The organism is Halorubrum sp. AJ67, from assembly GCF_000513435.1.
Window position 1 is genome coordinate 14606 of sequence record NZ_CBVY010000007.1, and the last position, 57402, is coordinate 72007.

Sequence of the window (57402 nt, forward strand, 5' to 3'; positions counted from 1 at the left end):
GACGCGGGCGGTTCGTCGGGTTTTTGCCGACGCTCGCCGGAACTGGACGCATGTCAAACCGGCACGCCGCGCTCGACGCGGACGAGCGACCGCCCGAGGTCGGGGAGCTGACCCCGCCGGACCGCACGCTGATGGGTCCCGGTCCGAGCGACGTCCACCCGCGCGTCCTCAAGGCGATGAGCACCCCGCTCGTCGGCCACCTCGACCCCGCGTTCGTCGAGATCATGGACGAGGTCCAAGAGCTGTTGCGGTACACGTTCCGAACGGACAACAAGTGGACCATCCCCGTCTCCGGCACCGGGTCGGCGTCGATGGAGGCCGCGATCGGCAACCTCGTCGAACCGGGCGACACGATGTTAGTCCCGACGAACGGCTACTTCGGCGGGCGAATGAAGTCGATGGCCGAGCGCGCGGGCGGCGAGGTCGTCGAGGTCGAGGCCCCGTGGGGCGAGCCCCTCGACCCCGTCGACGTCGAGCGCGCGTTCGACGAACACCAGCCGGACGTGTTCGGGTTCGTCCACGCGGAGACCTCCACGGGCGTCCGCCAGCCGAACGTCCCCCAGCTGACCGACATCGCGCACGACCACGACGCGTTCGTGATCGCCGACTGCGTCACGTCGCTGGGCGGCGTCGAGCTGCGCGTCGACGACTGGGACGTCGACGTCGCCTACTCCGGCCCGCAGAAGTGCCTCTCGTGTCCGCCCGGCGCGAGTCCGCTGACGCTCAACGACCGCGCGATGGACAAGATCCTCGACCGCGAGGAGCGGTCTCGGTCGTGGTACCTCGACCTCTCGCTGCTTGAGGGGTACTGGGGGGACGACCGCTCGTACCACCACACCGCGCCGATCACGAACGTCTACGCGCTGCGCGAGGCGCTCCGCCTCGTCGCCGAGGAGGGGATCGAAGACCGATGGGACCGCCACCGCGAGGTCGCCGGCGACCTGAAGGCCGGACTTCAGGACCTCGGCCTCGAAATGAACGCCGACGACGAGTACTGGCTCCCGAGCCTGAACGCCGTCCGCGTCCCTGACGGCGTCGACGACGGGGCCGTCATCGAGTACCTGCTCGACGAGTACGACTTGGAGATCGCGTCCGGCCTCGGCGATCTGGAGGGCGAGATCTGGCGGATCGGCTGTATGGGTCACTCCGCCCGCCCGAAGAACGTCGAGTACGTCCTCGCCGCCTTGGAGGACGCGCTGGCGCGACAGGGGTACGAGGCGTAGTCGCGGCCGGTCCTCGCACCGGATTCAGTCTCTCACCGCGGGACCTTTTCGGTTCCGTCCGACGAGGTACGAGCCGTACAGCAGGACCGCGATCCCGACGAGGAACCCGCCGCTCACCTCGCCGAAGAGTTCGAGTATCGCGAGTCCGATAATCGACGTTTGTACTCCGAGGAGTCCGTCTCTGGAGGGCATGTGGCGGCCGTGTGCGCCGCGAGGCGTAAATCGGTCGGTCACCACGCCGAAAGCGCCGCGCGACCGTGGTCGTGGACGAGGATCGCGAGGAACGCGAGGACGCCGGTGATCGCGAACGCGCCGCCGACGTAGAAGACGGAGCCCATGCTCACCTCGACCATCAGCCAGCCGGCGATCAGCGGTCCCGCGACGGATCCGGGCCGCCAGACCAGTTCGCGGATGCCGAAGCTGGAGGCGACGCCGCCGTCGTCGGTCCCCTCGTCCGCGAACAGCGCCATGCTGGCCGGTTCGCGGAAGGAGTCGGCGACGCCGAGCAGTCCAGAGAACGCGACGAGCGGCAGGTACGCCGGCGGCAGATCACCGAGGATCGGAAGCGTCACCCCGGCTCCGAGCGCGGTCCCGATCGCCTCCGAGAAGGGGATCCCCATCGCGATCAGTCCGTAGCCCCCCCGCCGGCGAAGACGAACAGCGATCGGCCGTAGGCGTCGGAGAGCCGACCGGTGAACAGCTGGCCGACCATGTTGGTCGCCTTCTCGGCGGTGACGGTGACGCCGATGGCGATCCCGGTGATACCGAGTCCGCCCGTGGCCATCTCCGTGCTGGCGTAGATCGGGACCCACGTCCGCACCATCGTCACGGCGAAGGCGTACTGGGCGCGGAAGCTGGTCATCGTGAGGATCCGCCGGTTTACCGCGAGATCGGAGAACGGGAATCCCTCGATACGGGTGTCGTCGTCGTCGAGGAACAGCCACGTGACGACCCACGCCGCGACCATCAGCAGCGCGATGATCGTGAAGATGGGGCCGAAGCCGACCGCGTCGTATATCCCCCCGGCCGACAGCGACCCGAGGATCGAGGCCGCGAAGGAGGCGGCGTTCGCCTTACCGATCTTGTCGGCACGCGTCCCGACGTCGGCGATCTGTCCGACCAACGAGAGCGTCATCAGCCCCGCGCCGGTGACCACGAGCCCCTGTAGCGCGCGGACGAGGATGAACGAGCCGGACGAGTCGACGAGCGGGAACAGCGCGTACACCCCGGCTCCGACCGCGAGCACGCCCAACAGGACGGTCCGCTTGTCGAACCGATCGCCGGCCCAGGCGAGGGGGACCACGGCGACGGTCTGCGCGAGCGTGAACCCCGTGGTGTACATCCCGATGATGAACCCGGCCGAGACGGTGACGCCGAGCACCGTCGTCGCCTGCGGGTCGAGCGTGTTGATGTACGTCCCGAGCAGGGTGATGAGCGTGATGAAGCCGAATCCCTCGGCGAAGCGCGTGAGATAGAGGGCCCAGAACTGCGTGCGGCGGTCGGCGTTGCTCACACCCGGATGCGGTCGGACGATTCAAAAGGAGTTACGATTCGAAGGACGGCCCTCGGGGCGGTAGTGTTCAGATAAGCTGATTCCATGCGAAGGCGAACGATCTGAGCCACTCGTTTGCTGTTTCTGCTTTAGCGTTGCTGAAACAGTTTGAGAAACTAGTAGTTCTGCGTTTTACCTCACGAAAGACACGTTCGACGCTGTTCCGATCTCCATGTCGTTCGTATCTAAAGTCGAGATTGTGTTTGTCACAAGCTCGCTGAAGTGGAACCGCGCCATCAACGAGAAAGATCGCGTCTTCTACGTCGTGTTTGTCGCAGAGTTCCGCAAAAAATTGATCCGCTATCACGTTTGTTCTTGTCGGTTCAAGCCGTGTATGTAGCAAATCGTTTGAGTCAGTATCGACAGCAGCGTACAGCCAATACTGCTCATTGTCAAGCTGAATCACAGTCTCGTCAACCGCAACGTGATTCGGACTGCGACCCGTTTCTGGCTGTAGATCGGCTTTGTGAACCCAGTTATGAACGGTCGATCGAACCCGATCAACACCGAATACCTCAAGAAATGAAACAGTATTCGAAAGCGATAGTCCTGATAAATGAAGCTGAATACTGAGCTTCATCAACAGCTCCGGTGTTGCTTCTCTCTCCACAAACTCTAAGTTAATCTCGTCTAAACAGCCGCTGAGGCGGGCGTTTTCGGGCATGAATCACTTTGAAAACGCATCGCCTCACCTTTCAAACCTTATCTGAACACCGCCCTCGGGGCCGCCAGAAGCTATTTCCGTCCACCCGGTCCCGTCCGAACCATGGGAGACGACGCCTGCGACCGGGAGTTCTGCCCGGCGTGTGACCTCGCGGTCGCGTGTACCGACGAGGAGTGTCCCGAGTGCGGAGCGCCGATAGGGCCGCGGGCGAGGTAGCGGGACCGCTGACGGTCCGACCCCAGCGCACTCGTCGAGGAGGGAATCACCGGATCACTCCGTGAGCGGGAGGACGATTCCGAACACGAACGGGGCGAGGAGCATCACGAGGACGCCGAGCAGCTCGGCGTCGACGAGCAGCGTCTGTTCCCACTCCGGGACCGGTGCGCCCGTCGAGCGGAGGTAGAGGTCGCCGACCAGTCCGAACGCGAAAAGCACCGCGCCGACCCCGAACGTCCGTTTCGTCGCGCGCGAGTAGTCGATGTCACCGTAGCGTCCCACCATACCGGACGGCTTGGTCGTCGCGGACACAAATACCTCTCGGAGTCGCGAGTCACGCGGCCGAGCCGGCGGTCTCGGTCAGGGGGTTGTCGTCGAGACGCCAGTCCGCCCGCTTGCCCGTCCCGCCGGTGAGTCGCACCCGTCCTGCCGGAACCCCTGCGTTTTCAGGCGCGAGCCGCCAGCGTCCGAACGTGACCGCGAACGCGACGTTCGATTTCGACCTGCTGGCGCGCCTGACTGACGCCCCCGGTCCCGTCGGCTACGAGGATCGGGTGCGCGACGTCGTGCGCGACGAACTCCCGGCCGTCGACGCCGTGCGATCGGACGCGATGGGGAACGTCGTCGCGACCGTCGAAGGGAGCGCGGACCCCGACTACGAGGTGCTCGTCGCCGCGCACATGGACGAGATCGGGCTCATCGTGAGCCACGTCGACGACGACGGGTTCCTCTCCGTGGAGCCGCTCGGGGGCTGGAACCCGGACGCGCTCCGCGGGCACCCGGTCACCGTCCACACCCGGGACGGCGACTACGACGGGGTGGTGGGAATTAACGCCGCGCACACGGCCGCGGAGGAGGCCCCGGAGGAGTGGACGCTCGACGACGCCTACGTGTTCACCGGTCTCGACCCCGACGAGGCGACCGAGGCGTTCGGCGTCGGCGACGTCGTGACGTTCGACAGCGACCTCCGCGAGATGGGCGAGTGCGTCTCCGGCTCCGCGCTGGACGACCGGGCGGGCGTGTATGCGATGTTGGAGGCCGCGCGGCTCGCCGACCCGGACGTGACCGTCCACTACGCCGCGACGGTCCAGGAAGAGGTCGGACTGCGGGGCGCGGCCGCCTTACGCGTCGACGTCGACCCCGACCTCGTCGTCGCGCTCGACGGGACGCTCGAACAGTCGTACCCCGGCGTCGACCCGTCGAACGCGATCACGACGCTCGGTGACGGCGTCGGAATCAAGCGGAAAGACGCGAGCGTCATCCCGACGGCCGAGGTCGTGGAACGGTTCGAATCGGTCGCCGAAACCCGCGACATCGCCTTCCAGCGCGAGGTGTCTTGGAACATCGGGACCGACACCGCCGCCCTCCAGAACGCTGGAGGCGCGCGCCCCGTCGGCGCGCTCTCGATCCCCGTCCGGTACCACCACTCCGCCGTCGAGACGGCCGACGCGCGCGACGTCGAGGCCGCCGTCGACCTGCTCACGGCGTTCCTCGACAGCGAGGACGGTACGGACTACGCGCCGGACTGACGAGGCGGGATGCGGTCGACATGAGTAGAGCCAGTTTCACTGAAATTCTCAGCAGTTGACGGTGTTAGGATTATGTCACTCGCGGACGAACAAATATCGGCGTACCACATCGACATGGGGTACCCTGTACTGATCGATTAAGGCCGTGAAAATATCAACTCCCAAGTATTTTATCAGATCCAACAGATACTATTTTAATTACTTTCTGTGGGATTGTAGCGATAACGCTGATCCGGCACACCGGACCGAAACAGCCGCACGCTAGCGTTTGTGTTCGCTGTCGTCTAGTCAGAGTTTTTAACTAGTCTGTCGTGTTCGCGTCAGTATGCAAAAATCTCGACGGGACGTGTTGAAGGGTAGTGCAGGGACGACACTTCTCACTGGATTGGCGGGATGTTCAGCGAGCGATCGGATTCCGCCCAGTTTGAATCCGCTCGGGGATGCACCGGCGATCAAATTCAGGTTCGACGGCTTTGCTGGGCAACGCTACGAGATCACCCATACTGGTGGTGATACTGTAGATGCTACCCGTGTCCGTGTACAATATACGGAGGTTGACAGCGGGGAGCAAAAATACATCAAGTGGAATCTGTTTGGTAAAGTGAACTCAGAGCTGGACATCTCTCCAGACAAGACACTCACAACGCCAACAGGGGTTGAAGGCGGAACCAAGATTCGTGTGATCTGGGTACCGCAAAACGGCGACGATAACAGAACGATTGGTGTGTACGAAGTTCAGAAGCTGGATTGAACCGATTCACAGATCGAAATCAATGATCCGGTCTTGGGCGAATCTGTTGAAATCCTTCGGGAGCGATAGCGTTGTTCCCCCAATCGCTTAGTATCGGTGACGTAGTGATTGATCTGCTGAATTTGAGTGCGGTGGCGCGTGCCTGCTCGGCCGCGATGCGGCCGAGCAGCATGCGCGAGGGAGTCGACCGGTCGGAGCAACGCGGAGACCGGTCGACGAGGCTGGGGAGGTGTGAGGTGCGGTGCTGTTGTAAGGTGGGATTCGAAGGGGCAGTTGCGAGGCGGGCGCGGGCGTTCACGAGGGCAAAGCTCTCGTGAGCCAATCAGAACGCTCCGCGTTCTGATGACGACGCAAGCACCGCAAGGAGAGAGCAGAGCTCTCTCTCGTCATCACGAGATGCCGGAGTCGTCTCAAACGACCCGAGCGTGCGCCCACCTCGCGGCTGGGGCCTCGGTGGTCGTGTCGATCAGTGATTTACAAGCACGCTTAAACGATCAAATAACTCTGTCAAAATGAATGGGGTCGGTCCTCAATAGAGCCACGGGTCCGCACTTCCTGATCGGCAGACTCGCTGGTAGACGCTGAGAACGCGTTTGTGAGAAGCGGGCCGGGCGCGATTTGAGACACCACGGGGCGCGTAGCGCCCCTACCCCAGCGCCCTGCTGCGCAGAACGCTGGGGGCAGCCGACGGCGAGTCCGTCGCGAGATCGTCCTCCCCGACGAGAAACTGAGTGGGCCCAGGACACCGGGCATCGTCCTCGGATAATGTCCGAATTAGAACCTCTCGAACCTGAAAAAGCTGTAGAACTGTACCTAAAACACCGATCAGACGAGCTCGCAGAGTCGTCCTTGAACGCACACAGGCTCCGCCTCAAGCACTTCGTCCGGTGGTGTAGAGAAGAGAACATCCACAACGTCAACGAACTTACTGGGCGTCGGCTCCACGAGTACCGGCTCTGGAGAAAGGACGACGGTGGCCTCAACCGGGTATCTGTGAGGACGCAGATGAGTACTTTGCGGGCGCTGATGATCTTCCTAGAGCAGATTGATGCCGTCCAGGTGGGGCTCAACGACTCTGTGGATATCCCCACTCTGGACGCAGACGAGGGTGTGCGCTCCGTCCACATCGATAACGAGCAGGCTCAGCGAATTCTATCTCACCTCGAAAAGTACGAGTACGCGTCTCTCAGACACGTTCTAGTACTCCTGCTGTGGCGCACTGCGATCCGGACGGGTACAGCCCGTGGCATTGACGTATCTGACGTCGATCTTGACGACGGATTCATTGAGATCCGACACCAGCCTTCAAGCTCAACCCCATTGAAAAATAAGCGAGACGGGGAGAGGTATCTTAATATCTCTGAGAAGACATCTAGTATCCTCGCCGACTGGATCAACAAGCGCCACCCCGAAACAGAAGACGATCACGGACGTACTCCACTTCTGGCGACGAACTACGGCCGTATAAGCAAAGGCAACCTTAGAAAACAGGTGTACTGGGCTACTGCGCCCCAATTCGTCGGTGACGACTGCTCCTGTGATGCTGACGAGCACGGGTACGATCTGATCCACGAGTGCGACGACGCCGTCAGTCCGCATGCACTTAGACGAGGCTCAATAACAATGCATCTGCGCGAGGAGGTGCCAAAGCCAGTAGTGTCGGAACGCGCCAACGTCTCATCTGAGGTTCTCGACGCACATTACAACGAAACCTCACTGAAAGAGCAGATGGAACTGAGGAAGAAACACCTCGATAACATATAAATTAGGCATCAACACCAGCGCCAACACGATCTGTTGGCCTCTGACACTCGTTTGTTGGAGCTAAATTGACGATAAAGTTGCTCTACACCAAGAAATCGCCCGATCAACGTCAGAGACAACAACGTCTGTTGTTGGTGGAGAAAACGGTGTAGGCGTGGGGAGCACGGCAGCTGACGGGTAGTCTACATTAATGTGTGATGTCATACCATACTACGTAACGTTTGTCGCCTATTCTGTCGCTCTATAAATAACATATTTTTAACCCAATACAACATAGAGTGCCGTAGGGTAGTTGTGTAGAGACGGACGAGGCGGAGTCGGCCGTCGAGGATGGCGACGAATCAGTGAGAGACACGTCTGTCATCCCACCGAGATACTGCGACTGTCTCGCCCGCCCACGCCTTATTCGTCACCAACAACGAGCGTTGTTTGCGCTGACGTTGTTCTTTGATTTTCGAGCAGTCGAAACGCTCTATCAACGAAATAGTGCCAACACATGGCCGTTGGCGAACAACAGATCGTGTTGGTGCTGACGTTCGCGACGATGAAAATGGAATATCTCTCGGAGTAGACTGTAACAGAACTGATTAGTCACTAGGATAAGCGAAAAGAGTACGTAATGTCATCAGATACCAACACGGCTGGCAGCTGTCCGGTTTGTGAACAAGAGTACAAGGGTGAAGAAGATGTCACCGACAACAAGACAGTCCCCCTACCTGATGCTAATCACATCTGCTTCCTGGATGGGAAAGTGTACATCCACATGGAGAATCAAAACGAATAGGATTTTAACGGAGTCAAGAGTGGAGAGTCGTCTCAGTCTGGCAGTACTGAGTCGTCGTTGACGACTAGTCGATTGCCGTCTCCGTCTGAGACGTGTTCGACGGCGTCACCAGCCATCGAGGCGAGTGCGTCGGCAGCGCGATCGAGTTGCGCCCACGCCAACGATTCCTCGAGCTCGTGCTCTACCGATCGCTGGAACGTGTCGTCTGAGATGCGGACTCCTCGTGGGCCTCCGCAGCTAGCAGTGTAATGGGCCATCACCAACGCCCGCTGCTCGGCAACTGAGTAGCGCTCTTCGATGACGGTGTCTGATTGCTGGAGAGCAATCTCAAGCTCGGTGGCGTCGCTAACGGACGACTGTGTTGACTCGAGATCGTGGATCCGTTCGTGTGCCTTCCGTGCGAGGTTCGTTGTTGCCTCCAGCTCCGAGCGTAACTGTTCGTTCTCCTCGCGGAGTGAGTCCAACTCGTTGCTCAGTCGGCGCTGTTCCGCCTGGAGCGAAGCGATCACGTCTGCGCCGACGTCGTCCTCGTCGGCTCCTACTGGGGCCTCCGGTGCGTCCGACGTTGTCGGTGTGTTTTCTGTTGACATGTATGCGACGACTCAGTCCCAGCTCGCGGACGACAGAGCAGCTGCTCGAAGCACCGGTGTGCTTTTGCCCTATCGTGCACAAAATCAGGTTGCTGTCGGGAGCCTGATTCAGCGCTTCCGCGCGGGGAGCCAACACTCCCCGTTTGCTGTGATGTTGTTCCTGAGTCACTTCTTCATTAACAGCAGTTTGGCTTAAGCTTGGCGCAAATCGAGTTAACGTCAAAGCCACAAGATAGGTATCTCAGCCCCATATACCGGACAATTACGGATCACTGTATAGTCCACATCCTTAGTAGGAATGTCTCCCGTTGGCTCCGGCATCGGCTCCGGTTCGTCGACGTAGAGTGAGTAATTAGTATGTGAGCCAGCATACGCGTTCTTCTCGACGGCCTCTTCCGCACCCACACTCACATATCGGCATCACCCGACACAGTGTTTTCAACCTCCTCGATGGTGGCCACTATCCCATCAATACGATCCGGATCAAGCCCGTCTTCCTTGAGGGCAACCCTGACAGCTTGAGTGGTAACCATCTCATCCACGAGTCCGCGGAGTATGTCTCCTTGATTCCGGTGTAGTATGGCGTTCTCTTTGCGAATGAAGTCATCAAGTTCTTTTTCTCCGTCTAACATTTGCTGATCCGAACCAACCAGTCAATCTTTCCGCTTCGCAACTTAAAATTTCTCAATATTGATAATACGGTACTTTTGTTGGTTTATCAAGATGGACTGACGGTGCCGAGTGCGACGGGATCAGTCTAACCGTCGAGTCTTAACGGACGACGTGGTAGTCCTCATCTTCTGTGAGTTCGTCGCCAGTTGGCTCCACCATATTGCGTAGATCGTCACACGCAACGTCGTAATTGATCCAGTCTCCACCTGGCGCGTCCTTGAGGTTTGACTCCAGGATGACTTCGTCGGCGTACTCCCACCCGCGAATTTTCACACAGGACAAGTCGTCGGGGACATAACAAGAAATGTATACTTCTGGGAGAACTGTTGTGAATCTCTCAGCGTGATCCTGTTGAACCATAATCGAAGCACCAGGCCCATCGTAGGTGGCCGACTTGACGTCTACCGTGCGCGTCTCGCCCTCAATCCGCATCTCAGTATCTACCCCACCGTCCCCGCTGGCAGAAACTGACGTATCGATTGACGCCGACTCGTAGAGGCCTGCTATCGCCAGTTCGCCGGCAAAACCGATTTCGTGCTTGCTAGCCGAGTCCCCGTCACCCCAAATCTCGTTCGTCGTCTTGCCCTCCTCGTAGGAGGCGTTGCGATCCCCTGCCTGTGATGCGATGAACTCGCGATTATCGTCGGTGAGTGGCACTGTGATGGAACCTACCGTGTCGTTTGAGTCGTCACTATCGCCGTCAGTAAAGCAATCTGTCAGATTCATTCTGCGACAAGAGGGCCTGACACCGCAGTCAGGTGGTTAGCGAGTTAGTCCGATGCGAGGACGACGACGGCGAGAAAAGCCGTCAGGAACGCAGCCACACCGACGTGAATGGTGCTGAGTGCCATCAGCCCGATGACTGCGGGGAGGACAAGGGCCTCACTCATTGATGACTCCGATTAGCGTGTGTTTGATCTCGTCCAGACGCTCGGTTGCCACCCAAGTCGACGGATGGCCTCGTGGATCGTTCGTCATGTCCAGGAGTCCGGCCTCGTTCAGAACGCCCAGGCTTCGAGGCGCAATCTCTGCGTCCTTGAGCTCGCGCAATTTCCATCCGACTCCGGCCTGTGGAATCTCGAACATCGATTTTCCGATAGAGAACAGCGCTTCCGACTCCTCCTCCGTGATTTCGATGTCCTTGGGGACAGCATCGAGGAGACGACTGGCGCGATCAGTCACACACCAGTCGGCCACTGCGCCCATATTGCGCGAGGTGTCTCGTTCGAGGAGAAACGCGGAACTGAGAACGCAGATGTCGGAGAATGAAACGTCGTCACGAAATCGGAGACGGAACCATCCATCGCCCTCAATGTCCTCCAGCAAATCACGGTATTCCGTGACGACATCGAGGACGCCGACAAGTTCGACTGCTGCCTCGGCATCAGTTAAATTAGACGTGCTGTACTCCACATCATTACTGCTGATGTCAATCGACATTGCGACGTCCGCCCGCACTGCGCTGCTGAATCTCGCTTTCTCACCACCCCTCGCTATGTGATCCGTAGTCGGGTGGACTATGTAAAGGGAGTATGGGTTCTACCATACCCCTTACGCTTGGGCAAATCCGTAGATCAGCGACTGGAGTTGCTCGAGTCGCCGAGTGGACATCCACATGTCCGACTGATTACTCCCAGCTTCGCCAGCTGAGACGAGTTGGATCAGTCCACCATCGAGTAGGAGTCGGAGTCCCCTATCACTGACATCTACCGTTAGATCCTGTTCTGCCCACTCAATCTGCCGTCCAGGTATATCCCAGATGTCTCCTGCCACCACGAATAGTGCCCCAACTTCGACGCCATCCAACTCGCCATCCTCTGGGATCGAGTCGAAGAGGTACTGGGCCCGGCCGGTTGCCCGGAAGTCAGGCTGCTCTTCTCCACCGTTGGATCGGCTCTCAATGAGTCCAGCAGAGTCTAACTCCGCGAGAGTGTTCTCCTCGACATCGTTACGCAGTTTTAGGCGAAACCACTGTCTCTCGTCCTCAACCATCATGCGAAGTAGATCTCGGTGGGAGTCCAATTTGTCGACGGCCTCAACGAACTCAAGCATAAGCGTCTGATCAACCAGTTTACAGCCCGATTCGATCTTGTTGTCGAAGAAGTCCGACATTTGCGACAAAACTCTAGCCTGTGTGTCTCTTACAGGTGGTTAGCGCGCTTTGCGCACCGTCATTCTGACGTAGTCCGGGCGGGTTTGTACCTTCGTCCGCCGTGCTAGATCTGAACTCATAAAGACTGAGATGATATCTGACTCAGTGTAGTCATGGTGGGACAACATCCCGGCTTCGTCCGCCCACCAGCATATCTTACTAGCGAGTGACATATCTCCTCTCGATCTGTCGTTTCCGAACTGGGCCAGAGACATACTGTCTCCTCGCTCGTATAGATCCTCAGCAGTGTCGTCGTGAGAAGTCATAGCATCGACGAGTTCCTGATTTTTGTCGCTGAGAGAACCCTGGGGCTCGTAATCGATATCGTCTCCATCGTCGCTCTCGGCCTCGATGTCGTCCGAGTCTCTCTCCGAATTGTAGATGTGTTGGTAGGCAGACATCATCCCATCCATCTCCGCTATCTCAGTTAACGAGGACTGAACACGCCTGCCAGAGAAGCTAACGCCACGGTTATTATACGTCTCAATTTCTCCTTTGATAGTGTAGTCGTCGTCGAGCCCTTCCGAATCACGCAAAATCAGGTGGCACCCCGAGCCCGAGGGAGACACCTCAGCGTACGTCGAGCCCCCCAAATCTCCGAGGATGTCTGTTGCGAGTTCGTCCAACTCTCCATCATCACTAACCACACCATCGAGATCTATACAGCTGAGTCCATCCTGCGCGCCGAGGATCAGCATCGTCCCATCCAGGGCTTCGTCGTGGGGGAACTCGCGACGACTTTCCTCCACGTTGGCCAGCGCTTCCTCGAAGTTGACGAGGTGCTTCTCCTCCGGATCGTGTGAATTGATGTAGCGGGGCTTCGCGCTGATTCCAGAACAGGGGACACGCCGTCCGTCATCAGTGTTCAGATAAGCAGCCCACACTGCTTCGTCGACAATCGACTCTGGAACGTGGAAGCTGCCCTCTTCGACAACGTCGCCCGCAACCTCGCCGATAGTTTCTGAACCGCCCTGTGCTGCCTGTTGAGTATTTGACTGCGCACTCATTTGCGACTTCGCCAGCACCGAACTGCGACTTCTCGCTTTCTCACCACCCCTCGCTATGTGATCCGTAGTCGGGTGGACTATGTAAAGGGGGTGTGGATGCTACCCAACATAGCCCGATAGACTACATTTCCACATCTCGTATGTACCTACCCAGCAGTCGGTGTGGCTTAATTGTGTCTACGTCGCTATGTTTTCAGATTTAGTAACTGACGAGATCCTCCTTGGTATCGCGATTGGCCTCGTGTTCGACGAGGTTGGGCGGAAACTCGTCCTGAGTCGCGTCAGAACTATCCTCGGTGCCGAGGAGTGCGCAGATGTCGACGACGACTCGGACAGCAGGGATGATACCGCAACTAGGGGTGACAGCACCAGCGCCCACACCGACACAGCCGACTACTTTGATCCCACTGTGGCTGGCGGTGCGGATAAAGTGCGCACCCAGTAGGGACTCACCGGGTGCCTTGTGTGGACGCACACGTGCGCAAGCAGAGACACAGTTGATGCTAGGTGTAGTGACGTCTCTATCTGTTCGCTCTCTACAGTGACGTGAGGCGGACTGAGTCGTATTTAAATAGATCTGAGATCGGCCGGTAGAATAGTGTGGTTCTGACTGGCCATCCCAGAGTTAATAACAAAAGTGAAATCAATAACAACTTTGGGATAGCACAACCAAGCCCTCGCTCCCCCCTGACTGATCCCGACTCTTCCCCGAAACCCCCAGGTTCGACACCGACAAGCAGGGCCCCTCAGCACGACTGAGTTGCGGACAGTCGAGCCTAGGCACCAGCCGACGTTCGACATCGATTGGGCCCGATCTGGTACTACCTGTGAGCATAACCCACGCTATCCCAGTATGCTAGCCCCCGAGAATATAGATCAATCCGTACGTCGTCATGCGTTTTGGGAGTAAATCCCGACGTGTAGGCCCACAAAATACCCGGTGAGACGGTACTTATTCTGATAAGTTGTCTGAATAAGGACGTAATTGACGTCGATGTCTCAGGACGGATCGTCACTCAGTAGGGACGGACGGTGAGTTGTCACAGGTGTTTTTGTGTGAGATCAGACATCGCCCCCAATGATACCCTATCTGTCTCACCCATCACCAGTCTCTCCCACTCAGCCAGTCGGGCTCCACGATTCGATTTAACCAACGATGGGTGCGCATCTACCGTTGTGTTGGTTAGCTCAAACCTAATCGCTTGATATCGACGTTGTAGCTGCGTCAAAAGCCGACGAAAAATGCGGAAATGTGGGGTTCAATCGTTTATAACAATCAGAATTGCGGAAGTAGCGGAAGTGGGGGTTCAGATTCCAGGTTGTTCGACTAACAGTGTGTCGGAGTAATTAGGGAAAAGTGGTGTCCGCTGTTTATATACTGGTGGGTGATTCAGGAAATTACGGAATTAGGGGTTCAGATTCCAAATCGTTCCACTAACAGGGTGTCTCGCGGTAACAATAGAAAACTGGTGTGTGGGTGATATATATACGTGTCGGACACATGAAACACTCGCAACACTCGAAGTGGTAGTTCTGTCCTTAACTAGCGCCAAGGTGGAACCAACCGATCTGTTGGTTAACCCCGATTGATCGCCTACTTGAGCTCAACGTTGACGCCCCGCAGCTATGCCTCGTCGATCTTGACGACGTCCGTAGTACTCCCCAACAAACAATCAATCTGATAGTAGTACCCGAAGTATCACTTTTCGCATATAATCGTCTGCTGGAGTTGGTATACTAATTCTGATAGTATACTCCGATATATCAGTTTTCTTAAACAGTCGCAAATGCCGAACCAAGACACGATCAGTTGCCCCGATTGCGGGAACGGTAGAGTCCGCCTGGATGGTGGATGTCCAATATGTCTCAGCTGTGGCTGGACTGAATGTGCCTAGCCCACTCTCTCAGTTCGATGGAGAGGCACCTGATGTCCGCTGACAGCTATCTCGGTGGCTCCCAAGTGGTGCGCATCATCTCCCTCAACCAGGACACTTAGAGAGCAACTCACGGCCTCCTTGTGTGTCCAGCAATCTCTTCAGAGATTGAACCTAACACAAGCCGGAATCCAATACCTCTGACATCCTCTCTAAGCGCGTTAGTTTTTCGATACGATACTTCCCACATCCTGGCCCCACCAAAGCCAACAGCGACGACGTGAGGTGGCACACGATGGATGTGAGTACCCTAGAAAAGACAGAAATCTCGGTTGGGCCCGACTCAGCCTGCTGTGATGACTGCTGGATGGGTACCGAACTGGGCTGCCCCTCACGCGGGACGCGCTGCTTTGTTGTGTTGTAACTGATGTATGAGTAGGTTACAACCCCACAGCTACACAATTAGGGCCCAACTTGTGAGATAGGTAGGGGCCGAGCTGGTGTTCCCACAGGTTGTTGTGTTTGTTGTTGAATTAGTAGTTGTACAGTCACAGCATACTGAGTAGTAGCTGAGTACGACAGGGTACAGGGTTGTTTACGACTAATAGTAGAGTAGAGGCCAATAGAGACAGGCTAGTGGACAACTTAGTCCAGGGTTGTGGGCGACAGAGTCCAGAATAGAGTCGAACAGAGCTCTCAGTCGGATACAAGCTGGCCAGGTGGTGGACGACTCAGCCTGGGTTTGTCGACGACTCTCTGACGTCCAGATCGACAGATTTCTCGCGCCGATTTCCAGCACCATCTGGCTATTCAACCACTACCTATAATTTATCTTATGTACCTAAGATTTCTTATACTTTTCTCACTACAGTTCCACCACCACTGATCGCCCAGTCGTCCCCGAATTAGCAGCGCGCGATTTTTTGCCGGCGTGCGTTCGTCGACGTCGACTGTGCGCGCTTCGAGCTCCACCTGTCCGAGTTCGCGGGCTAGCGTGGACGTCCTCACCGAGTGGGTTCCAGTGAGGGCGACGTCGAGTACCAACACAAACAACCTGTGCCAACTCAAACTCGGTGACTACTCATCACAGGTGTGTCGCCACTGAGTCCTTGGGCGTTAAGTCTACATACGCGATAGTGTCTATGAGTCTGAATGCATTCCTTTCAACAGGTGAGTAGATACATCTCCATCCATTTGTATTGGATTTGGGTGCTCCTGTTGAATTCTTTGGCTCTGTAGTTTCGGTACACTGCGGCGGATTTCACGGGTATCGGACGCTCCGACGGAGGTTGTAGACGGTAGCTTTCAGCAGCATTTCGCGGAACTCTAACCACCAGCTTCGCGCACGCACGGCGGAGCCGAGCGTGCGCTTGATCGACGAGAAGACAGCTTCTGACATGGAACGCTGGTGGTACCGATCACCGTCCATGCGGGCGTTGTGGGCGTGATCGAGTGGATTCATGATCCGGTGTTTGATCAGCGGTCTGATGCCGTTTTCGCGGAGTTCATCGCGGAAGGCTTTGGAGTCGTAGCCGCGATCAGCAGCGAGGCTCCGCAGGTCGCCGGCGTTGCGCCGAGCGACCTGCGGGCCGATCTTCGCATCGTGTTTCTTGGAGGTCGTCGAGTGGATGTCGGTGATGTACAGCGTCTCGACATCCACGAGAGCGGTGACTTTCAGCGCTCGAACGCGGTAGTTCGTGCGGTTAGCGTAGTGGCGGCTGGGCTGATCACGGTCAAAGCCAGTCGAATCGATAGCAGCGTGGCCGGTGCATTTCTCGGCTGACGCCCCGAGAAACGCACGCCACGTCTTGGTCGGAATTCGCTCAAACCACGTGCGAAGCACCGTGTAGTGTGGAAGTCTGGTGAGTCCGATCTCTTCAAGGACGCCGGGCATTTCTGAGAGCAAATCCACCGCAACGCGGTAGGATTTGGCCAGCTCGATGCGGAGTGCATGCACGGTGAGCATCGCCCACTCGGCGAACCCGCCTCCCCCTTCGGGGTCGGCGGGCTCGTCCGGATTAGCGACAACTGATTTAGCCTTAGCCACCGTAACACGCGTGAAGAGACGGATTTCGGATGTCACACCGATCTGTCTCTTCGCTTTCTACAGCAATAACGGAGTCGTCGGCTTCACGTCTAGCGAAACTACAGAGCCAATTCTTTCTATTAATTCTTCTTCATCATCGGTATCTTTGAGTAGAATATTTAATATGATGATATTGATCAGCTTCGCGTACCAGCCTGCGTTGAGATTGAGTCGTTCCATTCTGTCCCCGTCGGCTCTCTCATAATTTCCTGAGTGAATCCCTAACAGTGCGAATCCTCGAGAACTAGTTCTTAGTCCCCCAGTAGCTGGATTTTTTAGTGTCCGTGGGCCAGCGACAATTGGGCTTCCACTCATTCCTGGGTACATCATCGCATCTGTGATAAATTTCGGTTGTTGCTGAAACGCCAACCCGAATGGAGTAGAAATACGTGCATCCCTCAAAAGCGGAATATACGTATTAGAATCAAGGAGGCCATCTGGATATCCGACAACCAAGACGACATCTCCACCAGAGACGATCCCGTCACCTTGGAGAATCATTTCAGGCGTGAACGCCAAACTCCCTGTCTCAACTGACGGATTACTGGTATTGATTTTCTCGGAAAAATCAGATAATCGCTGATTAATAGGGATAACAGCAATATCAACATCATAATCTAATGCCTTATTGGAAGTATATTCAAACCAATCCTCGCCGATGCCGTCTTCAAGAGAAACAGTGATCCAACTTATATTGCGTAGCTGGTTGTAGCTTCGTATAAAGAATATAATTTCGTTTGCATTTTCTGCATCTGAAGGTGCAAGGAGATGTTTATTCGTAATCAAATATGTTTCATCTAAAAAGTTATAGAAGAATCCAGTGCCAAAATCATCTCTATTTCCTATTTTAATTTGTGTAACGGTTGCGTATACTGGATTAATCCCCATTCCATTTCACCATGTAGTAATGTGAGCATATAACACATATATGTTTCTAGATTATTGTGTTTGAATCGAGATATAGATTATGTGGTGATAAGGTGGAGTTAGTGTGAGAAGTGTTCGCCCCGACTTGGATCTCCATCCAAACCAACTGTATACCACGTTTCCGATGACACCGCAAACTCGTACACACACTTTCATATCGTCGGGTGCGAAAGCCGTCATCAATGTCGGCCTCCGACGCACAGACTGAGTTTGACTTCGACGAGTTCGACACCACTGTCTCTGACGACGATGTCGATCTCGTAATCAACACGATCGACTCGTGTATCACCAGCCTTCGCGAGCAGTACACAGATGACGACGATCTTGATGACACGTTTTCCCGAGGACGGGGCGAGTACGTCCCCCGATCGGACTTCACAAGGGATCAGCTCGATCCCGAACCACTGACGCAGGATCGCGTCATCGAACCGTTGCTCGAGGTGCTCGGCTATTCTGACTACGGTGCCGAGGCCGGCGACTTCTCTTCGACGCGTGGCGAACAAGCCGACTACGCCGTGTCACTTCGTGACGTCGATAGTGTTGACTCGAGCCGGCTCCTGATCGAGGCGGAACCGTTGAAGAAACGCATGGAAGATCGTGGGCACGGAGTCGATCAGGTAAAGTCCTGGCTGAGTAAGCGCGAATTCGAGTCCGACTTTGGCTTCGCTACTGACGGACTCCGGTGGATCTTTATTCGGTACGATGCCGACTCGTACACGCATACGACTGTCGCTGACGTCGATATCCAACCCGTCTTTCTGACGCTGTTCGAGAATCAAACCGGGCCATCAGTAGCCCCAACGGACGCTGTCCCTGAAGAGGAACGCGAGCTCGTCGCTGAGCTCATCCAGACGTTCGACTTCGACAACTTTCGTTCGATTATCGACGACGCGCAGGAAGTCCTGAAGGAAAAGCAGGAGGCGATAACGGACGAATTCTATGATGACTACATCCGGTATGTGTTCGGCGTCGACGAGGGCGACGTCGATGGGGAACGTCGAGCTCGGAGTCTCGTCGGCGACGGTGTCATCCCACCGGACGAAGCGGACGGTGACGATACACGCCTGTTCTCCGTTGAACTGATGAATCGGCTCATTTTCATCAAATTCCTTGAAGACAAGCGCATCGTCCGGCCCGACTTACTCCGGACGATTGTCGATACGTACGAGGACGGCGTCTACCCACAGACGATGTACAAGTCGTTCTTCGATCCGCTGTTTTACGACGTGATGAACGTCAAGTCGGACGAGAGAGAGTCGCACGTCGATGATATAGAACTCTACTCCGACATCCCGTATCTAAATGGTGGCCTGTTCAGGCCCGAGCTATCTGCGGATTCCGACGTCGACGAGCGCGGGTTCAACGTCCGAGACAGCGTTCTTGAGTCAATCATCAACCTGCTCGAACGCTACCAGTTCTCTGTCGATGGTGGGCCGGCTGACATCGATCCGTCCGTACTGGGCTCGGTGTTCGAGAAAACAATCAACTACCTCACGACAGATGCGGGCGATCAGAACGCCGACTTGGGTGCCTACTACACCCCCAAGGAAATCACTCGATTCAGTGCCGAGCAGACGGTTCGTCCCGCACTCAAGGATCGGTTCTCCGAGATACTCGTCGAAGATCGTGGATGGCCTGAGGCGGAGATAGAACAGTACGATACGCTCTATGAGCTTATCGATGGACTGGCTCCGTCGACGGATTTGATCACAACATTGCTTGACGACGTTGACGAGCTCTACGTAGTTGATCCCAGCATGGGCTCCGGACATTTTCTCACATCTGTCGTTGAGGAAATAACAAATATTCGCATGGAGCTGTGGGCGACGTTAGAAGAGTCTCCGCCTCGTCATCGCGTGAAGAAGACAACTGTACAGTCCAACATCTACGGCGTCGACATCATGGAGCCGGCCGTCGAGATCGGGAAGCTTCGTCTGTGGCTCTCGATCGTCTCAGAGCTTGAGGAGGAAGACGTCGACAAGCTCAGCACGGAACGATTGGCACTTCCGAATATCGCGTTCAACGTTCGACAGGGCAACTCGTTGATTGGCTACGTTGGCTTCCCTGAGGAAACAGATGATGGCCTCGCAACGTTTGAACGGTGGACTGAGGATAGTGTCCGATCACGATACGAGGATGTCATTGAAGAGATTGAGCTCCACGAGGAACTAAACGCGTTCCCAGAGGAAGCAGAGCAGCATCGTCAGAACGCGCTTTCATTGTTACGAGAGTATCGTGAAGATCTCGACGAAGAGATACTCGCTGACTTCCGTGATATCGTTGACGGTGTCACTGACGACGATCTAGACAGTTACACCCCGTTTCATTGGGTACTCGAATTCGCCGAGGTGTACGCTGACGGGGGCTTCGACGTCATCATTGGTAATCCGCCGTGGGATAGGCTACGCCCAACGCGGGACGACTTCTTCATGCGATACGACGAAGCGTTTCATTCCCTACCACCAGAAGCCAAGCAAGCGAGACAGAACGAATTGCTAGACAACTCAGATATTGAAACGGAGTGGGACTCCTACAAGCGTGAGATAGAGATAATTACTGAGTACTTCCATAACTCAAGCGCGTATCAGCTCCAAGATCCCGTTATTGATGGAATTGGGCAGAGCACAGAGAACGATTTGTCGTCATTGTTTCTCGAACGAGTTTTTGACTTATCTAAAGATGGAGGATATATCGCACAAGTCCTACCAGGGACAATTTTCAATGGAGCATCGACGAAGGATCTCCGTACACACCTCATTGACGATACGTCTGTCAAATCAATCATCACCTTTGAGAACAGAGATATCTTCGAAGCCGTTGACGGACGATACAACTTTGGAGTGGTAGTGACAAAGAATTCTGGCTCGACATCCGAGTTGAACGGAATATTTCAACAGCATGGATTAGATGTTGTTAAGGAATTTGACGATCGTGCTTTGAGAATACCTGCAGATGTCCTGCTTGAATACTCTCCCAAGGCACGGATTTTTCCGCAGTTGAAACAGCAGCCAGAAGTTGATATTATTCGTCAAATAATCACACACCCGCCGGTGGCGGAGAAACTTGAAAACAAGTGGTTTGCAACACCCTATCGTGAATTAGATCGAACAAATGATTCTGATCGGTTCATAGAAAGTTCTGAGGAGGGAGACTACCCTGTCTACGGTGGAAGTAACATCTATCAATTCAACCATGATCCAACATTTGTCGATATCAATCCCCCTGAGTTCTGGAGTGTTAACGAAGATGTAGCCCCTGAACAGAGCGCAAAACAGCGCATTCGAGAAAAGAACCTGCGGAAGCTTAAGCGAGCAATCTACGATGCGTTTGATGGATCTGGATCCCAAGTCGGATTTGTAAATGATCTACTGGAGAAGCACCGGGGGCAGGAGCTTTCAGCAGACGATGTTTTGCTTGATTGTACGCGTCCGCGAGTTGTGTTCCGAGACGTTACGAAATTCACAAATGAGCGAACACTCGTCACGGCTGTAATCCCAGACAATATCGTCTGTCACAACAAACTCCACACGATTCGCCCGTACGGGATCACTCCATCCGAGGATGATCTGTCAGCGTCACCACTACACGAGATGTATGAGCCGATATTCACTGACAAAGAACTGTTTGTCGCTGTCGGACTACTTGGTAGTATTCCGTTTGACTATCTCATGCGGACAAAGATCGACACTAGCGTTGTGATGTATAAATTCAAAGAGTCACAAGTTCCCCGCCTTACCGAAGGTGACGACTGGTTCGAACACATCTGGACGCGAGCTGCGAGGCTCAACTGTTACGGCGATGCGTTCGTCGAGATGCGAGATAGGCTCGATATCGAAGCAGCGACGGATCCCGACGAACGGGAACGGATCCAGGCGGAACTCGACGCTGGTGCGTTCCACGCCTACGGCCTTGATCGCGAGCAGACGGCGTTCATCCTCGACGACTTCTACCAGGTACAGAACCCACGCCGGATGACGGACGGGTACTTCGATCTCGTGCTTGAGAAGTTCGACGAGTTTGCAGAGTAGGCCAACTCCCTTCTAACGCGCCGTCTTCGCTACCTATCCGGTTGTGAAGTGTTACTACAGTGGGTAACATAGTACCAGACGGGTTGTCGGCGACTCGCCCAATCTCTCCACATCTCTCTCTATCTTTTCTTCCAATGCCTGCCAATGATCCACTCGACGATGTCGCGCTGAATACCTACGAAGTCTCTGTCCCGATCGAATTTGACGCGTTCGAGACGACTGAGGCAGCGTCGCTAACGGTTGCTGAGACGGTGGCCCAGTCGATTGTCGCTGAAGTAGACGAACTGTCTGACGACGACGTCTCGTACGTCTCAACGCAGGTTTCGTTCGACATGGATGGCCTCGAGGACGCGTTCGACGACGACGAGATCGAAATTGCCACCGTCCAGACGCGGACGGAACTGGCGGTGATGGACGATGAGTGACGATCAAGTCGAGTGCGACTACTGTGGCCAAGAGTACGACAAGCGCGGGATCGGCGCCCACGAGGCCCATTGTGACGAGGCTACCGAGGAGGAGATGCAACCCGACTCGGGTGCCTCCGATCTATCCACCTTCGAGGCCGAAGTCCGAGCTCGCGACGATGGACAGTGTGCCCGCTGTGAGAGCATCGAGGCACTCGTTGTCCACGACGTTGATCCAGACGTTGAGCAGGAACGCGCAAACGCTGTCACCCTCTGTGAGCAGTGTGAGGACGAACTCACTGGACTCCATCCTCTCACCAAGCGAACGAAGATTGGCGCGCAGTAATCTACCGACTTTCTACCAATGACTGACTACACCGAGGACGTTGTCGTCGAAGCTCGAGTACCCGTCGAACACGCCGAATACCTCGAAGAATGGGCAGACGTTGTCGGATGCGACGTCGCTGACGTTGCCGGTGACAGCATCTCGCAGTTCCTGGAGGAGCAACCAATCAATGACTGACGAACTTTTCGCCTACTGTCCGGAGCACGATCGCCTGTTCGAGAACGAGAGTCTGATGGCACGCTATCAGGCAAAGGCTGGCGGACACGACTGACGCGGTTTCCGATTTACATATATTATGGCTAACGGATCACGTGGTGCCCCTGAGGGCAACGACAATGCGGTATCGCACGGACTCTTCCAGTCTCGCGAAAATCTGCGGAACAACCTCTCCGATCGTGAGGAGCGACTTCTCGTCGACGTTGCCGTCGACTTGATCGAGCGGTTCCCCGACGAGGCAGACGTTGGCGCCTACGAGCGAGGTGCGATCGAAAACATCGCGCTTGACACCATCAAGCGGATGCGGGCGAACGAGTACATCCTCGAGAACAACTTCATCGACGAGACTGAGAAGTCGAATCGGGCCAACCAGGTGTACTCGCGAATCATGAGCGATACCACGGCCGAACTGGAGAAGCTCGGGCTCCTCAAAGAGGGCCCAGCTCTCAAGGACGCGGAGGCATCCGAAGACTGGATGGCTGCCATTTCGGATGCCACCGATCGAGCTGGCGACTGACGTCCTGTCTGTGTAGAAGTTAACCAACAGTCACCCCCGAACGGTGGCCGGTGTTGGTTAACTACTGATTCTTGTCGCAATGTCCGCTGAGTCGGCGAATAACTTGCAGCTGTTTGTCGAGGGTGAACAGCGGTACGCTCGGTTCGCAGAGCACGTGCTCGATCTCAACCTCGCAGATACGCAGACTCGCATTCTGAGCGACGTCACTCAGCACAAGAACACCGTCATTATGTCCGGGAACGGTGTCGGAAAAAGCTACGCTGTCGCCGTTCTCAACCTCGCGTTCCTCTACTGCAACCCCCACGGCTCGGTGATGATGACGTCTGGCTCGTACGCCCAGATGTCGGACACAGTGTGGAGCGAGATGAAGTCGCTGCTGAAGGACGCACGGGATCGCGGATTCCCGCTACCGGGGACGATGAAGGAGTCCCCGCCTCGTATCGAGTTCGACGATCACCCCAGTAAGGCGTTCCGTGCGATCTCGACGACGAATCCAGGTTCTCTCGAAGGACGCCACGCTGAGAAGATGCTCGTCATCGTTGACGAGGCGGACAAGCCCGAAGTTGGGACGGACGTCATCGAGTCGGCCCGCTCCTCAGTGACGGACGACAACGACAGGTTCCTCGTCATCGGCAATCCGCCCCGTTCGGAAGCGAATTCAATGTACGATCTCCTCGCAGGGGACAACTACCACACTATCAATTTCTCCTCGTTCGACTCCAACAACGTCCGTGTCGAGGCGGGACTCGACGACGGCTCGACGATACCTGGCCTTGTCGGACTCGAACAGCTTGAGGAGGACTACGCGCTGTGGAACAACGACGATCTGCCCGACGTCGAGGAGGCAATGTCGCAGGTTGAGGCCGACGAGGACGGTATCCTCCGCCCAACGAAGGACGGACTTGACGAGCGCTGGGTTCGACGTCGACTCGGTGCTATCCCCGATGACGGGACTGAGTCTGTCCGCCCGTTCTATGCGAACGATGTCGCTGGTGCGGAAGCACGATGGGACGACGTCGGCTTCCTCGACACCGAGTACTGTGCGTTCGGCGTCGACATCGCCCGTGGCGGTGACGACAGAACCGTCGTCATCGGTATCACTGAAACTCGGGCCGACGTCCTCGTCGACGTCGAAGCGCCTGGGGATCACCGTCGCAACAAGCAGTTGGTAATGAACGCTGTCGGAGACGACGACGGCGTCCCAGTTGTCATCGACGCAGTCGGCGAAGGAAGCGGAGTAGCCGACGAGCTCGACACTCGGTACAACATCACCAGGTTCAAGCGTGGATCGAACGCCCGAGAGCCAAATAAATACTACAACGAGCGTTCTGAGGCACTCGGGAAGCTTGGTGAGTGGCTTGAAGAGGGTGCCATCGAACGTGACTCCGATCTCGCATCCGAACTGCGTGCTGCTTCTCGCCACATCGAGTTTACTGAGAAGTCGACTCGGAGTGCGCAGGCGTGGACGGCGACGTCGAAGTCCGATCTGAAGAAGTCGGACAAGATGGGGCGTTCGCCCGACTTAGTGGATGCGTTGTCGCTAGCAGCGTGGGGAATGAACGCAGGTTCCGAATCGAACGCGGGCTACGGCTTCTTCACGTACTAACTCAGAAATTTAACTTTCTTGATATTCACATCTAATGAGTCTTTCAGATAGAATCCGCAGTCGGACGAACCAAGCCCGTGAGGCGCTTCTCTCCACGGCAGATCCACAGACAAAGCAGTCTTCAGGTGATTACTCAGGTTTCACTGTCCGGGGGGAAACCAACAGTATCAGTCCCGACTCAGGGGACATCGAGGCCTACTGGGAACAGTATCGATCGAACCCACTCGTCCGTCGTGGAATCAACATCTACGCGTCTGACGTGGTGGCACCTGGGTACAGAGTCGAAGCCATCGATGACGATCTCGTCGACGAGCTACTTGAGTGGCTTTCGGGGGCAGCCATTGTCGCTGGTGAGTCCAACCAAGACTTCGTTGAGATCCTCGAGGGTTCAGTCGTCCACGAGGAGGTTCGTGGATCGTGTATCGTAGAGAAGATTCCCACCAAGGAGAACCCGGAGGAGACGTGGGGATTCCGACTCGTCAACCCGAGTACTGTTGAGGCGTACACGTACGACTCGCAGGCTGTCCTCATTCGCCCCGACGACACTGACGTCAGTGGTGTCCAATTGACGCCTCGTGGTGAGGCAGCAGCGTACGGGCAGTGGGGCAATGGTGCGCTCGCTGGCCCGTTCAACAAGGACACGGTGTATCTGAGCCAGGATGACATCATCAAGATGGTTCACGATCCCGACACAGCCGATATCTTCGGCAATTCAACTATCGAGCCAATCTCGAAGGAGATCGCCGAGTTGGATCGGATGTTGTCCGACGTTGGCGAAGCCGTCCATTCGAAGGGGTACCCCCACTGGGTGTTCAAACTCGGCGAACCGAACGGTGACGCCCAGAACCCGCGTGCGGGCATCTGGCCCGAAGAAGAGATGACGTCGTACCGTGATAAGCACAAGGCCGGGGAGTGGGACGTTGAAGACAAGGACTTCGTGCCTGGTGACGTTGAGATTGACACGATTTCGTCCGACGTCCCCGAGATCGAGGAGCTTCTCGACTGGCTCGTTGAGGAGATTATTTCGGCACTCCCGGTTCCGAAGTACAAGCTTGCCCACACCGACAGCATCAATCGGGATGTCACGAGCGAGCAGACTCCCCAGTACGAGCGCCGTGTGGAGGCGAAACGGCACAAACTTGAGAGTATCTTCACGCCGGTTCTGAAGGAGAAGGCAGCGCAGCTCGGATACAGTGATGAGGCAGTTTCGAGCGTCCAGCTGACTATTGAGGAACCCACCGAGGAGAACCCGCTTCGACGCGACGGGTTCGACGCCGACGAGTTCGCGACGCTCGCCCAGGGACTCAAGGCTGCGACTGGTGAGGGCGAAAGCCCCCGCGATATCGTCCCCGCTGAGGAGATGCGTGGGATACTTGGCCTTCCTGATGTCGACGAGGCCGAAGAGTCGGCCCTCGAATCGGGACTCGACGAGTCGGATGCGAACGTCCAGGCAGAGTTCGAAGAGCTCTATGGCGAGCCAGCTACCCCCGACTCAGTCGGCGACGGTGGCGATGTCGAGCTCGACACCTCCAGTGGTGAGGAGGATTCGGGCTAAGTCGGACTCCAACGCCCAATTCGTCTCCTCGCTGTCTGCTGTTTCTGTCGCACGCGGTATTGCTTCTCAACTATCGATACTTCACCAACACACACCTGTGCCAACCACTGATCCGACGCGAACCAAGACTCTCCGAGACGCCTTCGGCAGCGATGCCAGCAAACGATTCCGCAGTATCAAGGGCGACGTTCGCGAGTCGGTTGAGGAACTAGACATCCTCCAGCTTGGCACCCAGCGTGCCGTCAACAGCGCTCCGGATCCACGCGAGTACGAGTTCCTTTCGAACCCAGAAAAGCGTCAGCGCTTCCAGGCGTGGCTTAGAGAGCAAGTGGACAACGGAGTGCTGGAGACGACTAGTGGGCGCGCTGTCCGTCGTGGCGAGCACTGGACAGCACAGTACGTCCAGAAAGCGTACGCCAAGGGTGTCACTGACGCAGGTGCCAAGATTCGCCAGCAAGGGGGCGACGCCCAGGTGCTCGAGAACCTGGAAGATATCTTCAACCAGCCCGTTCACTCGTCGAAGATCGAGCTGGTGTACGCACGGGCCTACGACGGCCTCGAGGGTATCACCCAGGAGATGGACACTCAGATATCTCGCGAACTCTCGAAGGCGATCTCTCAGGGGTGGAACCCGCGGAAGGCAGCTCGGAAGATCAACGATCGTGTGGACAAAATCGGGATGACTCGGGCGAAGACACTGTCGCAGACTGAGATCATCCACGCCCATGCTGAGGGCACGCTGGATCGGTTTGAGTCGGAAGGCTTCACTGAGGTGGAGGCCGACGTCGAGCACCATACAGCCGGCGACAGTCGGGTGTGTCCGAAGTGTGCGTCGTTACAGGGCACCACGTACACGCTGGAGGAGGCACGAGGGCGGATTCCGATCCACCCTAGGTGTCGGTGTACGTGGGTACCAATTGTCGACGACTGATTCTCGCTGTTTCTGTCGCTTACGTAATGTTTGCCGAATATTCTCTTTATCACCCCACTAATGCCCCTAATCTGGACTGACGACGACGGGTTTGTGACTCGGATTCATTATCGCCCATCCATGGTAGATGATGCGAACCGACAGGATTCTGAATACGTTTCTAGCATTCCATCATCACCTGGTGATTTGTCTGAAAATGAAGCCCGAAAAAATCTGTACTACTCGGATGAACTAGGAATTCGCTACGTATAATCATATGTCATTTGATACTATATTCGTTCCAGCGTTTGGAAGTGACGCCAGTAGAATACTAGAAATCGACAACGAGACAGGCGATACTGTAGCATTTCATTCGGTTAGTGATTCTGTCGGTGGTATCGATCGAGATGCCGATGGAAACGTCTACGCAATAGTCGGCCAGTACCTCAAAAAATATAGTCCAGATATGAATCTCATCTGGACTTCTGGTGAAACGTACTCAACCACGGTAGTTGAGGTTGCTGATAATGGGAATGCTATTTTTGTAGGTGGTGGTAGCCGGATTATTCGACTTGATCCCGATGGATCGATTGTCTGGAACAGCTATGACACTAATATAGGCTGTCTAGATATGTCGTACGATGGTGGTGACTATTTGTACGTCCAGGCAGCTGATGACTCTGAAGATAGACGGTACGGATTCGCCAATGGCAACGATTCTGCGGAAGAACTTGTAGGGTATAATGACGATTCTTCGGGTATCCTCCACCACAACGGATCTCTGTACAGTACCGAATTGACTACGTCTAACTTATGGAGATCAGATACCTTCGTTGAAGGGAGTACTATCAACGATGGAAACTTCACTGTGTCCAACTACACGAACTTGGATATGGATAGGGGCGGACTATATACAGCAGGAAGTGGTGGAAAAATTGCCCATCTTGATTTTGACGGGAATACGCAGTGGGAAGTGAGTATTTCTGGAAGTCCGTATTTTGTAGGTATCGATGTGTCACCTGACACGTTGTGGGCTTCTTCTGATGCTGGGTTATATCGAATCGATAAGTCTGATGGGAGTGTGCTGTGGAAGAATACAGACACACAATTCAACTCTACTGCTCACGAATCGCTTGGTGGGTTCCCCAATTTAGACAGCTACGGTGGTGCGAACTGGGAGGTTACTGTACAGATATCGGGGACTGCCACAGTCGATGGTGCTTCCACCAGTGATGTTGAGATCCTGGTTATTGACGAAGATAGCAACGCGTTCGGAGGCCGAACCACTACTGATTCAAATGGGAACTGGACTGTGGAGGCCCCAGACAGTACGCTACACGTTGTAGCACAGTACAAGGATGCGGATGGGAACGTCTTCAATACTGAGAGCTACCCGTACGTGAACAGCTAATAATGGAGTACACTCCACCTCTCAATGATGACATTGGGTTCGATCTGACGCAGGCAGACGACTACGGCACGACAAATATCGAATTTGGGCTTGACGAGGGGAACCTTGCGTCAGCGACGGCTGTCACCTCGTCGGCGACAATGTCCCAGCCTGATGTGACGCCTTCTCGAGAGTCGTCAGCAATGGCCGTGAGTGTTGGGGTGGACGTGTATGAACCGACGGTGACTCTCTCACCGGTTCCACCGTACGATCCTCCGAAAGCAGACAGTGTCCCGTTCCAGTTGACAGAGGCTGGAAGCTACGATAACAATACTCTGGACTTTGCTCTGGGTATTGAACAGACGGTTGTCGAGGCGTCAGCAACGACGGAGATCTCGACGACTACCCCGACTCAACCCGAAACGGTAGCCACGTCTACCTCTCCCGCTACCGTTGTTGGTACAGTCGGCAGTGTGTCGTCACCCACGACAGTATCCACGTCGTCACCAGCTGGTACTGGTATGTCACCAACCACCACACCGACATCGCCGACGGTTGGTGCCACAGTTGGATCCAGTGCTGGAAGCATCAGCGCTGGTTCCAGTACGAACCTGCCAAGCGCAAGTGTCGGACTCACTCCAACGTCAACACTACTGAGTGCGACGTCGACGCCGACTGCGGTGTCTGGTGTGGCGATGTCGGCACCTACCTCGTCTACGCTTTCGGCTTCCGTGTTACCCACTGTGTCGTCTCTCACGACGGCCGTCTCGTGTAACACGACATCGACGACTGCGAGTGCGTCACCATTCACCGTCAGTCGACTTATCACCGAGACGGCGAGTGCGATCCTCCACGGGGCGACGTCGGACACGACAGAGCCGATGTCCGAGGCGATCGCTGCGCCTGTTCCGTCACAAGCTGGTTCCAGTGTGTCCACCACCCAGCCATCTGCGCTTTCAGGGAAGACGGCACTGTCTGCGCCTACAAGTGCCAGTTCGATCACGGATACCCCAGGGGTAGCGTCAACGGCAGCCCCATCCGTAACCGAATTAGATGCTATGTCGGCCCCCACCGTGCCACAGGGACTCGTCACCGTTGTTGGTGACGCCGAGCTCGTCACCGACACTGCGTCGACGTCGACGTCGACGATCTCGGGGGCAACCACTACTCCGGAGACGACTGTCGAGGCCGACGCATCCACGTTCCAACCCAGCACTCGGGTGAGTTTGCCCATACCCGATTCGCGATTCCTGTACGGGATGGACGGTAGTAATCTCCGACAGATTGACGAGGATCTCAATCTCGTTTCTGAGGTTGACTTAGGAGATAACTACAGTCAGATCAAGATGGATTCCGATAAGAACCTCTTCGCGAGGAGTGACTACGGGATTATCTCGCACACTCCAGAGGGAGATGTTCGATGGGAAGTGGAATTAGACGATCACAAAGCAGAAATCTCTGTTGACGACGGTGGCAACGTATTCGTTGCTGACTACCTAGGGCAGGTAGAGAAGTACGACGCGAAAACCGGGAACCAGGACTGGAAAAGTGGGACGAGGCTCAATTCTAGTTGGGACGGGACTGTTCCTGACGGAGAGGGTGGCCTATACGTCCTCGCTGCTGGTGACGCGTACCACGACAAGAAGGTTGCTAGAGTCCGTAGTGGTGGGTTTGTTTCTGCGAATATACTTGACACCAGTGGGGACATGTCTCAGCCAGTTCTTGATCCTCAGACTGGTGGCGTCACGTTCTTCGACAGCGGTGTACTGCGGAAATTCGACTCAGCACTTTCGGAAGTCAACACAGACTCGTCGGTATCCCAGATTAACTGGCGTGTCGATCCGAAGGTTGGCCAAGATGGTTCGATATACTTCGCCACTAAGACGGACAACTCGTTCGGCCTTCTGAAGTACAACTGGGGCAGTGGTGTCGTGTGGGAGACTGAAGTTACGGAGACGCAACGAATCACTGGGATTGATCAGTTATCTATCACTCCCAGCGGAGATCTATATGTCAGCTACGGGTTCCCGTACGAGTTCGGGAGATACAACGCAGACACTGGTGTTCGGACAGATCAGTGGGGATCGCCAACTCTCAGGACATTCCTCATCTACCCGGACTACCCGCAGTGTAGTGACGCGTGGGGGGATGAAACTCGTGTCAGTACCCCCGGAAAGGGTATCACGGGAGAGACTACTACGCCGACGCCTGGTGGCTCCGGATTCAGCAGCGTCTCGGGTGGGGGCGCAACGGCAACAGCGTCGTCCACAACTGGCACTGCGTCGGCTGGACTGACTCCGGATGTGGAAACGACTGTGTCGGCTCCAACCCCGACAATGCCGTCCAGTGTGTCACGCACTGCGCCTAGTGTCGAGGGTGACACGATCTCCTCGACGACGACGTCGGTTCCGACTCCGACTGTTGGTGTCGACATGACGGCAGCACCAGTTGCTGGTGGAACCGCTACTACGGAGCCGGTGAAACACGCCACCGCTACGTCTGGAGTGACTCGTACAACTGGTGCGACGACACCCCAGCTGCCCAGTGGGACTGTCCTCGTTTCGATGGAAGCGACGAGTACTACCCACAACACACCTGTGTACACTCCAAGTGTCGTGTCACAGGCAGCCCCAACGGTTGCGTCCAACGCAGCCCAGACGACATCGCAGCCGATTGTGGGCGCACTGAAGGGAGTCAGTGCTGGCACAACATCGCTGGCTGTCCAGTCAACGATGTACGGTGCGGAGACACTGCTTGACGCCGTTCGAGCAACGAAGCTCGCGGTGTTGACAACGACTGGGGCACCAACTACTGACACGACAACGTCTTCCACTGCGTTACTCACGGGTGCGACTGGTGAGACGGCAACACCGCTTGCTGAAGCAATAGCTGGCGTGTACGGTTCTGGGGCGACTGTGGCGCCGACGTTGGATCCAGCAAGTGGATTGTCCGGTGCTACTGTCCACGGTAGTCTGGTGTCGACTCCAGTGGCTCTGAGTACCCCTCAGACGGCGTCCGGTGTTGAACTACTGGCGGTGCCCGTTCGGGAAGCAACTGCCTCTCTGTCTCCGTCAGTGGGCTCTCTCGGAGTCTCACAGGCATCGCACGTCGACTCGACAGTGTCCACAGTTGTCCCCGACGGCACCACCAGCGCAGCTGTAGTCTCCCAGCTCTACAGTGCGCTTGCGACGCCACTGGTGCCGTTCGGATACGATCCGCGACTCGCGGGCCCAACGAGTGGTTCGAACCGGCTACAGGGCCAAGACTCCTCGAACAGTGCGTCACTACGTTCGAGTCGGAATCAGTCCGACGTCGTTGGCGGATCGAACAGTTCCACGCTGAATGTCTCCACCAACGAGATCGACGTCGAAGTGACTGAGTAAGTCGGTGTCGAACCACGCAGAGGCGTACACGCTACCTATCTGTCTGTGAAGTGTTAGTACCCCAGGGCGCATAGGGTACTGTGTACGCGTTCTTCTGACTACGGACAGTTTTGCGAATAACTGACGCGATTTTGTCGCTACTTATGGCATTTCTTCATGACGAGGGAGAGCTTCTCGTCCTTGACAACGCGTTTAATGGACGCGATGTTGAGGTTGGGCTCTTCGATGACACTGTCGATGCGATTGCTGAGGGAGATAGTTATGCTGCGATTAGCACCGAACCGGATGGTGCTGACTACGCAGTCCAGAGTGTGACTGGGCCAACCGTTACGCAGGACGCTGGCACTACGTCTGTCGAGATGGGCGCGCTTTCGTACAACGTCTCTGACGCGACGACGAGTGTCAATTACGTCTACGTTCGCGACGCCACCTCTGGTGATCTCATCTTCACGAATGCGCTGGATCAGTCATACGATCTTGGTTCCATCGACACGTTGGATCTCTCCAATGTGGGAATGGAGCTGGACTAACGCTTACTGATAGACATGGCTGAGACGTTCTCTCTCGCAGTTGGCGATACGGCACCAAGCATCCAGGCTGTCCTTCGCGACAGTGTCGGTGACGGTGTCGATCTAACTGATGCTGACGTCCAGTTCCAAATGCGCCAGCCTCGCGGTGGGGACGTTCTCATCGACAAACCGGCTGACGTTATTGACGCAACAGCTGGTGTCGCACGCTACAACTGGAATGCGTCGGACACGAACGAGCTCGGACGGTATCGAGCCGAGTTCGTTGTAACGTACAAGTCGGGGGCTGTCGAGACGTTTCCGAATGTTGGCGCACACGACATTGTAATCACACGATGACTACTGAAACCACTGACACTGTCGAGCACACGACGACGTCCTCGAACCCTACCGGAGTCGCCCGGTGTGAGGCCCTCGAGGATCAGTCGGAGCCGTACACCGTCCACGGTGTCGCCATCGGCGCCAATGAGGTTACGTTTGGCTCCAACGGGCCCAAGTTCTGGCCTGACACGGCGCTTGAGGCTTCTGTACAGTCGCTCGTCGGTGTCCCACTCAACAAGAACCATGACGACAAAACCGTCGAATCAGTCGTCGGAGAAGTCATCGATGCTGGGTTCGAGCCCGGCGTCGGTATCGTCTTCGAGGCCGAAATCGACGACGAGGAACTCGCTACCAAGGTAGCACGGGGACGACTCGAAGTCTCCGTTCATGCCTTACACGGCGACGGTGGGCGCACCAGCGAAGGCGAAGTGATTGTCGAGGATGTTCGCTTCCTCGATCTCTCACTCGTCCCACGCGGTGGTTCGCCGAGCAACTACGTTGAGGCTGGAGAGCACCCCAGTGAAGTGCTGGCCTCGCTTTCCGAGTCCGACGTCGATGCGATCCTCGCGACGAGTGGTTCTGATTCTACTACAACTATGACTGACGAGAATACTGACGACATCGAACCGGACGACGAAGAAAGCGAGATGGAGTCTCGCAGCCCCGGCTCTTCGCCAGGCGAAGAAGCCGAGGAAGCCGAAGTTGAAGCCGACACTGAGTCGGAAGATACCGAGGAAGCCGAAGTTGAAGCCGACAACGAGTCGGGGGATACTGAGGAGGCTGAGGTTGAGGCCGACGACGAGTCGGACGACACTGAGGAAGCCGAATTACAGGGCGACGAGCTTCGTGATGAAGTCGCGACGCTTCGTTCCCAGAACCAGGAGCTTCGTAACGAGCTCGAGAGCGTTCGTCTCGAGTATGCGAGCCAGCTGTCGGAGGACACGGCCTTCGAGGCTGAGATGCTTGCGGAGAAGTTCTCGTTCGACGAGCTTCGCGAGACGTTCGACGAAGCCGAGGCCTCGCTTGTCACCTCCAACGACGACACGTCGGAGGCAACGCCGGCACCCCAGACTGGGGGCGACGGTGACGCCGAACTTTCCACTGGTGGCGAGTCCGAGTCCGACGCCGAAATTGCTGAGCTGGAGTCCCAGATTGAGTCGTATGACTCGATGGGTTGGGACGCTGCCAAGCGCGATGCTGAGCAGCGTCTCGACGAACTCCAGGCTTAGACACTAACCCACGCGAGCGGGGTTCGCTCGCACCTTTTCTGCTGACTTCGGATGTCCGTTTTCAGCAGTTCCGTTTCTGAATATCAGTTTTCTGATATCTCAATTTCGATTCAACAATGAGTACTATTCTCTCTAACGACGTTATCAGTCAGGAAGCAGTCCGCGCTGAAGTCGAATCGTACGCGCAGTCGAACCGTGTCTTCCGTCAGGCGTTCCACCCTGTCGACAGCACGGGCATCGACTCGAACACCATCGAGATTCCTGTTCTCGACGAGACTCGCGCTGCGGGTGTCGTCGACGAGGGGACGGCCTACCCGTCGGCTGGTGACGCGACGCGAAAAGTCACTGTCGAGCACGATAAGTACGGTGTCGAAGTCGAGCTCACCTACGAGTCCGTCGAGGATGCGCTTCTCGACGTTGTCAACCTCCATACCAAGGAGCGAGCACAGGATCTCGCTGACGCCCTCAACGAGGCTGCGTTCGCGGAGATCAGCGAGACTGACGGTGGTGGCAACCTGGTGAACCTCCAAGGCTCCGTCATCGGCGATGGTGCCGGCGCACTCGCGTACGAGGACGTTGTCGACGCCATGACGGCCCTCGAGGCCGAGTCGTACAACCCAGATCTCCTTATCGTCAGCGCCCAGTCGAAGGGCAACCTCATGAAGTCCGAGGCCTTCACCCGCGCCTCCGAGCTCGGTGACGACGTCGTCCGCGACGGTGCCTTCGGACAGGTTGCCGGTGTCGACGCCATCGTCGACGACTCGGGCCTGACTAGTGCTGGCGAGGCGATGATGTTCGACTCCGCCCGGTACGGTATCGAGTCCGAGCGCGAGGCGATGACTTCGCAGAAGTACGAGAAGGAGTCCGAGAACAAGATCGTCTTCCAGGTGCGGAATCGCCTGGGCTGGAAGGCGATCCACCCCGAAGCTGGCGTAAAGATCGAGGCCTAAACGGGACTCTTCTCGCTGACGTAACACTCTCTCCTTTCTTTTCCACTCATGCCACGGATTGTTCCTCACGACGTCTCCGAAATCCTCGAAACCGAGCTCGATGTGGGCGACTTGTCCGCCTTCATCGAGGACGCGCACATTGTCGTCAACAGACGGTGTAAGCCGTTTACCGACGACGAAAGTGCGCTTGCTGACGTCGAGACGTATCTCGCAGCGCACATTGCGACTGCGAAGGAGCCCCGTGTGTCCTCGACGTCTGGTGCCGTCACCAAAGTGACACTCGACACCGACGCCGATCGCTACTGGAATCGGGCACTGTTGCTCGATCCAACTGGGCGACTCAATTCTCCCCAGCGTGGCTACTCCGTCTACTCGACGTAGCCACATATATAATTTCTGATAGGTATTTATGAATCCCAATTCGCCTTCGAAGTCGCGAGAACCGCGTGATGACGAAATGCACCCCAGTCAGTACGAGTACCCACCAGGGCTGATGCCTGACGCAGAGCCCGAGTACGACTGTATCCACGCTTGTGGAGAAGTCACGATCTACGAGATCGACGACTTGGCTGACACTCGAATCAAGTCGGATGTCTACATGCCAGTGATGCGCTGATGGCGGGCATCACGATGCTTGGCCTCGACGGTGTGCTGGATGCGCTCGACTACGATGGATTTGGATCGCGGAAATACCGTGTTGGGACGAACGTCGAGTACGCCGTCTACGTCGAATACGGGACTGCCTCGAACCAAGCACAACCCTTCCTTCGCCCAGCTGTCGAACGGGCAGTCAGCGAACTTGATCAGTACGCAAGTGACGTCGACAGTGTTGACGAGCTAATCGAGAAACTCGCCATTAAGATCGAGGAATACGCCAAGAAGAAGGCGCCCGTTGATACTGGGAACCTCCGGGGTTCGATCTCTGCCCAGAGAGTCGCATGACTGCGCCTGGACAGGCTGCGATTGCTCGCGCCCACTCAATGCTGGGACGCGACTTTCGCGTCATCAACTACGAGTTTGAGGCGAACTGTGGAGGCGAAAATCCGTACGCCGACGGAGACTGGGTGGAGGCCGACATATCGCCCCAGGTGGCTCCTGCGACGATTGACTTCGGGCACGAACCTGAGCGACGTTCGGGGCAAGGAAACGGTGTCCAAGTCGAGCAGGACGCTGTCATCTACCTCCAGCAGGGAAGCGTCGATATTCAACCCGGAACTGGTGACGAAGAACGCGCAACCGAGTTCGTCGATATTGAAGTGGGTTCGGAGTACCGCGCTGTCGCAGTTGAAGAGCAACTCCACCTCACTGCCGTCCACGTCGAGGAGATCTAACTATGCCTGAAACGATTCCGGATCCCAAACTGACTGTCCGCGATATCCTTCGCGACTTGTGGGACAACGGTTCTGTCTACGAGGCGCTTGGCGATCGCGACATCCACACTGGGTGGTTTGACGGTAGTGTTCAGATAAGCTGATTCCATGCGAAGGCGAAGGATCTGAGCCACTCGTTTGCCGTTTCTGCTTCGGCGTTGCTGAAACAGTTTGAGAAACTGGTAGTTCTGCGTTTTACCTCACGAAAAACACGTTCGACGCTGTTCCGATTTCCATGTCGTTCGTATCTGAAATCGAGGCCGTGTTTGCGACAGGCTCGCTGAAGTGGAGCCGCGCCATCAACGAGAAAGATCGCGTCATCTACATCGTGTTTTTCGCGGAGTTCCGCGAAAAACCGGTCTGCGATCGCGTTATTTCTTGTCGGCTCAAGCCGTGTGTGTAGTAAATCGTTCGAATCAGGATCGACAGCAGCGTACAGCCAATATTGTTCATTATCGAGTTGAATCACAGTCTCATCAACCGCGACGTGATTCGGCTTCCGGCCAGTTTCTGGCTGTAGATCGGCTTTGTGAACCCAGTTATGAACGGTCGATCGAACTCGATCAACACCGAATATCTCAAGAAATGAAACAGTATTCGAAAGCGATAGTCCAGACAAGTGGAGCTGAATACTGAGCTTCATCAACAGCCTCGGTGTTGCTTCTCGCTCCACAAACTCTAAGTTGATCTCGTCTAAACAGCCGCTGAGGCGGTCGTTTTCTGGCATAGAACACTTTGAAAACGTACCGCCTCAATTTCAAACCTTATCTGAACACCGCCGGTTTGACGACGGCAAGGGTTTCCCTCAAGTCGCAGTGTCAAATCGTGATGAGAACGTCGCAGGTGGCGGACAGACTGGTTTCTCGGCGATTGCCGGCGACGGTGCCGGTGGCGTCCAGAGCCGAACAGGCACCGTCCTCGTGACTGCCTTCGCCGGTTCTCGCGAGGACTACGACATCACTCGGGGCCAACGACTGCAGGCCGAGCAGATGGGCGACGAAGTCTCGCGCGTCCTCGGCCACAATCAGTCGCCAAGTGAGTATCTCACGCTGGCCGTTGGCCCGCGCACGGATCTCGTCGACGACGACGCGAGTCCGACTGAGTATGCCGTCCAATTCCAGGTACAGTACACCTGGACGAAGGAACCGCCCCGTAACTAACGCTACTCCTCGCGAGTAGCACCGTTTCATTTTGCTGATACTTTCTATTCATGACTAATCAAGCGACTCAGGCTGACACTGGCTTCCGTAACCACCGCGTCGAGTTCGTCCGCGAAGACGAGCCCGGCGTCACTCCGGCTGATCCGAAGTTCGAACTGTTCTCGGATACGCTCGAGACGGCTTTAGTGTGGAGTGCGGATGCCAACGTTGAGGCACAGCGCGGACTCGGTGACTACGAGATTCAGGATCACTTCACTGGCGCAGAGGATCACTCTGTCAGTGTCGACTACCATCTCCAGCGGTTCTTCGTTGACGACTCTGGTAGCCCACTTGATCCCGCAGGCGATGCCCTCGTTCGGGACGATGAGGGTGGGATTCGAAGCACCCATACCGTCGTCGACAGGGCTGAGTACGATGGGGCCCGCACGTTCGTCGTTGCGCGTGGTGCCTATCCGGATCTGAGCGATCTGTCGGGCGATCCGTCGACGGCGCTGCCGATGGTGGCTAGCCTCGAGTACGAGGCGAAGCGCGTCCGGATGTTCCGAGTCGAACAGCCTACCGGTGAGACGCTTACCGTGCGTTCGACGTCGGCCTCCGACACGTCCCAGACGTTGACGATTGAGGGCGACGGTAGCGTTCCGTCCGAAGACGTCATGCTTGACGGCACGACGGCTGTCACCACGACTGAAACGTTCGACTCCATCGACGCGTTCGAGCTCGACTCAGAGTCTGCCGGCGACGTCGTCGTCGAAGATGGTTCTGGCAATGAACTCGTCCGACTTCGTGGCACGGATAGCTACGACGGGGCGATTGGCGATCTCGGTGTCCCTGCGCTTGGTGCCGGTTCGCACGCCAGCGCTATCGGTGGTTCCTACGAGCACTTCCTTGACGACTACATCAGTCAGGGTGGTTCCCAGATGGCTGCCGAGGTGCGTTCTGCTTCGTTCTCCGTTGACAATGGCTACGAGAAGAGCGCAGTGATGGGGACGGCCGAACAGGCCATCCACGTCGGAGCCCAGGAGCTCGAATTCACGGCCAGTGTGGCGGGGAACTTCGCCCACCACGAGAACCTCACGGATCACCTCGAAGGCAACGAGTTCGATCTGGTGTGGGAGATGGACGGTGGCACTGTCACCTTCACTAGCGCTGTCCTCACGGGCCTTGGCGATGTCGGGCCCGAAGCCGGGGAAGTCATCTCCACGATGGACAACACGTTCCAGCCCAAGTCCGTCGACTTCACTGCGAACTAGACGTCGAGTGCCAGTGACTACCCCGTTTTTTGTCGCAACTTTTGGGGGACACACCCCTGTGGGAGCCCCAACTCCCACTAAAGCGAGACTGACACTATGACTTCCAACAATTCTGACGATCTGAACATTGCACAGCCTGAAGACTTCTTCGTCCAGCGCGATTCGGACGACAACCTCCAGCCGGTTACTCAGCCTCTCCCTGGTGTCGAACAGGAGATCCGAGTTGTCCCCATGAGTATGGGCGATCTCAACGAATATGGCGACGCCAACGGGCAGCTGAACCCGGCGGATCTGTCGGATGAAGACATCGCCGAGATTCTGAACGAACACTGGTACGACGTCCGAGAGAACGATGACTTCGACGTCACTGCTGAGAAGGTTGACGAAGACATGATCGGCTTCGGACTCGAGGCGCTGATTCAGGCGATTCTCCGCGCATCTGGTTACGACATGCAGAATGCGCTCAACCTGGAGAACCTGGAGATGCTCGATCAGGTTCCCGAGGGAAAGTTAGAGACGATGATGGAGCTGGCCGAGAGTCAGCGCTGAGGGAGAAGGCACTCTGGATCAAGCAGATCCACGATAACGGCTACCAATTCATCGGTGACACATCTCTCTATAAGCTGACTGTTCGAGAAGTTCGTGTTCTGCTTGAAGGGGCATCTGCCCAGAACGAGGAGAAGGCGAAACAGTCCGGCAACTCGCGCGGTTCTGGCCCACACGAGCGAGCCCCTGGACAAGCGCGCCAGTCCGATGAAGAGTGGGTGCAGCAGCTGAGCGATCAATAGACTACGAATTATCATTTTTTATATATAACTGATGAGTTTCACCCCCAGCGGAGATCAAGAGCTCGCAATCGAGATATCTGCCGAAGACAACGCCTCTGGTGCGTTTGGCAACGTAGAGGGTTCTGCGCTTGGGATGAAAGAGGCCGTCGCTGGTGCCGGGGCCGTGTTGGCTGGCGCCGGAGTGGCTGGCCTTGCTGGCGCAGCAAGCGCAGCTGCTGACTTCGAGAGCGCGATGGTGGAAGTTGAGAAGGTGACGAATGCCGAGACAGCCGAGGCGATGTCTGGCTCGGTTCGAGAACTCGCTGAGACGATTCCACTCGCACAGAAGGAACTCGCTGGGATAGCAGCTGACGCTGGCCGGTTCGGTGTGGAAGGGCCAAAGAACATCGAGAAATTCACCGAGTCGACGGCGAAGATGGCGTCGGCGACGGACTTGAATACGCAGGAAGCGGGGCAGGCGTTCGCGAAGCTTACTGAGTTGACTGGCACCCCGATTTCTGAAGTCGAAAATCTCGGTTCGGCCATCAACGAGCTCTCCAATAACACGGCAACGAGCGCCCAGGAGATTACCGACTCGATGATGCGCTCGTCTGGAGCCCTCTCTTCGCTCGGGATGAGTCAAACCGAGATCGCTGGGATGTCCGCAGCGATCAACGAAGTCAGTGAGTCCTCAGAGCGCGCTGGGACTCGAATGCGTCGGCTCGGACAGGAAATGGTGAATCCGAAGAAGGTGGGCGATCTGTCGTCCGCACTCGGCATGACGAAGTCCGAGTTCGAGGAGATGCGTGAGAAGTCACCCGACGAGCTGATGCTCCAGATGGCAGAGGCGATGAAGCAGGGTGGCGACGAAGCTGACGCACTGAAGAACGCCCTCTCGACGACGTCACGCCAGGCGCTGACTGGACTTGCGCAGAACATCGATGGGACGAGAGAAGCCCTCGAGATGTCCAGTACTGCCTACGAGGAGAACACCTCTGTCCAGGAGGAATTCGAAGCGTCCGCGGATACCTTCAACAAGAAGCTTCAGACGCTCAAGAATCGCCTTCGCAACGTTGGAATCGTCATGGGGAATCAGATTCTCCCCATCCTGATCACCGCGATGGAACGTCTGGGCCCACTCATCGACGGCTTCTCTGAGGTAAACGAGCGGATGGATGGGATGCCAGCTCTCATCGCCACACTCGGCGTGGCGCTGACTGGCCTCGGAGCAATCGCCGTCACTGTTGGCCCGGCAATCGTGGGCGCACTCTCTCCTGTGCTCTTACCGGTTGCAGCCATCATGGCTGCTGTTGGTGCACTCGGATACGCTTGGAAGAGCAACTTCGGCGGGATTCGAGACACCACACAGCAGGCCTGGAGCACTCTCAAACCCGTTCTGATCGGTATCAGGGACACCCTGGTGATGGTATTTGAGGAGTACGCGATGCCGGTGATCCAAAACCTCAGAGCGGTTGCTGAGGAGGAGTTCCGGGCAATTGAGAAGCAGATTGTCCCGACGATGGATCACATTGGCAATGTCGTTACTGACGTGCTCTCATTCCTCGGCAAATTCTGGGACAAGCACGGCGAGAGGATAATGCAGATTGTCGAGACGAATTTCGAATTCATCGAGCTCGTAGTTGGGACGGTGATGCGGGCGATTTCGTCTCAGATTCAAATCATTCTCGCACTCATTCGGGGCGACTTCGACGAAGTACTCAAAATCGTCAAGGACTTCTGGACGACGACGTTCGAAGACATTCTGGGCTTCATCAAGGGGCCGTGGTTGAAGGGCATCAAAGCCAGCTTCGGACTCCTCTTCGACGTTGTTACTGGTGTCTTCAAGAAGCTGTACAACGTCCTCATTGGGAACTCGATTGTCCCAGACACGTTCAACGAGATTCTTTCGTTCATCACTGGGTGGATCTCGTCGGCGAAGAAGACGTTCAAACAGTTCTTGGGCTCCGTCTTCTCGATTTGGAAGGGTGGGCTGACGCGTGTCTACAATTTCTACAAGGATACGTTCTACAAGATTACTGACTGGATCAAGAACACGGGTGCGACGCTGTTCGGTTCAGCGTTCGGCTCGATTCTCGACACCATCGTCGGTGTCGTCGACGATATCCGGACTGAGATCAACGTAATCGTCGACACTATCATTGCGAAGATTCAGGATGCGCTTGACTTCATCACCGAGCTGAATGACTTCAACTTCGATATCGATTGGCCAGAACCGCCCGATATCGTCGAAGATGCATTCAACGGCGATCTCGACATAGACTGGCCAAGTGCGCCAAACCTGGGTGGTGGATCGTCCAGTAGCGGTAGTAGCTCGTCTAGCGACGACGATGGCGATGACGATGAGTACGATGGTGGCGGTTCACTTGGGACTCCTGGCCCCACGTGGGGACTCGCAAGTGGTGGCATCGTCACTGATGCAGTCAACGCTGTCGTCGGTGAGGGCACCGAAAGCGAGGCCGTCCTCCCGCTGTCCAAACTCTCCCAGCATCTCGACACTGCGTACGAGGTAGGAGCCGAGACGGTTTCCACAGGTGGTGTGTCCCGTAATCCCTCGTCTTCCAGCGAAACCTCGTTGGCTGCAACGCTACGCGTTGAGGGAGATAACGATCTCGCGGAGCTGATCCGAGAGAACGCAGAGCTCGTCATCGAAGAGAACGAGACGTCGAAGTCGAACCGCATCGCGCGGATGTAAAACGCAACGTTTCCCATTTCTATATGACTGACATTTCTTGGACGATTCGGACGCTTGATAACGGCATACTCACTGTCCCCGGTGCGATTGGTAGTTCGCTACCGACGTTCGGTGTCGGACGCACCGTCTCGCTACAGTTTCTGGCTGACTCGGACGGTGTCGCATTCGACATCCTCCGCGAGTACGCACGATACAGCAATGAGTCGACGACGAGCACCGGCACCGATATTCGGGGGAAGCCGTGGTATCACCAGTCGATCCACCCAAGTGCTGGGTTCGCGTCGACGCTTGTTCTGATTGAACCAGGAACGAGTGTCGGTGATCTTCAGGACTGGTGGGCAGTTGTTACAGGTGCTTCGATAGCCACAACCCCTGTGGGAACCGGCCGTCGGGTTACACTCGATCTGTTCGTCCTCGCTGAAACGGCCGAGTACTCCGAGCGCCAGTTCGTCGTCGACGAGTTCGAGGCCGGACTATGAGTGATACCGTGCTTACCATCGGGGGCGAGCTCGGAGACGATAGCGCGACGGCGTACGAGAACCTCACCTCGCTCCAGTTTACTGACGCAGCGTCGTCGATGGGCTCTTGGACTGCTACTGTCCCGTTTGAGTCCAGCTTCGCCGAGTCGATCTTCGCCGACGTCTACATCTACCATAACTCCGAGATGCTGTTTCGGGGCGAGCTGGAGTCGTTCGATACCAACTACGCTGGTGGCACTACAAACGTATCCGGGCGAGGTGTACTCGTAGCGCTTGATCGTCGGACAACCAGTGTGTCGTACTCGGACACGACGGTGTACGACGCGCTTCAGGACGCCTGGGCCGACACGCAGTACGACGTCAACGTGTTGCCCCCGAACCGTGGCCTGTTCGACGAAACGTACGTGACGCGGGGTGGACACCGAAACCTGTGGAGCTACGACGGTGACTCGATTACGAAGATCCAGAACGACAACGTTGAGGCGACGCCAGCAGGCACGCTGAAATTCACCAGCACAAACGTCGTCCTCGACGAGGAATTTGGCGATGGATCGCAACAGGCGTCGATGTACCCTGACACGAACGTGGACAGGGTTGGGGTGATACTCGAGACGGTAGAGCCTGTCCAGTCGATGACGATGCGACTCAAGAGCTTCGCGGACGGCGATCTCCACGATAGCAGCATCGAAGTCGTCTCTGACTCGGTGTCGTACGACACTCCACAACGGTTCCACATCTTCGATTTCGAGCTGGGCCAGTCAAACAGGTACTTCCGCCCAGTCCTCGAGAACGGTGACGAGCTGCTGGAGGTTCGACGGAACGAAGCATTCGCTATTGATCCCGCTGGCTATGCGACGATTGACGAGCTCGAGTTGGATGGCACTGAGTTCGAGATATTGCAAGAGCTCCATGACGCTGGAGCCTACACGTTTGCCGTCCGGGACTTCGACACGCTCGATATCAGTGCGTTCCCAGTCAATACCGTTGCTGGACAACCAGACTGGCGCATCGTCGACTCCACGCGGACGCTTGATTACACGGACTACGCCAACCGTGTGACTGTCCACGGGCGCACGCGTGATGATGGAACGGTAAATACCTCGACGAAGATGAATAGTGCCGAGGTGGATCGACTCAGCACCCGTGGAGTCGGAGACGACGGAGTCATCGAGCGCTTCGAAAAGATATCCGACGTCGAGACGCAGTCCGAAGTCGATTCTCGAGCCGAACGATTGCTTGAGGAATCAGTCAACGAGCGCGACGAGTCGGGATCTCTGGAGGTTGCACCTCAACACATTGCGCCCGGATTCACCTACTCGGTGAGTAACTGGGGAGACGCGTTCCCCTACGGTGGCCAGATTGGAACGAGCTCGTTGTACTTCGACGGCGACAGCTACGTCGAGGCCGAATTCCGAGACGAGGATGACTACAACTACACGTACGAGTTCGTCATCCATCCGCAGGAGCTGTTGGAGCTCGGCGACGGCGAGTATCAGACGCTGTTCGAATTCAAGCAGGGCGCGTACGGGAGCAAGCAGTACGTGCGAGTCTACGGGGACGGCAGTGTCCTGTTTGGGGAGGGAAGTGAGGGCGGAAACCGTGCGACACGAGCTCCACCAGGAACAATCTCAAACAATCACCCACAGCGACTCAGTGTTGTGCTTGGGCCCCACCCTGATCGCCGTGTGTACGTCGACGGGCAGCTTGAAGTCGAATTCACTGACTTCGAAGCGGTAACGAGCAAGATTACCGCTGGTGAAACGTACCGAATCGGGGCAGATTTAGATGGAAACCATGGCTTCGTCGGTGGGATCGACGACGCCCGGATTTGGAACGACGCTGCCAAGTCGGGCGACTGGATATTCGAGTACCACAACGAGGATCTCATCGAAGCGGGTGCCGATCTCGACGGGATTGCTGGGTACTTCCGATTCGACGACTTTGCGGATCCTGATTCAGTGACGATTGATGGCATTCCTGACGCGGACGGGCCCGAGTCGAGCATTATCGGTGCCGAGTTCCAATCGACGACGGGCCAGCTCGAAGAGGTACAGTATTCGCTTGGGAGTGGCGAGACGATTAGCCTCGACTTCGATATTTCGGGACGTATCGATACCGAGTTGATTCGGACGCAGCGCGTGTCTCGCTCCAACCGGCGCTCGTTGTAGCTGGAGTTAACCAACAGTCGGGGTGACTCCATGCCGATTGTTGGTTAAAGCCGAGGCGACTGTCGCGAACGCATCTGACTTTCTATTTTCTATCAATGACTAACATTCCAACCGGACTCTTGGAGATGTCTATTACCCTCATCGCCGGGGTGCTATTCACTCTCGTAGGCATCATTTACCGCCGACTGAAGAAGCGGATTACTGAGTTGGAGGAGAACATCGCCCAGCTTGAGTCGCAGCTGTTGAAACTCAAGCGCGACATGGACACTGCCCAGTCATGGATGTTCGGGCTTGATGAGGACGAGACGAACCATGGTATCGCCTCTCAGATCAGCTCTATTAATAAGCGCCTGACACAGCTTATTGACGCACTCCACGACGAGGACGATCTCGAGTTCGAGCGCGACGACGCCGACGAGTAGTATCCTACAGACAGGCTTGGTAATCCCCAATGACGTGCGGGGTGGGATCTGCACCGAGGGGGCCTGTCAGTCTCGACTAGGGGCCATTTCAACGGGTTATATATTAGTGGAAAATCATTTCTGAGTCGGGTAATAACCTTGTCATATTGTACAGAATGCGGTACTGAGGTACAAGCCGAGGCAAGCTTCTGTTCGAATTGTGGGACAGATGTTTCCGATTTGGACACAAGCCAGTCCAGTGACGCTGTTGAGGGAGATACAGACAGCAGTTCGTGGACGACAACAGACAACTCCACAACTGAGGACACAAGCCCCACCAGCAACACAGGGGGGAGATTTTCAGATGTCGATTTTAAACGGCTCGCCATTTCTGTTGGCATCGGGTTTGTTGTAGCGTTGATGGTTGCATTTGGATTTGCTGAATTAGGAGGCGCGGGGTTTTGGGCACTAGTCACTGTCCTCGGTGTGAGCTCGTATCTCTACAAGCAAACAACGAACCGGAAGCGGACGATTGGAATTGGGCTCTACATTATCGCAGCGTGGTTTATTCTCGCTCCAATCTTTTTCTACATCGGTGTTGCAGGACAGTCTCCAAATGATTTCGCTGCTGTTGGTGCCGTCATCGGAATGGTGATCTACGGGTTCATCGGCCTCCTACTTGCTATCGTCACAGGGGGACTTGGATACTATATCAATAAACGCGTAGACGCGTAGCCTTCCACCGTGGTGCTGTCTGTCGCGCACTAAGTCCATATTGTTCCCCGATGACGTGCGGGGTGGGATCCGCATCGAGGGGGCCTGTCAGTCTCATTTTACCGATATTCTAGGGTATTGCTTATTTATCCGGAGAGATATCTATGACAAAATGGACGACAATTATGTCGCTCCGAAGTACAAGGAAGATGGATTTAATTGTCCACATTGCGGTGCATATGCCCAAATTATGTGGAGTACTATGGCATATAATCAAAGAAAAATAGAGGGAGACATTTCAAAATGTAATAGATGTGGAAACTACTCTCTTTGGATGAATCGCAAACTGTGTTACCCACGAACACCGTCGGCATCAAAAGCACATGAGCACATGCCAGACGATATAACGGGAGAATATAATGAAGCGCGTAATGTTGTTGATGAATCACCACGTGCAGCAGCAGCTCTTCTCCGATTAGCGCTCCAGAAACTGCTTGAGAATCATCTTGATACACCTGGTGACGGAATTCACCATGACATAGGCCACCTCGTCGATGAAAACGAGATCCGCCCACGTGTTCAGAAAATGCTTGATGGTGTCCGAATTACAGGAAACAACTCAGTCCACCCAGGGGAGATGGATATGGAAGACGACAGAGATACCGCACTAGCGTTGTTCAAACTCCTCAATTACGTTGTTGATGAAACTATTGGGCGAGATAAAGAGGTAGAAGAGTTCTGGGATACATTGCCTGAACAAGAAAAAGAGTGGGTTGAAGATCGAGACAAGTAGCCACCCTGTCAACGGAAATCTGAATCTAGTATACTAGTTGTAGAGGTAGCACTAACTAACTTCACCCGAACCTAGAACTCTGTCAGTCTCGTTCGCTGTTGCCACAGTTTTGGGTGTTGTGGCGTATCGGTATAGTCGCACGTTGCCCGGCGTCGAGACAGACGTGTCTCCGTGGGGATAACACTCATACGCACGCGGTTTCAAATATGGGCCAGATGCCAGACGGCTCCGGGGCGCGTTCAGTTTCCGAACGAAATCACTCGGCGATTAGCGATGATTCTGGGTTGATCGGCTCGCCATCATGCGATCTACTCGACTCAGTTACGCTAAGTGAAGAAGCGGGCCGGGCGCGATTTGAACACGCGACCGACGGATTAAGAGTCCGTCGCTCTCCCTAACTGAGCTACCGGCCCTCACGAGTTCGTACCGTGGTCACGGTAAAAGGCCTTTTCATTCGACCCCGACATCGGCGGACGTCGTCCGGTCGAATCGCACGGACGCGACCCGACGAGGGCGGTGATCGAGTCCCGCCGGGCGTTGGGGGAACGGTTATCTACTCACGGGGGGTATAGTTGAGGTATGTCTGATAACCCAATCAGCGATCGAATCGACCGCCGGACACTCCTCCGCGGAGCGGCAGCGGCAGGAATCGTCGGCGTCGCGGGCTGTTCCGGAAACGGTGGCGACGGCGACGACGGCAGCAGCGACGTCATCCGGTGGCACGCCGGCGGGACCGGTGGGACGTACTTCCCGCTGTCCGGCGAGTTCGAGGGCATCATCGAAGACGCCACCGACTACTCGGTCGAAGTCTCCTCGACGGGCGCGTCCGTCGAGAACGTCGGCAGCCTCGGCAACGGCGACGCCGACTTCGCGCTGATCCAGAACGACGTCGCCTACTTCGCCCGCAACGGCGAGGGGCTCGACGCGTTCGACGGCTCACCGGTCGAGAATCTCCGCGGCGTCGCGACGCTGTACCCGGAGACGATCCACGTACTGACCAACCCCGACTCCGACATCGGCTCGCTGTCGGACCTCGAAGGCATGCGCGTCAACACCGGCGACCTCGGCAGCGGGACGCAGGTGAACGCGCTCCAGATCCTCGAGTCGGCCGCGGGGCTCACGACCGACGACTTCGACGAGCAGAACACCGACTTCACGCAGGCGGCCAACCAGCTCCGCGACGGGGACGTCGACGCCGCGTTCGTCGTCGGCGGCTGGCCGGTTGGCGCGGTCGAGGAGCTCGCGACGAGCACCGATGTAGGCATTCTGAACCTCTCCGACGAGGAGCGACAGGCGGCCCGCGACGACGCCTCTTGGTTCGCGGACGACACCATTCCCGGCGGCACCTACGGCGGGATCGACGAGGACATCAACACCGTCTCGGTCCAGGCGATGATCGCGACCCGGGCGGAGTACTCGGCGGACATCGTCGAGGGCGTCACCGCGGCCATCTTCGACAACCTCGGGGAGCTATCGATCAAGACGGACTTCATCACGGTCGACTCCGCGCAGGACGGGATGTCCATCGAACTCCACGAGGGCGCGGCGCGCTACTTCGAGTAGACGCGTGATTCCCGGGTTCCGAGGTGCGCTGCGCGCGACCGCCGGTCGGCGGCGTATCGCCGCCGCCGCCCTCGTGGGCCTCCTCGTCGTCGCAGTCGTCGCCGCGACCGTCGGCGGTGTCCCCGGCGGCGACAGCGGTGCGGACCGCACGCTTGTCGTGACCCACGAGAACGGCACGGAACTCGTCGCCGCGCCGGTCGGCGACGACACGGAAGTCGTGATCGAGTACACTCACAGCGTCGAGAAGACGCTCGTCAGAGACGTGTACGTCCCCACCGACGACGGGATTCGGATGACCCGAATGGAGTTCAGCTCGTTCGGCGCGGGCCTGCCGTCGCGCGCCGACGTCACCGAGCGCGACGGCCGATACGTATATTACCCCCCACCGACAGAGTATCGCACGCTTCACCTGAAAACGGGGCTCGTCGCCGATCACGACCTGATCGTCGGCGACCGGCGCTACGACATCGCGGGACTGAGCGAGGGCGGCGCGGTCGAGCTCACCGTCGAGCGCCGCGGGCTGTTCGGGCTGTGACGCGGTCGCTCGCGTGACTCTCGGAGTGGTCGGGGCCTTCGGCCCCGTCCGCTCGGGAGTCGCCGTCGCGCGATCGCGACCGGAGACGGCGGCCGCCAGTGACGCCGGAGGATGATACACCTGTGACGTCGAACACATCTACCGACATCGAACCGGAGGAGGACCCGAGCGAGGTAGCCGAAGAGGTCTTCGAGGAGATAGACAACCGACGATCGCTGTCGGGAGCCGCCGTCGTCGCGGTCGCCGCCGTCGGGATAACCTTCTCGGCGTTCCAGCTCTGGCTCGGCGCCCGCGGGTTCGTCTTCGACTTCGGGATCCCCGGGTACGGGACGATCGACTTGGGCTCGCTCTCCTCGCTTCAGATCCGCGCGATCCACGTCAACTTCGCGCTCGTGCTGGCGTTCCTGCTGTTTCCGGGGTCGAACGGCAGCGGCCTCCTGACCGGTCTCGTCGACCGCGCGGCTCGTGCGGTTTCCGACCGCGCGGGCGACTCGCCCGTTTCGACCGCGGTCTCGGGCGTCCGAGACGCGCTCTGGTGGGTCTTCGTCGACGAGGAGAGCAGTCGAATCACGCCCTCGGACCTTGTCTTGATCCTCTTTTCGACGTTCCCGACGCTCTACTACGTCACGCGGTACAGCGAGATCACGGACGTCATCCGGGTTCGCGGGCTGGGCGGGGCGGGCGACCTCTCCGAGGTGTACCCGTGGCTCGCCCCGCTGGAGGTCGGACCGCTCGCGGAGTACACGCTCGCGTACCTGATGGGCGTACTCGCGATCCTCCTCGTGCTGGAGGCGACTCGACGGGCGCTCGGACTCCTCCTGACGCTGCTCGTGAGCCTCTTCCTGCTGTACGCGAAGTACGGCTACCTCCTCCCCCGAGACCTCCCCGTCGCCCGGACGTTCGCCACCTCGCAGCTCCGCTGGAACCAGATTGTCCAGAACCTCTGGTACACCGTCGAAGGTATCCTCGGCGTCCCGGTGGGCGTGTCGGTGCGGTTCATCTACATCTTCATCCTCTTCGGGGCGTTTCTGGAGATGTCCGGAGCCGGCAAGTGGTTCATCGACCTAGCGTACTCTATCACGGGCACGCGGAAGGGCGGCCCGGCGAAGGCGAGCGTCGTCGCGTCCGGGTTCATGGGGATGCTCTCCGGCTCCTCGGTCGCGAACACGGTGACGACCGGAGCGCTGACGATCCCGCTGATGAAACGCTCCGGCTACTCGCCGGAGTTCTCCGGCGCGGTCGAGTCGTCCGTCTCCTCCGGAGGCCAGATCCTCCCGCCGGTGATGGGCGCGGCGGCGTTCCTCATCGTCGAGTACACCGGCACGCCGTTCCGCGAGGTCGTGATCGCCGCGACCCTGCCCGCCATCGCCTTCTTCTTCGGGATGTGGGTGATGGTCCACTTCGAGGCGGCCAAACACGACATCGGCGGGCTCGCTCGCTCCGAACTGCTCGACCTCGGTCCGCACATGCGCCGCGGGTGGTTCTACCTCGTTCCGCTGGGGCTGCTCCTGTACTACCTCGTGATCGCCCGGCTGTCGGTCGGTCGCGCGGGCTGGCTCACGATCGCCGCGACGATCGGGCTGATCGCCTTGGTCGCCGCGTACAACAGACGGCTCGGTCCCTACCTCGTGGGCACGTTCGCCGCCGTCTACGCGCTGTTCGCGGGCTCGCTGTTCGCGCTCGGTACCACGCCGGTCGGGCTGTTGTACGGCGCTGAGACCGCCGATTTCGGGCTCGTCGCCGCGTTCGGTGAGGCCGCGTCGTCGCTGCCGACGATCGCGACCGTCGTGGGCGTGGCGTTCCTGCTGGCGGACCCGAGCGGCGACGCCCCTCTGCTGGAGTTGGACGACTCGGTCGAGAACTCGATCAACTGGGTCGACGAGCGACTCGGCACCGGGATCGGCGGTACCCGGGCCGGACGGTTCGGGTCGTTCGTGGTGAAGGCGATGGACTCGGGGGCACGGACCGCGACCCTCGTCGTCGTCGCCGTCGCGGCCGCCGGGATCATCCCCGGCGTCATCGGGATCACCGGGCTCGGGGGGAGCCTGCGCGCGCTCATCTTGGAGGTCAGCGGCGGGTCGCTCGTCCTCCTGTTGATCCTCGCCGGGATCGCGGCCGTGATCGTCGGGATGGGGATGCCGACGACGGTGATGTACATCATCATCGTCGTGCTGCTCGGTCCCGTTCTCCCGGACTTCGGGATCGCCATCCTCGCGGTCCACCTGTTCGTGCTGTACCTCGGATTGATGGCCGACGTGACGCCGCCGGTGATGGTCGCCGCGTACGCCGCCGCCGGTATCGCGAAATCGGATCCCTTCGAGACCGGCAAGCAGGCGTTCCTGCTGTCGCTCAACAAGATCCTCGTCCCGTTCGCGTTCGTGTTCTCGCCGGGGATCCTCCTGCTCCGGACGCGGGACGGCGAGGGATCGATCCTGACCGGCACCGACGTCGCCGACCTCGGCTTCTTCGTCCCCGAGGTCGCGGTTCCGATCGTCGCGACGTTCGCCGGCGTGTACGGGCTCGGCGTCGCCATCATCGGCTACTACCACACCGACGTCCGGCGGGGCTCTCGCGCCGCGCTCGTCGCCGCCGCCGTCCTGCTATCGATCCCCGGAATGGTGCTGCTACCGGCGTCGGCGGCGCTCGGTCTCGTCGGCGTCGACGCGTCGCTGTACACGGTGTCGAACGACGTGATCGCCCGCGGCGCCGGTGCCGTGATGCTCGCCGTCGGGCTGATTCGGAACCGCCGCCGCGCCGGAGAGAGGGGCACCTCGACCGGGACCGCTTCGGGCGTCACCGCGACCGACGCCGGCGATGCCGCGGTCGAGTCGTAACGAGCAGAAGTAACTGCGCGTCGCGGCCGGGGGCGGGTCGTTACCGTCGCGTGTCGCGGGCGCTATTGCGGGGGACAGAGAGAGCGCACTCGTTAAGTGTCGTGCCGCGGAATTCCCTCTAATGAGTAGTGGGGCATCCGGATCCGCGCGGACCCGGTACGCCATCCTCGGCTGTGGGAGCGTCGGTCACGCCGTCGCGGAGGAACTGACCGAGCGCGGGAAGGACGTCCTCATCCTCGACCGCGACGAGAGCCGGGTCGAAGCGCTCCGCGATCAGGATCTCAACGCGCGCGTCCAGGACATCGCCGACGCCGACGTCGTCGACGAGATCGGGGACCGCGACATCGTATTGATCCTCGCGAGCGACGTGGAGGCGAACAAGGCGGCCGTCTCGGCGGTCAGGGAGACCGGCGGGGACCACTACGTCGTCGTCCGCGCCTCCGACCCCGTCAGCGAGGACGAACTGCGCGAGCGCGGTGCGGACGTCGTCATCAATCCCTCGACGGTGATCGCGGACAGCGCGCTCCAGTCGCTGGAGACGGGCGAGCTGGAGTACATGGCCCGGCAGCTCGCGGAGATAATCGAGGAGGGCGGCGACCGGATGGCGATCCTCACGCACGACAACCCGGAACCCGACTCGATCGCGTCCGCGACCGCGCTTCAGGCTATCGCCGAGGCGTTCGGCGTCGACGCCGACATCGTCTACTCCGGCGACGTCGGCCACCAGGAGAACCGAGCGTTCGTTAACCTGCTCGGGATCGACCTGCTGGCGCGGGCCGACGCCCCGGACCTGTCGGAGTACGGGACGGTCGCGGCCGTCGACCTCGCGAAGTCGGCCGACGACGGCTTCGACTTCGATGCCGAGATCGACATCTACCTCGACCACTTGGAGGCGGAGGTGCCGTTCGACGCCCGGTTCGTCGACGTGCGGACCAACGTCTCCTCGACGTCGACGATCCTCACGAAGTACCTCCAAGAGTTCGACCAGTCGCCCTCGGAGGCGGTCGCGACCGCGCTGCTGTACGGGATTCGCGCCGAGACGCTCGACTTCAAGCGGGACACGACGCCCGCGGACCTGACGGCGGCCGCCTACCTCCACCCGTTCGCGAACCACGACACGCTCGAACAGGTGGAGTCTCCGTCGATGAGCCCGGAGACGCTGGACGTGCTCGCGGAGGCGATCCAGAACCGCGAGGTTCAGGGGAGCCACCTCTTTTCGACGGCGGGATTCATCCGCGACCGCGAGGCGCTCGCGCAGGCCGCCCAACACCTCCTCAACTTGGAGGGGATCACGACCACCGCGGTGCTGGGCATCGCCGACGACAACATCTATCTCGCCGCGCGCTCGAAGGACATCCGGCTGAACATCGGCAACGTTCTCGACGAGGCGTTCTCCGAGATGGGCGACGCCGCCGGCCACTCGACGCAGGGGTCGCTCGAAATCCCGCTCGGCATCTTCACCGGTATCGAGGCGAGCGGCGAGAACCGCGACACGCTCCTCCACCTCACCGAGGAGGCAGTCCGCCGGAAGCTGTTCGACGCGCTCGGCGTCGAGGGCGGGAGCGGCGACGGGTCGAACGGGTCCTGAAGCCCGTCGACCGCGGCGTCTCGGCGGGGTCGTTTTCCGGCTCGGGAGCGTAGGACCGTTCGCGACGCCACATGTACGTCCCCGACGATCCGCCGGCGAACTGTCCCGCGTGCGGCGATCCGTACGACTCCGTCTCGCGCCACGCGGACGGGTTCGTGGCAAACCTCTTGGACAACGACCGCTACCAGCGGGTGTGTTTCACGCCCGTGAGCGACGCGGGCGGCCCCGCGCTAGACTGTTACCACCACACACACGAACAGGCGGGTACCGACTGAGAGGACGCCGACGGGCCGCAGGGGGACCACTCGGGGGGACCGTCCCGCTCAGAAGCCGTCGCTCTCGGTGATCGAGGTGTACGACCCGATCAGCGCGCCGGAGAGGTCGACGCCTTCGAGCGTGGCCCCCGTGTCGATCACGGAGTTACGGATCTCGGAGTCGGTGATCGTCGCGTCCTCGAAGACGACGGTGCGGTCGAGCGTCGAGTCGGTCACCGTCGCGCCCGACATGACGTGGACGACGTCACCGAGGTCGCTGCCCTCGACGGTCGCGTCGTCGGCGACGAGCGTCCCGCCGTCGAGCGCGTACTCGACCGCGTCGAGGTAGCTCTCCGCGGTGCCGATGTCGAACCACGCGCCGTCGAAGGTGTACGCGTGGACCGCGCCGCGCTGCTGGAGCCACTGGAGGAACCAGCCCGGCTCGTCCGGGTTATTGTCGTCTTCGAGGTACGTCGTGAGCTTCGGCAGCGTCTCGGCCGGGAAGGCGTAGCAGGCGATGGAGACGAGCGTCGACTGCGGGTCGTCGGGCTTCTCTTGGAAGTCGATCACCTCGTCGCCCTCCAGTTGGACGAGGCCGTACGACTTCGCGCGCTCGCGGTCGCCAACGTCGTAGGCGGCGAGCGTCGGCGTACCCTTGTCTTCGAAGAAGTCGGCGAAATCGCCCAGATCGAAGCTGATCATGTTGTCGCCGGCGACGACGATCAGGTCGTCCTCGACGTTCTCGCGCTCGACGAGCTGTTCGAGCGCGCCCACGACGCCGAACTTCTCGTCTTCCTCGACGGTCTCCTCGACAGAGAGCGTCGGCTTCTCGAAGGGACTGTCGTCGAGGTACTCCGCGAACGTGTCGGCGAAGCGCTCGTTCGTCGACACGAACACCTCGTCGATCCGATCGTCGGCCTCCAAGTCCTCGAATATCTCGTCGATGACGGTGTTTTCTCCGACGGGGAGGAACATCTTCGGCCGGTGTTCGGTGATCGGCCAGAGCCTGGTCGCGTAGCCACCCGCGAGTACGACTGCCTTCATACTCGCTCCCTCTCACCCCGGTGACATACCTCTTGCGCCCGACAGTCGGTCGAGCGTGCGCGACCGTCGGACGGAGCGACGATCGGACGGAGCGACGACCGGTGCGACTGCGACCGACGGCGGACCCCGGACGGTTTTACTCGCCGCGCTGCGAACGCTCACTCATGGAGACGACACGCCAGCGCATCGCCGACGCGCTCCGCGAGGAGCCGCGGACCGCGAGCGACCTCGCGGCGACGCTGTCGCTACCGACGCCGACCGTGTACGAACACCTCGAACACGTCTCGCGGTCGATCACGGAGGCCGACGGGGACGGCGGCGAAGAGTTCCTCGTCGCCCCGCCGACCTGCCGCGAGTGTGGGTTCGACGGGTTCGACGACCCCGTCAACGAGCCGTCGCGGTGTCCCGAGTGTAAGTGCGAGCGGATCGAAGAGCCGACGTTCGTGATCCGCTGACCCGCGGACCGCGTCTGCCGATCGTCGAGTCTACAATTCGTCGAGCAGGGTCGCGGCCGCGTCGGCCGACGAGCCCGGGCCGCGCGCGGTGATCAGGTCGCCGTCGACCGTGACGCTCGTGTCGGCGTCGAGTTCGGCGTCGAACGCCGCGCCGGCGAGGACGACCTCGTCTTCGACCCAGTACGGGAGCTTCCGCCCGTCCGGCATCACGTCGCGGTCGTCGACGATGTCCTCTTCCCACTCGTTCGGGAACCCGGTGATCGAGCGCCCCTCGACGAGCGGTGTCCCGTCGGCTTCGCGCGTGAACGCGAGGATGCCGACCGCGTGACAGACGACGAGCGCCACGCTCTCCTCGCCCGCGACCGCGTCCAGCAGCAGCTGACGGGCGTGTCGGTCCTGGTTCACGTCCCAGACGGTGCCGTGGCCGCCGGGGAAGACGACGGCGTCGTGGCCGTCGGCCTCGACCGCGGCGATCGGTTCCGGATCGTTGAGTTCCGGGTGCTCCTCGTCGACCTCGCGGAGTTTGGCGACCCGCTCCTCACCGCCCGCGGCCTCCGGGTCGAGCGAGCGCTCGTCGACGACCGGCGGCGACCCGGACGGCGTCGCGACGGTCACGTCGACGCCCTCCGATTCGAGGGTCGTCAGCGGCTCGATACACTCCTCGGCCCAGTAGCCTTCCTCGCTTACCACGAACAGCGCACTTGTCATGTGTACCTCGCAATTCGCGACCTCCACGGAAAAGACGCCCGTGGCCGGCAGCGACGCGGGGCGGACGTGTGGTTTATAAATAGGAACGGTAGTGCGGTGGCGCGTGCCTGCGAGCGGTTCCCACCGGCGACCGCGAAGCAGTACCGCGCGAGGGAGTCGGTCGCCGAAGCGAAGCGGAGGCGACCGACGAGGCTGGGGAGGCGTGAGGTGCTGTGCGGTGCGGGGCGGGACTCGAAGGGGCAGTCGGGAGGACGCCGCAGGCGACGGCAGGACCGCAAGGAACGAGCGAAGCGAGTGACTGAGGACCGCCCCGAGCGTGCGGCGTCCTCCCGACTGCCCCTTCGATAATCCTGATCCTGGTGCGATCAGTTCCGTCGTATCGATCCGAAAAAATATCGGAGACGCTCGTGTCTTACTCGTCGCCCTGGGCGTCGACGATCACGACCTCGCCGTCCTCGACGGTGACGTTGATCAGCGTCTTCACGTTGTAATCGGTGTCGTCCAGCTCGTTCGGGCCGGCCTTCTTGATCACGGCGACGACGTCGACGACCTCCGCGCCGACCTCGTCGGTGAGCGCGTCGAGGATGGCCTTCATCGTGCCGCCCGTCGAGAGCACGTCGTCTAAGACGAGCACGCGGTCGCCCTCCTCGACGTCGTTGATGTACATCTCCGACTCGGAGTAGCCCGTCTCTTGGAACAGCGGGACCTCTCCCTCCAGTCCGTACTGGCGCTTGCGGATGACCACGAGCGGAATGTCGGTCATCAGAGAGAGCGCGGTGGAGATGTGGATCCCCATCGCGGCGGGCGTGACGATCTTGTCGACGTTCTCTAGCTCCGCCTTCCGGATGATCCGGATGACGATCTCCCGAAGCAGCTCCGGTTCGAGCATGGGAACGCCGTCGCTGATCGGGTGGACGAAGTACTGGTACTCGCCTTTCTCGATGATCGGCGCGTCGAGGAGCGACTGCCGCAACTGGTCCATGTCGCGGGTACTCGGGCAGATTAATAAAGCGTGGCGGTTGCGGGATCGAGGTGAGAGTCGATACCACGACGATACTGTGTGACTGGTCGTCCCACGGCCGAGACCCCCGAAGCCCCGGTCAGTCGCTACGATGAAGCCAACCCTGTGACCGACACTCCCGAAGCCCCAGCCGCGAAGCCGTCAGACGCTCGCTGTCGTTCGAGACGCCGAAGGCGTCTCGTGATGACGAAACGGCTTCGCCGTTTCGAACCACGCGCCTCACTCGGTCGCTATCGCTCCCTCGTTCAGTGCTTACGTCGCCTCTGACGGCTTCGCGACTGCCCCTTCGAGTCCCGCACCGCACAGCACCGCACCTCACGCCTCCCCAGCCTCGTCGCTCGCTCCGGGCTCCCTCCGTCGCCGTCCGCTCGCGACTACGTCGTGGGAGGCAAGGACGACACAGGGGAGTAGG

General features: G+C 58.1%; 56 protein-coding genes, 1 tRNA gene and 2 pseudogenes. 41 read left to right on the plus strand and 18 right to left on the minus strand.

Annotated elements, in window-relative coordinates; translation table 11 throughout:
• Nucleotides 1-50 precede the first annotated feature (50 nt).
• A complete protein-coding gene (locus BN903_RS07835; protein WP_048077216.1) occupies nt 51-1223 on the plus strand; it encodes an alanine--glyoxylate aminotransferase family protein in 1173 nt (390 codons plus the stop codon).
• A gap of 24 nt (nt 1224-1247) precedes the next feature.
• Here the strand turns inward: BN903_RS07835 and BN903_RS16660 are convergent, their stop codons facing one another.
• From BN903_RS16660 to BN903_RS07845, 4 genes and pseudogenes are all read right to left on the minus strand, one after another.
• Complete coding sequence (locus BN903_RS16660) at nt 1248-1415, minus strand: hypothetical protein (protein ID WP_154018091.1); 168 nt, start codon at nt 1413-1415, stop codon at nt 1248-1250.
• Between the two features lie 38 nt (nt 1416-1453).
• Nucleotides 1454-2736: pseudogene (locus BN903_RS07840) on the minus strand (MFS transporter).
• A 67-nt stretch (nt 2737-2803) separates the two neighbouring features.
• Nucleotides 2804-3439 (minus strand): IS6 family transposase, encoded by a 636-nt coding sequence (locus BN903_RS15795; RefSeq protein WP_079890615.1) that lies wholly within the window; start codon nt 3437-3439, stop codon nt 2804-2806.
• 270 nt (nt 3440-3709) lie between these two features.
• On the minus strand, nt 3710-3940 hold the full coding sequence (locus tag BN903_RS07845; RefSeq protein WP_195155754.1) for a hypothetical protein: 231 nt from the start codon (nt 3938-3940) through the stop codon (nt 3710-3712).
• A 188-nt stretch (nt 3941-4128) separates the two neighbouring features.
• Between BN903_RS07845 and BN903_RS07850 the strand changes: the two genes are divergently transcribed.
• The 4 genes from BN903_RS07850 to BN903_RS17375 all read left to right on the plus strand — a co-directional run bounded on the left by BN903_RS07850 (nt 4129) and on the right by BN903_RS17375 (nt 8483).
• The gene (locus tag BN903_RS07850) at nt 4129-5184 is read left to right on the plus strand and encodes a M42 family metallopeptidase (protein ID WP_048077217.1); all 1056 of its coding nucleotides are present in this window, start codon (nt 4129-4131) and stop codon (nt 5182-5184) included.
• Nucleotides 5185-5509: 325 nt separating this feature from the next.
• Nucleotides 5510-5935, plus strand: coding sequence for a twin-arginine translocation signal domain-containing protein (locus BN903_RS07855; protein WP_048077218.1), 426 nt, complete (start codon nt 5510-5512; stop codon nt 5933-5935).
• A 765-nt stretch (nt 5936-6700) separates the two neighbouring features.
• Complete coding sequence (locus BN903_RS07860) at nt 6701-7699, plus strand: site-specific integrase (RefSeq protein ID WP_048077219.1); 999 nt, start codon at nt 6701-6703, stop codon at nt 7697-7699.
• 619 nt (nt 7700-8318) lie between these two features.
• The gene (locus tag BN903_RS17375; RefSeq protein ID WP_195155755.1) at nt 8319-8483 is read left to right on the plus strand and encodes a hypothetical protein; all 165 of its coding nucleotides are present in this window, start codon (nt 8319-8321) and stop codon (nt 8481-8483) included.
• 32 nt (nt 8484-8515) lie between these two features.
• On the opposite strand, the gene BN903_RS07865 is transcribed toward BN903_RS17375, so the two are convergent.
• From BN903_RS07865 to BN903_RS07895, 6 genes are all read right to left on the minus strand, one after another.
• Nucleotides 8516-9073 carry a hypothetical protein gene (locus tag BN903_RS07865; RefSeq protein WP_048077220.1) on the minus strand — a complete coding sequence of 186 codons (558 nt, stop codon included), beginning with the start codon at nt 9071-9073 and terminating at the stop codon, nt 8516-8518.
• A 407-nt stretch (nt 9074-9480) separates the two neighbouring features.
• Complete coding sequence (locus tag BN903_RS07875; protein WP_048077222.1) at nt 9481-9705, minus strand: hypothetical protein; 225 nt, start codon at nt 9703-9705, stop codon at nt 9481-9483.
• Between the two features lie 139 nt (nt 9706-9844).
• Nucleotides 9845-10471: a hypothetical protein gene (locus tag BN903_RS07880; protein WP_048077223.1), complete on the minus strand. Its 627-nt coding sequence runs from the start codon at nt 10469-10471 to the stop codon at nt 9845-9847.
• A gap of 156 nt (nt 10472-10627) precedes the next feature.
• Nucleotides 10628-11185, minus strand: a complete 558-nt coding sequence (locus BN903_RS07885) for a hypothetical protein (protein ID WP_048077224.1) — start codon at nt 11183-11185, stop codon at nt 10628-10630.
• Nucleotides 11186-11296: 111 nt separating this feature from the next.
• Nucleotides 11297-11857 carry a hypothetical protein gene (locus tag BN903_RS07890; protein ID WP_048077225.1) on the minus strand — a complete coding sequence of 187 codons (561 nt, stop codon included), beginning with the start codon at nt 11855-11857 and terminating at the stop codon, nt 11297-11299.
• 39 nt (nt 11858-11896) lie between these two features.
• On the minus strand, nt 11897-12904 hold the full coding sequence (locus BN903_RS07895) for a hypothetical protein (protein ID WP_048077226.1): 1008 nt from the start codon (nt 12902-12904) through the stop codon (nt 11897-11899).
• Nucleotides 12905-13064: 160 nt separating this feature from the next.
• Here BN903_RS07895 and BN903_RS07900 point away from each other — a divergent pair, with 160 nt between their 5' ends.
• The gene (locus BN903_RS07900; protein ID WP_228841063.1) at nt 13065-13349 is read left to right on the plus strand and encodes a hypothetical protein; all 285 of its coding nucleotides are present in this window, start codon (nt 13065-13067) and stop codon (nt 13347-13349) included.
• A 2690-nt stretch (nt 13350-16039) separates the two neighbouring features.
• On the opposite strand, the gene BN903_RS07905 is transcribed toward BN903_RS07900, so the two are convergent.
• A complete protein-coding gene (locus BN903_RS07905) occupies nt 16040-16861 on the minus strand; it encodes an IS5 family transposase (protein ID WP_048077228.1) in 822 nt (273 codons plus the stop codon).
• Nucleotides 16862-16882: 21 nt separating this feature from the next.
• Nucleotides 16883-17752, minus strand: coding sequence for a serine protease (locus BN903_RS15800; RefSeq protein ID WP_079890616.1), 870 nt, complete (start codon nt 17750-17752; stop codon nt 16883-16885).
• Between the two features lie 221 nt (nt 17753-17973).
• On the opposite strand from BN903_RS15800, the gene BN903_RS07910 reads away from it, so the two are divergent.
• From BN903_RS07910 to BN903_RS15810, 9 genes are all read left to right on the plus strand, one after another.
• Nucleotides 17974-21819, plus strand: coding sequence for an Eco57I restriction-modification methylase domain-containing protein (locus BN903_RS07910; protein WP_048077229.1), 3846 nt, complete (start codon nt 17974-17976; stop codon nt 21817-21819).
• Nucleotides 21820-21953: 134 nt separating this feature from the next.
• Nucleotides 21954-22244, plus strand: coding sequence for a hypothetical protein (locus BN903_RS07915; protein ID WP_048077230.1), 291 nt, complete (start codon nt 21954-21956; stop codon nt 22242-22244).
• Entirely contained in the window at nt 22237-22569 is a 333-nt protein-coding gene (locus tag BN903_RS07920; RefSeq protein ID WP_048077231.1) for a hypothetical protein, read from the plus strand. The genes BN903_RS07915 and BN903_RS07920 overlap by 8 nt, the downstream gene beginning before the upstream one ends.
• 18 nt (nt 22570-22587) lie before the next feature.
• Nucleotides 22588-22746 (plus strand): hypothetical protein, encoded by a 159-nt coding sequence (locus BN903_RS16665; RefSeq protein ID WP_154018093.1) that lies wholly within the window; start codon nt 22588-22590, stop codon nt 22744-22746.
• A 118-nt stretch (nt 22747-22864) separates the two neighbouring features.
• Nucleotides 22865-23302 (plus strand): hypothetical protein, encoded by a 438-nt coding sequence (locus BN903_RS07925; protein WP_048077232.1) that lies wholly within the window; start codon nt 22865-22867, stop codon nt 23300-23302.
• Nucleotides 23303-23381: 79 nt separating this feature from the next.
• Entirely contained in the window at nt 23382-24908 is a 1527-nt protein-coding gene (locus BN903_RS07930; RefSeq protein ID WP_048077233.1) for a hypothetical protein, read from the plus strand.
• 34 nt (nt 24909-24942) lie between these two features.
• Nucleotides 24943-26463 carry a hypothetical protein gene (locus tag BN903_RS17380; RefSeq protein WP_195155756.1) on the plus strand — a complete coding sequence of 507 codons (1521 nt, stop codon included), beginning with the start codon at nt 24943-24945 and terminating at the stop codon, nt 26461-26463.
• A 97-nt stretch (nt 26464-26560) separates the two neighbouring features.
• Nucleotides 26561-27394: a phage head morphogenesis protein gene (locus BN903_RS16670; RefSeq protein WP_048077235.1), complete on the plus strand. Its 834-nt coding sequence runs from the start codon at nt 26561-26563 to the stop codon at nt 27392-27394.
• A gap of 256 nt (nt 27395-27650) precedes the next feature.
• Nucleotides 27651-28784: a PQQ-binding-like beta-propeller repeat protein gene (locus BN903_RS15810; RefSeq protein WP_079890617.1), complete on the plus strand. Its 1134-nt coding sequence runs from the start codon at nt 27651-27653 to the stop codon at nt 28782-28784.
• 391 nt (nt 28785-29175) lie between these two features.
• On the opposite strand, the gene BN903_RS07950 is transcribed toward BN903_RS15810, so the two are convergent.
• Nucleotides 29176-29997, minus strand: coding sequence for a hypothetical protein (locus BN903_RS07950; protein WP_048077237.1), 822 nt, complete (start codon nt 29995-29997; stop codon nt 29176-29178).
• Here BN903_RS07950 and BN903_RS16675 point away from each other — a divergent pair.
• The 10 genes from BN903_RS16675 to BN903_RS18045 all read left to right on the plus strand — a co-directional run bounded on the left by BN903_RS16675 (nt 29990) and on the right by BN903_RS18045 (nt 36647).
• The gene (locus BN903_RS16675) at nt 29990-32146 is read left to right on the plus strand and encodes a hypothetical protein (protein WP_195155757.1); all 2157 of its coding nucleotides are present in this window, start codon (nt 29990-29992) and stop codon (nt 32144-32146) included. The genes BN903_RS07950 and BN903_RS16675 overlap by 8 nt on opposite strands.
• Nucleotides 32147-32289: 143 nt before the next feature.
• Nucleotides 32290-32676 (plus strand): hypothetical protein, encoded by a 387-nt coding sequence (locus tag BN903_RS07955; RefSeq protein WP_048077238.1) that lies wholly within the window; start codon nt 32290-32292, stop codon nt 32674-32676.
• A gap of 15 nt (nt 32677-32691) precedes the next feature.
• Nucleotides 32692-33012 carry a BppU family phage baseplate upper protein gene (locus BN903_RS07960; protein WP_048077239.1) on the plus strand — a complete coding sequence of 107 codons (321 nt, stop codon included), beginning with the start codon at nt 32692-32694 and terminating at the stop codon, nt 33010-33012.
• Nucleotides 33009-34223: a hypothetical protein gene (locus BN903_RS07965; protein ID WP_048077240.1), complete on the plus strand. Its 1215-nt coding sequence runs from the start codon at nt 33009-33011 to the stop codon at nt 34221-34223. Before BN903_RS07960 ends, BN903_RS07965 begins: the two co-directional genes overlap by 4 nt.
• Nucleotides 34224-34339: 116 nt before the next feature.
• A complete protein-coding gene (locus BN903_RS07970; protein ID WP_048077241.1) occupies nt 34340-35173 on the plus strand; it encodes a phage major capsid protein in 834 nt (277 codons plus the stop codon).
• A 48-nt stretch (nt 35174-35221) separates the two neighbouring features.
• Complete coding sequence (locus tag BN903_RS07975; RefSeq protein ID WP_048077242.1) at nt 35222-35554, plus strand: hypothetical protein; 333 nt, start codon at nt 35222-35224, stop codon at nt 35552-35554.
• Nucleotides 35555-35630: 76 nt separating this feature from the next.
• Complete coding sequence (locus BN903_RS16680; protein WP_154018097.1) at nt 35631-35789, plus strand: hypothetical protein; 159 nt, start codon at nt 35631-35633, stop codon at nt 35787-35789.
• Nucleotides 35789-36115 carry an HK97 gp10 family phage protein gene (locus BN903_RS07980; protein ID WP_048077243.1) on the plus strand — a complete coding sequence of 109 codons (327 nt, stop codon included), beginning with the start codon at nt 35789-35791 and terminating at the stop codon, nt 36113-36115. Before BN903_RS16680 ends, BN903_RS07980 begins: the two co-directional genes overlap by 1 nt.
• On the plus strand, nt 36112-36504 hold the full coding sequence (locus BN903_RS07985) for a hypothetical protein (protein ID WP_195155758.1): 393 nt from the start codon (nt 36112-36114) through the stop codon (nt 36502-36504). The genes BN903_RS07980 and BN903_RS07985 overlap by 4 nt, the downstream gene beginning before the upstream one ends.
• 2 nt (nt 36505-36506) lie before the next feature.
• Nucleotides 36507-36647 (plus strand): hypothetical protein, encoded by a 141-nt coding sequence (locus BN903_RS18045; RefSeq protein ID WP_228841064.1) that lies wholly within the window; start codon nt 36507-36509, stop codon nt 36645-36647.
• Here the strand turns inward: BN903_RS18045 and BN903_RS15815 are convergent.
• Complete coding sequence (locus tag BN903_RS15815) at nt 36635-37270, minus strand: IS6 family transposase (RefSeq protein ID WP_079890618.1); 636 nt, start codon at nt 37268-37270, stop codon at nt 36635-36637. The two genes, BN903_RS18045 and BN903_RS15815, sit on opposite strands and share 13 nt — an antisense overlap.
• Before the next feature lie 88 nt (nt 37271-37358).
• Here BN903_RS15815 and BN903_RS07990 point away from each other — a divergent pair, with 88 nt between their 5' ends.
• From BN903_RS07990 to BN903_RS08030, 10 genes and pseudogenes are all read left to right on the plus strand, one after another.
• On the plus strand, nt 37359-37703 hold the full coding sequence (locus BN903_RS07990; RefSeq protein ID WP_048077245.1) for a hypothetical protein: 345 nt from the start codon (nt 37359-37361) through the stop codon (nt 37701-37703).
• A gap of 50 nt (nt 37704-37753) precedes the next feature.
• Nucleotides 37754-38953 carry a hypothetical protein gene (locus tag BN903_RS07995; protein WP_048077246.1) on the plus strand — a complete coding sequence of 400 codons (1200 nt, stop codon included), beginning with the start codon at nt 37754-37756 and terminating at the stop codon, nt 38951-38953.
• A 96-nt stretch (nt 38954-39049) separates the two neighbouring features.
• A complete protein-coding gene (locus BN903_RS08000; RefSeq protein WP_048077247.1) occupies nt 39050-39502 on the plus strand; it encodes a hypothetical protein in 453 nt (150 codons plus the stop codon).
• A gap of 270 nt (nt 39503-39772) precedes the next feature.
• Nucleotides 39773-42433, plus strand: coding sequence for a phage tail tape measure protein (locus BN903_RS08010; RefSeq protein ID WP_048077249.1), 2661 nt, complete (start codon nt 39773-39775; stop codon nt 42431-42433).
• Between the two features lie 23 nt (nt 42434-42456).
• Nucleotides 42457-42912, plus strand: coding sequence for a hypothetical protein (locus BN903_RS16685; RefSeq protein WP_154018098.1), 456 nt, complete (start codon nt 42457-42459; stop codon nt 42910-42912).
• Entirely contained in the window at nt 42909-45080 is a 2172-nt protein-coding gene (locus BN903_RS08015) for a LamG-like jellyroll fold domain-containing protein (protein ID WP_048077250.1), read from the plus strand. The genes BN903_RS16685 and BN903_RS08015 overlap by 4 nt, the downstream gene beginning before the upstream one ends.
• A gap of 95 nt (nt 45081-45175) precedes the next feature.
• Nucleotides 45176-45502, plus strand: coding sequence for a hypothetical protein (locus BN903_RS08020; RefSeq protein WP_048077251.1), 327 nt, complete (start codon nt 45176-45178; stop codon nt 45500-45502).
• Nucleotides 45503-45640: 138 nt separating this feature from the next.
• Nucleotides 45641-45706 (plus strand): annotated as a pseudogene (locus BN903_RS18590) (zinc-ribbon domain-containing protein); the annotation flags it as partial.
• A 15-nt stretch (nt 45707-45721) separates the two neighbouring features.
• Nucleotides 45722-46216 carry a hypothetical protein gene (locus BN903_RS15820; RefSeq protein WP_228841065.1) on the plus strand — a complete coding sequence of 165 codons (495 nt, stop codon included), beginning with the start codon at nt 45722-45724 and terminating at the stop codon, nt 46214-46216.
• Between the two features lie 151 nt (nt 46217-46367).
• Nucleotides 46368-46988: a DUF4145 domain-containing protein gene (locus tag BN903_RS08030; protein WP_048077253.1), complete on the plus strand. Its 621-nt coding sequence runs from the start codon at nt 46368-46370 to the stop codon at nt 46986-46988.
• 339 nt (nt 46989-47327) lie between these two features.
• On the opposite strand, the gene BN903_RS08035 is transcribed toward BN903_RS08030, so the two are convergent.
• Nucleotides 47328-47401 (minus strand) — tRNA-Lys (locus BN903_RS08035).
• 166 nt (nt 47402-47567) lie between these two features.
• Between BN903_RS08035 and BN903_RS08040 the strand changes: the two genes are divergently transcribed.
• From BN903_RS08040 to BN903_RS08060, 5 genes are all read left to right on the plus strand, one after another.
• Nucleotides 47568-48551 carry a TAXI family TRAP transporter solute-binding subunit gene (locus tag BN903_RS08040; RefSeq protein ID WP_048077254.1) on the plus strand — a complete coding sequence of 328 codons (984 nt, stop codon included), beginning with the start codon at nt 47568-47570 and terminating at the stop codon, nt 48549-48551.
• A gap of 4 nt (nt 48552-48555) precedes the next feature.
• Nucleotides 48556-49086: a DUF1850 domain-containing protein gene (locus BN903_RS08045; RefSeq protein WP_228841066.1), complete on the plus strand. Its 531-nt coding sequence runs from the start codon at nt 48556-48558 to the stop codon at nt 49084-49086.
• A gap of 122 nt (nt 49087-49208) precedes the next feature.
• Nucleotides 49209-51920 (plus strand): TRAP transporter fused permease subunit, encoded by a 2712-nt coding sequence (locus BN903_RS08050; protein ID WP_048077255.1) that lies wholly within the window; start codon nt 49209-49211, stop codon nt 51918-51920.
• A gap of 121 nt (nt 51921-52041) precedes the next feature.
• Nucleotides 52042-53508 (plus strand): DHH family phosphoesterase, encoded by a 1467-nt coding sequence (locus BN903_RS08055; RefSeq protein WP_048077256.1) that lies wholly within the window; start codon nt 52042-52044, stop codon nt 53506-53508.
• Nucleotides 53509-53579: 71 nt separating this feature from the next.
• Nucleotides 53580-53783, plus strand: coding sequence for a hypothetical protein (locus BN903_RS08060; protein ID WP_048077257.1), 204 nt, complete (start codon nt 53580-53582; stop codon nt 53781-53783).
• A gap of 48 nt (nt 53784-53831) precedes the next feature.
• On the opposite strand, the gene BN903_RS08065 is transcribed toward BN903_RS08060, so the two are convergent.
• Nucleotides 53832-54806 (minus strand): sugar phosphate nucleotidyltransferase, encoded by a 975-nt coding sequence (locus BN903_RS08065; RefSeq protein ID WP_048077258.1) that lies wholly within the window; start codon nt 54804-54806, stop codon nt 53832-53834.
• Between the two features lie 164 nt (nt 54807-54970).
• Here BN903_RS08065 and BN903_RS08070 point away from each other — a divergent pair, with 164 nt between their 5' ends.
• Nucleotides 54971-55261 (plus strand): transcriptional regulator, encoded by a 291-nt coding sequence (locus BN903_RS08070; protein WP_048077259.1) that lies wholly within the window; start codon nt 54971-54973, stop codon nt 55259-55261.
• A 30-nt stretch (nt 55262-55291) separates the two neighbouring features.
• Here the strand turns inward: BN903_RS08070 and BN903_RS08075 are convergent, their stop codons facing one another.
• Together BN903_RS08075 and hpt are read right to left on the minus strand one after the other, a co-directional pair.
• Complete coding sequence (locus BN903_RS08075) at nt 55292-55969, minus strand: type 1 glutamine amidotransferase domain-containing protein (protein WP_048077260.1); 678 nt, start codon at nt 55967-55969, stop codon at nt 55292-55294.
• 412 nt (nt 55970-56381) lie between these two features.
• Complete coding sequence (gene hpt / locus BN903_RS08080) at nt 56382-56951, minus strand: hypoxanthine/guanine phosphoribosyltransferase (protein ID WP_048077261.1); 570 nt, start codon at nt 56949-56951, stop codon at nt 56382-56384.
• Between the last annotated feature and the right edge of the window lie 451 nt (nt 56952-57402).

What these genes read in the sequence shown, in the direction of transcription:
- BN903_RS07835 (WP_048077216.1), top strand. Translation starts at nt 51, where the DNA reads ATGTCAAACCGGCACGCCGCGCTCGACGCGGACGAGCGACCGCCCGAG.
- BN903_RS16660 (WP_154018091.1), bottom strand. Translation starts at nt 1,415, where the DNA reads ATGCCCTCCAGAGACGGACTCCTCGGAGTACAAACGTCGATTATCGGA.
- BN903_RS15795 (WP_079890615.1), bottom strand. Translation starts at nt 3,439, where the DNA reads ATGCCCGAAAACGCCCGCCTCAGCGGCTGTTTAGACGAGATTAACTTA.
- BN903_RS07845 (WP_195155754.1), bottom strand. Translation starts at nt 3,940, where the DNA reads ATGGTGGGACGCTACGGTGACATCGACTACTCGCGCGCGACGAAACGG.
- BN903_RS07855 (WP_048077218.1), top strand. Translation starts at nt 5,510, where the DNA reads ATGCAAAAATCTCGACGGGACGTGTTGAAGGGTAGTGCAGGGACGACA.
- BN903_RS07860 (WP_048077219.1), top strand. Translation starts at nt 6,701, where the DNA reads ATGTCCGAATTAGAACCTCTCGAACCTGAAAAAGCTGTAGAACTGTAC.
- BN903_RS17375 (WP_195155755.1), top strand. Translation starts at nt 8,319, where the DNA reads ATGTCATCAGATACCAACACGGCTGGCAGCTGTCCGGTTTGTGAACAA.
- BN903_RS07865 (WP_048077220.1), bottom strand. Translation starts at nt 9,073, where the DNA reads ATGTCAACAGAAAACACACCGACAACGTCGGACGCACCGGAGGCCCCA.
- BN903_RS07875 (WP_048077222.1), bottom strand. Translation starts at nt 9,705, where the DNA reads ATGTTAGACGGAGAAAAAGAACTTGATGACTTCATTCGCAAAGAGAAC.
- BN903_RS07880 (WP_048077223.1), bottom strand. Translation starts at nt 10,471, where the DNA reads ATGAATCTGACAGATTGCTTTACTGACGGCGATAGTGACGACTCAAAC.
- BN903_RS07885 (WP_048077224.1), bottom strand. Translation starts at nt 11,185, where the DNA reads ATGTCGATTGACATCAGCAGTAATGATGTGGAGTACAGCACGTCTAAT.
- BN903_RS07890 (WP_048077225.1), bottom strand. Translation starts at nt 11,857, where the DNA reads ATGTCGGACTTCTTCGACAACAAGATCGAATCGGGCTGTAAACTGGTT.
- BN903_RS07895 (WP_048077226.1), bottom strand. Translation starts at nt 12,904, where the DNA reads ATGAGTGCGCAGTCAAATACTCAACAGGCAGCACAGGGCGGTTCAGAA.
- BN903_RS15800 (WP_079890616.1), bottom strand. Translation starts at nt 17,752, where the DNA reads ATGGGGATTAATCCAGTATACGCAACCGTTACACAAATTAAAATAGGA.
- BN903_RS07910 (WP_048077229.1), top strand. Translation starts at nt 17,974, where the DNA reads ATGTCGGCCTCCGACGCACAGACTGAGTTTGACTTCGACGAGTTCGAC.
- BN903_RS07915 (WP_048077230.1), top strand. Translation starts at nt 21,954, where the DNA reads ATGCCTGCCAATGATCCACTCGACGATGTCGCGCTGAATACCTACGAA.
- BN903_RS07920 (WP_048077231.1), top strand. Translation starts at nt 22,237, where the DNA reads ATGAGTGACGATCAAGTCGAGTGCGACTACTGTGGCCAAGAGTACGAC.
- BN903_RS16665 (WP_154018093.1), top strand. Translation starts at nt 22,588, where the DNA reads ATGACTGACTACACCGAGGACGTTGTCGTCGAAGCTCGAGTACCCGTC.
- BN903_RS07925 (WP_048077232.1), top strand. Translation starts at nt 22,865, where the DNA reads ATGGCTAACGGATCACGTGGTGCCCCTGAGGGCAACGACAATGCGGTA.
- BN903_RS07930 (WP_048077233.1), top strand. Translation starts at nt 23,382, where the DNA reads ATGTCCGCTGAGTCGGCGAATAACTTGCAGCTGTTTGTCGAGGGTGAA.
- BN903_RS17380 (WP_195155756.1), top strand. Translation starts at nt 24,943, where the DNA reads ATGAGTCTTTCAGATAGAATCCGCAGTCGGACGAACCAAGCCCGTGAG.
- BN903_RS15810 (WP_079890617.1), top strand. Translation starts at nt 27,651, where the DNA reads ATGTCATTTGATACTATATTCGTTCCAGCGTTTGGAAGTGACGCCAGT.
- BN903_RS07950 (WP_048077237.1), bottom strand. Translation starts at nt 29,997, where the DNA reads ATGGGCAAACTCACCCGAGTGCTGGGTTGGAACGTGGATGCGTCGGCC.
- BN903_RS07955 (WP_048077238.1), top strand. Translation starts at nt 32,290, where the DNA reads ATGGCATTTCTTCATGACGAGGGAGAGCTTCTCGTCCTTGACAACGCG.
- BN903_RS07960 (WP_048077239.1), top strand. Translation starts at nt 32,692, where the DNA reads ATGGCTGAGACGTTCTCTCTCGCAGTTGGCGATACGGCACCAAGCATC.
- BN903_RS07965 (WP_048077240.1), top strand. Translation starts at nt 33,009, where the DNA reads ATGACTACTGAAACCACTGACACTGTCGAGCACACGACGACGTCCTCG.
- BN903_RS07970 (WP_048077241.1), top strand. Translation starts at nt 34,340, where the DNA reads ATGAGTACTATTCTCTCTAACGACGTTATCAGTCAGGAAGCAGTCCGC.
- BN903_RS07975 (WP_048077242.1), top strand. Translation starts at nt 35,222, where the DNA reads ATGCCACGGATTGTTCCTCACGACGTCTCCGAAATCCTCGAAACCGAG.
- BN903_RS16680 (WP_154018097.1), top strand. Translation starts at nt 35,631, where the DNA reads ATGCACCCCAGTCAGTACGAGTACCCACCAGGGCTGATGCCTGACGCA.
- BN903_RS07980 (WP_048077243.1), top strand. Translation starts at nt 35,789, where the DNA reads ATGGCGGGCATCACGATGCTTGGCCTCGACGGTGTGCTGGATGCGCTC.
- BN903_RS07985 (WP_195155758.1), top strand. Translation starts at nt 36,112, where the DNA reads ATGACTGCGCCTGGACAGGCTGCGATTGCTCGCGCCCACTCAATGCTG.
- BN903_RS18045 (WP_228841064.1), top strand. Translation starts at nt 36,507, where the DNA reads ATGCCTGAAACGATTCCGGATCCCAAACTGACTGTCCGCGATATCCTT.
- BN903_RS15815 (WP_079890618.1), bottom strand. Translation starts at nt 37,270, where the DNA reads ATGCCAGAAAACGACCGCCTCAGCGGCTGTTTAGACGAGATCAACTTA.
- BN903_RS07995 (WP_048077246.1), top strand. Translation starts at nt 37,754, where the DNA reads ATGACTAATCAAGCGACTCAGGCTGACACTGGCTTCCGTAACCACCGC.
- BN903_RS08000 (WP_048077247.1), top strand. Translation starts at nt 39,050, where the DNA reads ATGACTTCCAACAATTCTGACGATCTGAACATTGCACAGCCTGAAGAC.
- BN903_RS08010 (WP_048077249.1), top strand. Translation starts at nt 39,773, where the DNA reads ATGAGTTTCACCCCCAGCGGAGATCAAGAGCTCGCAATCGAGATATCT.
- BN903_RS16685 (WP_154018098.1), top strand. Translation starts at nt 42,457, where the DNA reads ATGACTGACATTTCTTGGACGATTCGGACGCTTGATAACGGCATACTC.
- BN903_RS08015 (WP_048077250.1), top strand. Translation starts at nt 42,909, where the DNA reads ATGAGTGATACCGTGCTTACCATCGGGGGCGAGCTCGGAGACGATAGC.
- BN903_RS08020 (WP_048077251.1), top strand. Translation starts at nt 45,176, where the DNA reads ATGACTAACATTCCAACCGGACTCTTGGAGATGTCTATTACCCTCATC.
- BN903_RS08030 (WP_048077253.1), top strand. Translation starts at nt 46,368, where the DNA reads ATGGACGACAATTATGTCGCTCCGAAGTACAAGGAAGATGGATTTAAT.
- BN903_RS08040 (WP_048077254.1), top strand. Translation starts at nt 47,568, where the DNA reads ATGTCTGATAACCCAATCAGCGATCGAATCGACCGCCGGACACTCCTC.
- BN903_RS08055 (WP_048077256.1), top strand. Translation starts at nt 52,042, where the DNA reads ATGAGTAGTGGGGCATCCGGATCCGCGCGGACCCGGTACGCCATCCTC.
- BN903_RS08060 (WP_048077257.1), top strand. Translation starts at nt 53,580, where the DNA reads ATGTACGTCCCCGACGATCCGCCGGCGAACTGTCCCGCGTGCGGCGAT.
- BN903_RS08065 (WP_048077258.1), bottom strand. Translation starts at nt 54,806, where the DNA reads ATGAAGGCAGTCGTACTCGCGGGTGGCTACGCGACCAGGCTCTGGCCG.
- BN903_RS08070 (WP_048077259.1), top strand. Translation starts at nt 54,971, where the DNA reads ATGGAGACGACACGCCAGCGCATCGCCGACGCGCTCCGCGAGGAGCCG.
- BN903_RS08075 (WP_048077260.1), bottom strand. Translation starts at nt 55,969, where the DNA reads ATGACAAGTGCGCTGTTCGTGGTAAGCGAGGAAGGCTACTGGGCCGAG.
- hpt (WP_048077261.1), bottom strand. Translation starts at nt 56,951, where the DNA reads ATGGACCAGTTGCGGCAGTCGCTCCTCGACGCGCCGATCATCGAGAAA.